This is a genomic window from Actinomadura sp. NPDC049382, assembly GCF_040677125.1.
In the GTDB taxonomy this organism is placed as follows: Bacteria; Actinomycetota; Actinomycetes; order Streptosporangiales; family Streptosporangiaceae; genus Spirillospora; species Spirillospora geliboluensis.
In genome coordinates this window covers 1-55070 of the sequence record NZ_JBFARO010000004.1, presented here as the reverse complement: position 1 = coordinate 55070, position 55070 = coordinate 1, and the positions used below count along the sequence as shown (strand labels likewise).

Below are 55070 nucleotides of genomic sequence, written 5' to 3'. Positions count from 1 at the left end.
GCAGGAAGACGATCGGGTAGGCGGAGGCGCTCGCGCCGTCCATCGTCTTCGCGGTCAGGCCCGCGATGACGGCGACCCAGGTCAGCGTGAGGGTGAACAGGGCCAGGATGCCGGCGACCGCGAGCCACGCCGCCACCCCGGCGCCCGAGCGGAAGCCCATGGCGAGGGCGACGAGCACCACGACCGCGAGCGACGCCATGTTGGCGACCAGCGCGGTCAGCACGTGCGCCCACAGCACGCTCGACCGGGCGGTCGGCATCGACTGGAACCGGTCGAAGATGCCGTTCTTCATGTCCGCGAAGAGGCGGAACGCCGTGTACGAGATGCCCATCGCGACCGTCAGGGGCAGGACGCCGGGCAGCAGGTAGTCCACATACGAGGCGGACCCGGGGCGATCGCGCCGCCGAAGACGTAGACGAACAGCAGCATGAGGGCGACCGGCATGACGGCGGTCGTGATGACGGTGTCCGGGCTGCGCGCGATGTGGCGCAGGGACCGGCCCAGCAGGACGGTGGTGTCGGCGGCGAAGTGCGCGGCCATCAGCGTTCCTCACTCATCGCGCCGGCGCCGCCGACGACGGCGAAGTAGACGTCGTCGAGGGTCGGCTGCTTCTCGACGTACTCGACCTCGGCGGGCGGGAGCAGCCGCCGCAGCTCGGCGAGGGAGCCGTTCACGATGATCCGGCCCCGGTGCAGGATCGCGATGCGGTCGGCGAGCTGCTCGGCCTCGTCCAGGTACTGCGTCGTGAGCAGGATCGTCGTGCCGCGCCCAGCGAGTTCCCGGATGGTCTGCCACACCTCGGTGCGCGCCTCGGGGTCGAGGCCCGTCGTCGGCTCGTCGAGGAAGATGACCGGCGGGTCGCCGATGAGGCTCATCGCGATGTCGAGGCGGCGGCGCATGCCGCCCGAGTACGTCGCCGCCCTCCGGTCGGCCGCGTCCGCCAGCGCGAAGCGGGCGAGCAGCTCGTCCGCGATCGCGCGCGGGGACTTCAGGTGCCGCAGCCGGGCGACGAGCTCCAGGTTCTCGCGCCCGGTGAGGATCTCGTCCACGGCCGCGAACTGCCCGGTCAGGCTGATGGACTCCCGCACGTCCGCGGCGCGGGCGGCGACGTCGAAGCCGTTGACGCGGGCGGTCCCCGCGTCGGCCTTGAGCAGCGTCGCGAGGATCTTCACGACCGTGGTCTTGCCCGCGCCGTTCGAGCCGAGCAGGGCGAAGACGCCGCCCCGCGTGACGTCGAAGTCCACGCCGCGCAGCACCTTCAGGTCCTTGTAGGACTTCTCCAGGCCCCGCACGTGGATGACCTGGTGCTCCGCCTCCGAAGGCGCCGGAGCCGCCGATGCCGCCGATGCCGCCGATGTCATTCGCAGAACACCTGCACCTTCGCGTCGGAGTCGTCGACGTCCACGATGAGGTCGTCGAGGTGCTCGATGAGGTCCTCGACGTGCTGGGGCTTGAGCTCGGTGAGGTCGATCGGCACCCCCGACTTGGCCAGCTCGGCGTTGGCCTTGGCGAGCGCCTGCGGCGGGACGAGGGCCGCGATCCGGACCCCAGCGCGCAGCAGCTGCAGCGGGATCCGCACGTTGATCTTGCCGGGGCCGTCGGCTCCGTCGTCCGTCCAGCGCACCATCACCCGCAGGTACTTCGGACGGGCGGCCGGGCGGGCGGCCGGTGGCGGCTCGGCCGTCGGCGGCGCCTCCGGCCGGGCCCGTTCGAGGGCGTTGATCAGCCGCTCGGCCTCGTCCGCGGTGATCTTGCCCTCGGCCAGCATCTGCAGGATCTGGCGGCGTTGCTCGTTCATCGCTGCTCTCTCCTCCGCCTCATCTGATGCTCAGGAGCACGGCCATCGGGCCCTGCTCGTACTCGATCCGGGTGCCGGGCAGCGCCCGCACCAGTTGCCCGACGCCCCGCAGCGCGGCCACCGGCCGCACCCGGAAGACGAGGCACGCGACCAGCCCGCCGATCACGGCGAGCAGCAGCAGCGGCGACAGCACCAGCACGACCGGCACAACGGGGACGTACAGCCGCAGCCGGCGGCCGCCGGTGCGGCGGTACCGCACCGTGACCAGTTGCGGGATCACTGGAGGTCCTCGAGTTCGGCCAGCGCCTCCTGAGCGCTGATCTCCCCGCGCCGCAGGCGGTCGACCACGTCGGCCCCGGTGGGGGGCGGGTCGGTGTCGACGAAGTCGAGGCGCTCGGCGATCCGGTTCAGCCGGGCCTTGACCGTCGGGTAGCTCACCCCGAAGACCCGCTCCATCTCCTTGATCGAGCCGTGCGCCCGGACGAACGCGGCGACGAACACCTGGTCGTCCACGCTGAGCTGGGCGAGCTGCGGCGGCTCGAACTGCCCCTCGACCACGACGCCGCTGCCGGCGAGGCGGACCCGCTCGACCACGAACGGCCGCCCGTGGGTCAGGTCCGTCAGTTCCTGCCACTCCACTCTCGGCCCCCTCACTCTCGACGCCATGACCGCTGTCCACTTTGTATCTTGATTATCTTAAGCAGTCAACGCAAGAACCTTGATTTTCTGAAACTGATCTTCAAGGATCTAGAGTCTGCAGAGCGGACACGTCACCAAACCGGACGACTAGTCCACGCATGCCGCATCACCCGAGCGCGGCGATCCGCTCCCGGGTGGCGATGTGGAGGAAGGGGCTGCTCAGGGGGCGAAGGCGCGGAGGGTGACGTCCACGAGGGCGTCGGCGTACTCGGCGGTGAGCGGGCCGGAGCGGTGCAGCCAGCGCTGGAAGAGCGGGGCGTACAGCACTTCGAGGACGAGGTCGAGGTCGGCGTCCGGGTGCAGCTGGCCCGCCCGCTGGGCGCTGCGCAGCCGCTCCTTCTTGGCCTCGTCAATGGGGCCGGCGAGCTTCTCGCGGTACAGGGCGGCGAGGGCGGGGTCGTCGGCGATCTGCGTGTTGAGCGCTCTGAGCGGCGCCTCGAACGCCGGGTCGGCGAACTCGGCGGCGGTCGCCCGCATGACGGCCTTGAGGTCGGCTTCGAGGTCGCCGGTGTCGGGCAGCCGGACGCCGTCGGCGCCCTCGCTGAGCGCGAGGAACGCGTCGAAGATCACCGCGCCCTTGGACGGCCACCAGCGGTAGATGGTCTGCTTGCCGACTCCGGCGCGCGCGGCGATGGCCTCGATCGACATCTTGGCGTACCCCACCTCGGCGACCAGCTCGCGCGCGGCGGCGAGGACGGCCCGGCGGGAGCGCTCGCTGCGCCGGGCGGGGTTCGGCTTTCCGGTGGCGGACACGGCCCGGAGCCTAGCATCCGGCGAGACGAGACGGTCCGTCTTGACAGAACGACGGCCGGCGCCCATCGTGAATGTCACGAGACGGACCGTCTCGTCTCAGCACCGGCGAACGGGAGGTGGGGCCCTCTGCGCACCCATGCTCAACTGGCCCTCGACCAGGTCACCAAGCGCTACGGCACGCGCGTCGTCCTCGACCGGGTGTCGCTCAGCGTCAAGCCCGGCGAGCGGCTGGGCGTGATCGGCGACAACGGGTCGGGCAAGTCGACGCTGCTCAAGCTGATGGCGGGCGCCGAGCGTCCGGACAACGGCGAGCTCGTGGTCGCCGCGCCCGGCGGCACCGGGTACCTGCCGCAGTCGCTCGAACTGCCGTCCCATGCCACGGTCGCCGATGCCGTCGATCTCGCGCTGGCCGACCTGCGCGAGCTGGAGGCGCGGATGCGGGCGGCCGAGCGCGGTCTCGGCGGCGACGGCGCGGAGCTGGACTCCTACGCGCGGGTGGTGGCGGAGTTCGAGGCGCGGGGCGGCTACGACGCCGACACGCGCGTGGAGGTCGCGCTGCACGGGCTCGGCCTGCCGGAACTCGACCGGGACCGCAGGCTCGGGACGCTCTCGGGCGGTGAGCGGTCCAGGCTCGCCCTCGCCGGTGTGCTGGCGTCCGCCCCGGAGCTGCTGCTCCTCGACGAGCCGACCAACGACCTGGACGACCGGGCCACGGCCTGGCTGGAGCAGCGGCTGCGCACCCACCGGGGCACGGTCGTGGTGATCACGCATGACCGGATGTTCCTGGACCGGGTCACCACCGCCATAGTCGAGGTGGCCGACGGGCAGGTGCGCCGCTATGGCGACGGATACGCCGGTTACCTCGCCGCCAAGGCCGCGGAACGGGCGGCGCAGGCGCGGGCCCACGAGGAGTGGCGGACGGAGCTGGATCGGCACGCCACCCTGGTCACGGCCAACGCCGGCCGGCTGGCCGCGATCCCCCGCAAGATGGCCAAGGCGGGCATGGGCACGGGGGCCTGGCGGGCGCGCTCGCGCACGCACGGGGCGGCGGGCCGCATCCGGCAGTCGCAGCAGCGGCTGCGCTGGCTCCACGACCACCCGGCCCCACCGCCTCCAGAGCCGCTCCGCTTCACCGGCACCCCCCTCACCGCGGGCGTCGCCGCAGGTGACGAGGTGGCGGCGCTCGACGGCGTGGTGGTGGCGGGACGGCTCCGCCTGGAGTCCTTGACCGTCCACGCAGGAGAGCGGCTGCTCGTCACCGGCCCCAATGGAGCGGGCAAGACGACGCTGATGCGCGTGCTCGCCGGAGAGCTGCGGCCGGACGCGGGCGAGGTGCGGCGAACCGGCAGGGTCGGCTTCTTCCGGCAGGACACACCGGACATCGACCCGCGAACCGCCGACATGACCGTCCTGCGGGCGTATGCACTGGGACGTCCGGGAAGCCTGGACGAGCACGCGGACGCGCTGCTCGCCCTGGGCCTGTTCCAGCCGTCCGACCTGGGCCTGCGCCTGCGCGAGCTGTCCTACGGCCAGCGGCGCCGGATCGAGCTGGCGCGGCTGGTGAGCGAGCCCGTCGACCTGCTCCTGCTGGACGAGCCGACCAACCATCTGTCACCGGTGCTGGCGGAGCAGTTGGAGGAGGCGCTGGCGTTCTATGCGGGGGCGCTGGTGGTGGTCACGCACGACCGGCGGCTGCGGGCCTCGTTCACCGGGTCCCGTCTCGAACTGCCCGAAGGCTCGGCGCGGTAGCGGTCGCCTCCAGCAGTCGCCGGGTCTCGGGGTGGCGGGCGGCGTCGAGGCCGTCCGCGGGCAGGTCTTCGACGATCCGGCCGTCGCCGAGGACGACGACCCGGTCGGCGACGCGGCGGGCGACGCGCAGGTCATGGGTGACCAGGACGATGGTCAGCCCGTGGTCGCGGCGCAGGTCGTCCAGCAGGCGCAGGATGCGTTCCTGGGTGAGGACGTCCAGGCCGCTGGTGGGCTCGTCGGCGAGGAGGACGCGCGGCTCCTGCGCGAGCGCTCGGGCGATGCCCACCCGCTGGCGTTCGCCGCCCGACAGCGTCGCGGGGCGGCGCGCGGCCACGGCGGGATCGAGACCGACACGGCGGAGCAGCTCGTCACGGAAAGGGCCCGCTTCGGCGATGACCTGGCGGACGGTGTGGCGGGGGTCGAAGGAGGCGAGCGGGTCCTGGAAGATGAGCCCGGTCCGGTGCCTGACGGCTCGCCGGTCGCGGGCGCGCATGGCCCAGGTGTCCCGGCCGTCGCGCAGGACGGTGCCTTGAGCCGGACGGTCGAGCGCGGCGAGGGCCCCGATGAGGGTGGATTTGCCGGATCCGCTCCGGCCGACGACCGCGACCGCCTCACCCGGCCGGACGTCCAGGTCGACCGCGTCCAAGGCGAGGGTCGTGCGGCGCCGGGACCGCAGCACCCGCCGCACTCCCTGAACGGCGAGGCCCTCGCCGGTAGGGGACGTGGGCTCCCCCTTCGCCAGTGAAACCGGCGGTTCCGCCATCGCCGCCACCAGGTTCCGGGCGAGGTCGCTGGACGGGTCGGTCAGGATCCGCCGTGCGGGGCCGTGCTCGACGATGCGGCCGTCCCGCATGACGGCGATGTCGTCGGCCCAGCGGGCGGCGGCGGCCAGGTCGTGGGTGATCAGCAGGACGGCGCGGCCCGCGGCCTCGGCGCGGACCAGGTCGAGCACCGTCGCCTGCGTGACGGGGTCGAGGGCGGTGGTGACCTCGTCGGCGATGAGGACGGGCGGCTCGTGCACCGTCGCGAGCGCGAGCGCCACGCGCTGCGCCTGCCCGCCCGACAGTTCGAAGGGGTGCGCGGCGGCCAGCGCCGGATCGAGGCCGAAGCGGGACAGCGCGGCGGCCGGGTCTCCGGTGCGGTGCGTCCTGATGGTCTCGGCAAGGTGCCGCCCGACGGTGACGGTCGGGTTCAGCGAGGCCAGGGCGTCCTGGAAGGCGTAGCCGACGTCCCGGCCGAGGACCGGCGGCCGCCCGTCCACCAGGACGGTGCCGCCGTGCGGTTGCAGGCCGGCGACGGCGCGGGCGGTGAGGGTCTTACCGCTGCCGCTCGGGCCGACCAGCGCGAGGACGCGTCCGGCGGGGACGGCGAGGTCGACGCCGTGCACGACCCGGCGTCCGGGGACGTCGACGGTCAGCCCGGTGACGGTGAGTCCGGGATCTCCGCTCACCATGTTCTCCCTTCGGACGGGCCGGAGATCGCGCCCGCGACCACGTTGACCGCGATGATCGTGGCGACCACGGCGGCGGCGGGGATCGCGACCGTGTACCACTCGCCGGTGAGCAGGTGGGACTGGGCCTCGGTGAGCAGGTTGCCCCAGCTCGGCCGGTTGGGCGGGACGCCGAGGCCGAGGAAGCTGAGCGTGGACTCGGTCAGGATCGCGTGCCCGACCTCGAACGCGGCGATGGACGCGACCGGCGGCAGCGCGCCCGGCAGCAGGTGCCGCCGCATGACCTGCCAGCGGGACAGCCCGAGCGCGTAGGCGGCCCGGATGTAGAGGCGCTCGCGGCGGCTGCGCAGCTCGGCGCGGACGATCAGGGCGACCGGCATCCAGCTCGTCACCGCGATCGCCGCGATGACCAGCCCGAGGGACGGCCCGGCGACGGCGGCGAGCGCGAGCACGACGACCAGCAGCGGCAGCGCCAGCAGGATGTCGGCGGTGCGGGCGATCAGGCCGTCCAGCCAGCGCGGCGCGACGGCGGCCAGCCCGCCGACCAGCATCCCGGACCCGACCGTGATGGCGGCCGCGCTCAGCCCGACCAGCAGCGACGTCCGGGCGCCGTAGAGCATGCGGGTCCACAGGTCGCGGCCGAGCAGGTCGGTGCCGAGCGGGTGTCCGGGCGAGCCGGGCGGCAGCGAGGTCGCCGAGGTGTCGGTGGCGACCGGGTCGAGGGAGGTGAACAGCGGCGCGAACGCGGCGAGGAGCCCGAAGACGGCGAGCACGGCGGCGGCCGCCGCCAGCGCCGGGCGGCGGGGCCGCGTCCGGACGGCCATCAGCCCCCGCACGCGGCCGGGCGCGGGCTGCTTGGGCGCGGGCTGCTTCAGGGAGTCAGACGGCATCGGTCAGCCCCGTCCGGACGCGCGGGTCGAGCGCCGCGACGATCAGTTCGGCGACGAGGTTGGCCGCGATCACGATCAGCCCGGTGACCAGGACGATGGCGATGAGCAGCGGGTAGTCCTGGGCGCGGGCGGCGCTGATGGCCTCGCGTCCCATCCCGGGCCAAGAGAAGATCACCTCGGTGGCGTAGACGCCGGCGATGAGCGTCCCGACGCCGACGCCGAGCCGGGCGGTGAACGGCACCAGTCCGGGCCGCATCAGGTGCCGCGCGACCACGGTGCGGCGGGGCAGCCCCCGGACGCGGGCGTTCTCCACGTGCGGCGCGTCCTTCAGCCGCCCGACGCCGTTCTCCACCAGCCGCACGTAGATGCCGAAGTGGTGGCCGAACGCCAGCGCGCACGCGGGCAGCACCAGATGGGCGAGGAGCCCGTACGCGGTGACGTCCTCGCCCGGGCGGCTCACTCCCCCGGACGGCATCAGATGGGTCGCCGCCGCGAACACGTACAGCAGCAGGAGCGCGATGACGAACCCGGGCATGCCGCCCATGACGAACAGGAGCAGGTCGATGCCGCGGCGCAGCCACGCGCGCCGCGTGAGCGCCGCGACCAGCCCGACCGCGAGGGCTGCGGTGAAGCTCAGCAGGACGGACGCGGCCGTGAGCAGCAGCGTCCACGGGACGGTGTCGCCGAGCGTCTCGGTGACGGGCCGTCCCGACATGTAGGACGTGCCGAGGTCGCCGCGCAGGGCGTCCGACGCCCAGCGCCAGTACCGGACGGGCGGCGGGTCGTCCAACCCCATCTCGGCGCGCAGTTCGGCGACCGCGGCGGGGGCCGGTGGGCGTCCGCCCGAGCGCGCCTCCAGCACCGAGGCGGCCGGGTCGCCGGGCGCGGCGGCCAGCAGCCCGAAGCACACCATCGACAGGGCGACGACGACCAGCGCCGCCGTCGCCGCCCGTCCGATCAGACGCAGCGCCATCTAGTTGTAGCGCCAGGTCTCGGCGTTCCAGAAGAACCCGTAGCCGTGGTGGCCGAGCGTGCGCTGGGCGGGTCCGGTGAGGTTCTTCGGGACGGCGTTGATGGTCTTGAGGTAGGAGATCCACACGAACGGGGGGTCGTCCTGCAGTGCCTTCTGGAACGCGGTGTAGGCGGCCTTGCGCTTCGCCGGGTCGAGTGTGGAGCGGCCCTCTTCGAGGGCCTTGTCCGCGGCGGGGTTGCTGTAGGTGCCGTAGTTGGAGCCGCCCTTGGCCAGTGCCTGGGACGAAGCGAACACCCCGTAGACCGAGGAGTCCGGGTCGTAGGGCGTCCCCCAGCCGACCACCATGCCCTGCAGGTCGCCCCAGTGCTTGCGCACCCAGTCACGCGGGCGCGGGCGCGGGTCGACGTCGAAGCCCTGCTTCCTGAGCTGGGTGGCGGACACGTTCAGGATGGCGACGCGCAGCGAGTCCTCGGCGAAGGTGGTCAGCTCGAAGTTGACCGTCTTGCCGACCTTCGCCCACATGCCCTGCCCGTTCTTGGCGTATCCGGCCTCCTCCATCAGGGCGGACACCTTGGCGGGGTCGAAGGTGAACCCGGGCGCGGCGGCGTACGGGCCGGCGTCGAGCGGGCCCTTGGCCGGCGTCCCGTATCCGAGGACGACGCTCTTCGTGATGGCGTCGCGGTCGACGGCGTAGTTCATCGCCGTGCGGATCCGGCGGTCGGCGAACACCGGGTCCTTCATGTTGAACATCAGCGCCCGGTAGTCGGCGGTCGGGTAGACCTCCAGCCGGTGCCCGCCGGCCTTGCCCGCCTGCTGCGGCGCGAGGTGGGCGGCGTCCACCTCGCCGTTCTTCAGCTGGATCAAGCGGGCGGAGTCGTCCGGGACGTACTTGACGACGATCTTCTTCAGTCCCGGCGCGCCCTCGTAGTACCCGTCGAAGGCGGTCAGCTCGGCGTACTGGCCCGGCTTATAGGTCGTGAGCCTGAACGGGCCTGTGCCCACCGGCCGTCGTCCGAAGTCGGGGTCGGTGAGCTTCTTGCCCTGGAGCAGGTGCTCGGGCAGCATCCCCGTCGACAGCGCGTCCAGCATGGGCGCGAACGGCTCGTCCAGCTTCAGCCGGACGGTGGCCGGGTCCGGCGTCTCGACCGCCGTGACCATGGAGAAGTTCCGCGACAGCGGGGAGTCGGCGCCCGCGCCCTTGATCGCCTCGATGGTGAACTTGACGTCGCCGGACGTGAACGGCTTGCCGTCCTGCCAGGTGGTGCCCGGACGCAGGGCGAAGGTGTAGGTCTTGCCGTCCGGCGCCACCTCCCACGACTTCGCCAGCCCCGGCACGACCTTGTTGTCCTTGTCGTGCCGGGTCAGCCCGCGGAAGACCAGTTCGGTCACCGGGTCGGTGTGCTCGTCCTGCAGCCCGGGGTTGAACGTCTCGGGCTCGTCGCCGACCGCGTACGTCAGGGCGCCGTCCGCACCGGCGGCGGGCTCGCCGCCCTGGCCGCACGCCGACGCGGCCGAGGCCGCCACAACAAGAGCCATCAAGGCAAGAACCGGACGTTTCACCATGATCGACATTATTGCAAATAATATGCAGGAGCAAAGTCACCGCATCTGAGTGACCGAGATCACCCGCAGCCCGGGCGGGGTCACCCGCCCGTCGGCCGCCGCTGGTCGCGTTCGGCGCGCCACTGGTCCACCACGGCTGGCAGCTCGCGGAACATGAAGCCGTAGAAGTCGCGCATCTCCGTCAGCCGGCGGGCGGCGGGGCTGTCGGCGCCGGCGGCGGCGATGCCCTGGCTACATCGGCGGCGAGCCGCTCAAGAACGGCCTCCAGTACGCCGACGCGGGCGTCCTGGCCGCCGCGACCGCCGTCCTGCTCGGCCTGGGGGCCTGGCGCTTCGTCCGCCGCGACCTCGGCCGCTGACTCCTGGGCCCGGGCCCGGCACGTCCCCCGCCGGACCCGGGCGCCGGCCATTACGTCCGCGCGGCGGCCCGGCGCGAACGGGCCAGCGCGAGCCCGCCGAGGCAGGCGGCGACCGCGCCCACGATCATGGCCACATAGCCCCCGCCCAGCCCGTTGCCGGTGCCGAGGCCCCCGTCGGCCGTGGCCACGACCGTCCCGCCGAGCACCACCGCGACCAGCCCCGCGGCAAGGGCCGCACTGGCGCCGCGGCGGCTCCGGGAGCGGGCCAGCGTGAACCCGCCGACGACCGCACCGGCCAACCCCAGCACAGCGGCCACCATGGCCCCGACGCGTCCGACGCTCAGGTCGTAGGCGTCGGCGGCGACCGGCTGGACCTCGGCGTGCGCCGCCGCCGGTGCGGCGAGCACGACCATCCCCAGCAGCACGGCGCCGGACACCGCGAGCGAACGCCGGGCCGCCATCGGGACTCCTGAAGGGCGCATGTCCGTCTCCTCTTTCGTGCCGGTTCGAACACTCCCGATGATGTCGCCGGAACACGGCCCGGATCGTCCACCGAAAGCAGGCACTCGCCACTGCCGCCACTGCCGCATGCGCCTGCTGCGAACGCGGCAGATCCTCCGGAACTACCACGTCCGCAGCAGCCGACCGGACAGGCTCACTTCACTGGACGGCCGTCGAGCACGCGGGCGGCGAAGGCGTCGACGGCGTTGATGACGGCGTGGAAGCGCAGCGAGTCGAAGAGGTCGAAGGCGTGCTGCCCGCCGGGCAACTCGGCATGGAAGACCGGCTCGCCGGAGACGGCGCGCAGCCGCTCGGCGAAGCGCCGGGCGTCCTCGACCGAGGCGATGGTGTCGCGGTCGCCGTGGACGATGAAGAACGGCGGCGCGTCCGGCCGAACGCGGTCGATCGGCGAAGCCTGCGGATCCGTGTAGTAGGGCCCGTAGTACCCGCCCATACCGATGACCGCCGCCACGGAGGTATCGACCTGCTCGAAACCAGGCTGGAAACCGGGCTCCCCGGCAGTCAACGCGGCCATGGCGGACAGATGGGCACCGGCCGAACTGCCCGCAAGGACGATCCGCTCGGGATCGGCGCCATAGGACGGCCCGTGCTCGCGAACCCAGGCGATCAGCCTCTTGGCGTCCACCAGGTGGTCGCGGAAGTCCGCCGCCTCGGGAAGGAGCCGGTAGTTGGCGCTGATGCACACCCATCCCTGCTCGGCCAGGTGGCGCAGCAGCGGCAACGCCTGGCTGTTCTTGTGCCCGCTCTTGTAGCCGCCTCCGTGCAGGTGGATCAGCACGGGCGCCCCAGTGGGCCGTGCACGGTGGCGGTAAAGGTCGAGCAGGTTGCGCTTCCCAGCCGGGCCGTACGAGAGGTTGGGAATCCGTTCCACAGCACGGTGACGGCGGAGGAAGGGACTGAACAGGACGCGTCCGTACGACGGAAGACGACCCGCGACGGGCACCGACCCCATGGCCTCTTGGACGACCGGCAGCGCCCGGCGCCCGCGCCACGCGATCAGCCCCAGGCCCGCCACGGTCACGACCACCGCACCCATGACAACCGGCGAGTTCAGGTCGCCTTGGACGAAGCAGAGCACCGTGGCGGCCAGCACCCAGGCCAACGCCGCGAACGGCAGCTCGTTGACGGCCACCCCGAGGAAGAAGGCGACCATGGCCAGCGGCCGGGGCCGGCGCGGCGCGGCCAGCGCGAAGCATGTGGGGACGACGGCGAGGGCCAGCGTGGTCAGGAATCCGTAAGGCATGGTGGCCAGCCTGGCTTCACCACGCAGACCGCCACATCCGGCGCGCGGCCGGACTCCCCCCTCCGCCAGGCGAGGCCACCCCCGACTTTGGTAGGTGGTGGCGAGGGCATGTCACATCCCAGGCAGCCACTTCGTCGAATGGACGAAACCACACGCCAGAGGGGACGAGCAGCGATGCCCACGCAACGCGAACTGGACGAAGCCGAGCTCAAGCAGCACATCGACAAGATCATCGAAGGTCTCCGTGCCAAGGACCTCGACACCCTGGAGAAGCTCTACACCCCCGACGTCGTCTCCTTCGACATCGAACCGCCGCTGCAACATGTGGGCGTGGCGGAGAAGCTGAAGAACTGGTCGAACGTGTTCGCCGTCTTCCAGGACGTCGACTACGAGTTCCGCGACCTGGCCCTCACCGTCGGCGACACCGTCGCCTTCGGCCACGGCTTCGGCCGCCTCAGCGGCACCCTGAAAGACGGCACGGCAACGAACGGCATGTGGGTACGCGCCACGTTCTGCTTCCAGAAGATCAACGGCACCTGGCTGATCGCCCACGACCAGGTCTCCGTCCCCTTCGACATCCCGACCGGCAAGGGCCTGACCGACCTCACTCCCTGACGAGCGGACGCATTCCGTTGCCTCTATCAGGCGCTGAAGGACTCGGGGCCGAAGCGCCCCCAGGCCACGAAGGCGGCCATGGCGAGGTAGACGACGTTCAGCGCGACGAATTTGTACTGTTCGTAGCGGGCGTGAGTGATCACGGCGCCGATCATGAGCAGGATCCAGCAGACGGCGGTCACCGGCACCATGACCGGTGCGATGTCGAGCACGGCCGGGAGTGTCAGGCCGGCTGCCGCTGCTATCTCCAGGGCCCCGAGAGTTCGGACGAACCCGGTGCTCGCGTGCATCGTCCATCCCCCACCGGACTTCTCACCCAAGTCGTCCAGTTTTGCCTTGTTCATGAACGCTTTGGTGAGACCACCGGAGAGGGCGACGGCGGCAAGGAGCCCGGCAACGATCCAGAGGGCGGGGTTCACGAGTTTCTCCTTAAGCCATTCTCTGCTTTGCCAAAGTCATTTCCGATTCCCTCCTGAACCAGGATCTGGTTTCCGCATTCGACACAAGACACCCGCAACTCGGTTTCTGTGACACCCCGGAGACATGACGTGCATCACAGATGCGTCCGACACTGGGCAGGGGCCGGACCGACATATCCCGTGCGATTGATCGCCGCCCCGCATCCTTGAGCCACTTGAACTTCTTCCGGCCTGGCACTGAAGGGCGAGGATGGCTCGGACGATCGCGGTCAGGCACAACGGTCAGCGGCGGGTCGCGCGGTGCCGGAGGGCGCGGAGGGCCAGCGGGACGGCCACCAGGGTCGCCGCCGCCACGGCGGCGACGGTCCCGCCCCACCTGCGGCGGCGGCACGGAGGTTCGGGCGGCGGCTCAGGTGCGCGGCGGTCTTCCTCGTCCAGGATCCGGCGGAAGCGGCACCCACCTGGTCGACCTCACCGACCCCGCCGACGCCGCACCCGCCTTCGGCCAAACCGCCACCCGCGCCATACGCAGCAGGGCAACTGCCGGATTGTTCGCCTCCAGCAGGGAGCGGTCGGCGAGTGAGAGCGCACCGGTCAGGCCGAGTTCTGGGACGGCGTACGCCCCCACCGGCAAGGGCCTGGGCGACCTCACCCCCTGACACCCACTCAAGGCGCATAAGGAACCACCCGATACCTCGTAAGAGACGACCGTTTCTCACCTGGCGCGTCTCTAGGTATCCGTACTCAGGCGCGTCGACCTTCCCACGTGTTTAATCGAGTCACCATCGCCTCGCATACTCCGAAGGAGACGACCGATGGCCACGCGGGAAGAGTACGAGTCCGCGCTACGTGGGATCGTCATGCTTGCCGACGCGCATGGAGGTGCCCTTAACAAAGGATTCCGGATCATAGGCGACGATGCCCTGATCGGGTCACATGGGGTCGAACTGGAACGGGCGATGGTGGATCGCGACCGGTCCGTCCGCCAGGCGTTATCCCGCGCATTCGATCAGGTCAAGTGGCTGTCCGAGAAGGATTTGAAGGGCCCCTTGCCGGTGGCGGCGCCCCGGCTGGGGGCACCGCCCGTCGGCAACGCCAAGGCGCGCGCGGGCGTGGCCGGCGGTGACGTACGCCTGCTCGACGAGCTGCACGCCGAGTTCGGTCGGGCAGGACGTTCATGGCGTGAGGCCGCCACCCGCCTGGACCGGATCCTTGTTCAGGTGGGAGCCGGCCGCACCACTGCTCGTACGCTGGATACAGCGGGTGAGTGGCTGATATCGCAGCAGCCCGACCTGCTTCGCAGGCGCGCCGACCTCATAAGGTCCGACCAGGTTGGGCTGAACATCGGCATGCTGACCGACGCAGTGACGCAGAGTGCTCGGCTGGCCGTCCTCACCGCGCAACTCCAGCAGGCCGACCCGAGATTGGCCGCTGAACTCCAGAGGGCAGGCGTCGATCTCTCCAATGATCCCCCCTCAAGGGGATCCGCGCGCGACTGCGGATTGGTGGAAATCCCTGACCGATCAGCAGCATGAGCCTTACATTAGGGCGTTTCCTCAGGTGATCGGCTGGTTGGACGGGCCGCCCGCCCCTGATCGAGATCGCGCCAACCGCCTCGTTCTGACCAGACGCATCGACGAACTGCAAGCCAGGTCTCTCCTGGTCGCACAATTGAGTTCTTACGAGAAGCGCGACCTGGCCCGTCTTCTGAAACTGCGGCAGCGAATCGACGCGCTGGACGGCCTGGCGGCGGCCAAGCGAGGACCCGAAGTCTTCCTGCTCGGTCTCGACACCACTACCGCCGGCCCCTGGGACGGCTACGGCCCCAAACCCGATCCGTTCCGCAGCGTGCCGGGCGGCGAAAAAATCCCGCCGGACATGAGAAAGTTCGTCAGCAATTCTTCACCAGGGCCCGACGGGCGGATCATCCTCGCACTCGGCAATCCGGACAAAGCAACGCACACCGGAGTTTACGTTCCGGGCACCACAACGAAACTGGACACCCTCACCGGAGGGGATATCGACCGGATCAAAAATCTCTGGAGTACCACACAACGGTTCTCCCGAGGTCAACCAGTATCGACGATCGCATGGCTGGGATATGACGCCCCGGATTCCTTTACCGATGCGGCGTCCGGAAAGTACGCGGAGCGGGGAGGCCCCGCCCTCGATCAGTTCGTCAACGGTGTCCGAGCCGCACAGGGTGAGGGGCATCGGCATCTGACCATGGTCGGACACAGTTACGGCAGCACGGTCATCGGCGAGGCGGCCCGCGTCGGCAACGGCCTCAATGTGGACGACATCGTTGTCGCGGGCAGCCCCGGGATGCGAGTGCCCAACGCACAGGAATTGCACATGGACCCGCGCCGCGTGTGGTCCGAACTGGCCGCCGGCGACCCCGTGGCCGATCTCGGCCGGAGTTCGCACGGCGGCTACTCGCGAGGCACCTACGGAACATTCCCCATCGTGCCATCGGATGAGAGTTTCGGGGCCCAGCGGCTCGTCACCGACACCCGGGGCCACAGTGACTACTGGGCGTCCGACCCTGTCAACGGGCCAACGCTCAGCCTGCTCAACCAAGCCAAGGTGGTGGCGGGGACGCCGCTCGACCAGGACCCTGGTAACGATCCCCAGATCCGTTTCTGACGGGCGCCTGTCGAGAAGGGAGAGAGTGGCGTGCGACGCTGCACTGTAGTCGCGGTAGTGCTCTTGGCTGGGGTTTCTGTCAGCTGCGGCGTGGGGAGAGGAGGACGCGGCGTGGACGAGGTGCCGGGTAACGATGAACTGCCGGTCGCACATCCGCGGATGGTCGCGGGCAAGGTCGATGGGATGGCCGGGCAGATCAAGGAGGGGCTCGGCCTTGGCGGTCCGGTCGAGAGCAAGACGGGCGGCATCAATCCACTGCCTTGCGGAAATGGGGCGGATCGCGAGGAGGTCCGGAGGACGGATCCTCCGGACACCAATCCCTACTTGCAACCTTGGTTCGTGGACTACAGCCCCTTCATGATGACGGTGAACACGTGGGTGAGCGTGCGCAGCGAGGCCGAGGCCACGGCGGCGTTGACCCGGCTCAGCGAGCGTCTTTCGGGCACGGGCTGGCGGATCACGGCGTTCAACCGGCCGGCGGGCGGGACGTGGCAGTTGCGCGTCGCGGCGCCCGAGAAGGGATACGGGGCCGTGCTCGAAGCGCCCATCGCCGGTGAAGGGACTGAGCAGCGCATTGGGCTTGACGTCTCGTCACCGTGTTTCCGGCATCCCGATGAGGAGCGTGCTTAGCCGAGGTAGCCGGTCGTGACGAGTTGGCGGACGCGCCTCCCGCGCCTCACGAACGTGCGGGACGTAGAAGGCGCGACGAAGGCCCCGCCCCACCTGCGGCGGCGGCGCGGAGGCTCGGACGGGGTTCAGGTGCACGGCGGTATTCCTCGTCCAGGATCCGGTGGAAGCGGTGCATCCTTTTGTTCTGGGGCATGGCGAGACGCAGCCCGCGGGCTGCGCGCCAGTAGGCGCGGCCTGGGCGTGCGCTGAACATCTCCCGCGACACGGCGCGCAGGCGTGCCTCCTCGCGGGCGATCCCGGTGTCGTGGGCCTGGAGGGCGAGGGTGGCGACCATGCCGATCAGCGCGAGGACGGCCAGTAGAGCGGAGGCCGCGCCGTAGGTCTGGCCGATGAAGCTCAGCGTTCCCAACGGGTGGTCGGCCCGTCGAACGCACGCAGGAACCAGGGGGACGCGCCGATGACACCAAGACCACCAGCACGCCGAAGGTGATGCTGAGCGTCCTCGCCGCGACGGCCGGGGCGGGGTGAGGGCATTCCTGGACGCTGACTCAGACCGCCGGGGCCGGCAGGGGGGCGACCCCTCGTGCGAAGAAGTCCAGAAAAGGTTCGCCACGTTCGTAGAGGTCCTTGATCTCGGAGGCCACCGCGGCGATGACGTTCGGGTCGTTGATCCGGCGCGCTCCGCAAGGCGTCCAGTCGGACTCGTACTGGACCTCGTAGAGGACGCGATCTCCGACGACCACCCACCTCGGGCAACTGGGCGCGGGTTTCGAGCGAGGCGACCTGGTCGGACGTGAGGACGGTCAACCCGAAACCTCCGTCGGCGAGGAGTTTCAGCGCGTGCACTTCCCACTGGCGGTAGGGGCCGACCGGAAGTTCGGCCACGCGGACGCGGCGGATCTCCAACCCTTGGGCGGCGTTCTTGCGGGCCTCAGCGCGGGTGGCGTCGCGGTCTTTCTCAAGGAGGTCGAGGGCGCCCTGCCAGTCCCCCGTCATGAACGCCTGCCAACTGGCATCGCGCGGCTCACGGAAGATTCGGGAGGGTTCGAGCTTACAGAGCACCCCGTGCCACAATGCCCTCATATGGATCCCGTAGCGATTGTTGAAGATCCCCCATCTCGGGGCGGCACGCCGGATTGCTTACCAGCAGCGAGCCACGGGGAGCGTCATGAAGTCGACTGACCGGAATGCCCGGCACCGCGTTCCTCGGTTCTGCGAGCAGTGCACGGACGAGACCATTGCGTGGCCCGCTCCGGGCACGGCGACAGTCAACGGGTTCGGCACCACCCTCTTCGGCGAGGCCGACCCCTGCCCGCGGTGCGGTTCGGTCGTCAAGCGGTTGTATTTCTGCGTCCTGTGGATTCCCATCTGGCCGATGGCAGCTCGTTTCCGCGTCATCACCCTCAAGCGTTCCATGACCGGCGAAGCCACGCGTTACATCGGTCGCCGGTTCCCGTTCAGCGCCGATGACCCATACGGCCTGAACACCAGGGACGGCTGGTTCGCGGCGCAATACAAGGCCCAGGCGGACGCCGTGACAGAGGCGGAGGAGGCCGCAAAATCCCGGCCCGAACCACCGTCTCAGCTGGCCGATCACCCCGAACTGCACGGCGAGCGCTATCAGCAGGCCGAAAGCTACTGGGAATCCGGCATGGCCGACCGCGCTCTTCCGCTGTATGAGGAGGTACTGGCTGCGCATGAGGCGGCGCTGCCCGCCGACGACATCGCGACGCTCCAACTGCGCCAGCGGATGGCGGAGGTGTATCTAGAGGTCGGATGGCAGGCGGCGGCGCTGGCTATGGCCCAGCAGACGACCCGCCATTTCGTCCGGCTGCTTGGCCCGGACCATCCGTACACCCGGCGGGCGCTCGACGACTGTCTCGTCGCGCGAGAGCAACTCGACGGACCGGGCCGCGCCGAGATCAAGGCGCTCAAGGCGGAGCTGACCGATGTGGAACGCAAGTTCGGGCCAGACCACCCGAGAGCCCTGCGCACGGCGTGCGCCCTCGGCTCGGCCCGGTTGATCGGCAACCGTGTGGTCCAGGCACTGCACGGGCTGGAGGAAACACTGGGGCGGTCCGAGCGGTCGCTTGGCGCCGATCATCCCGACACCGAATACGTGCGGCAGGAGCTGGCCACGGCGTGCGAATTCGCGGAACAAGGCGGCAAGCGGGACGAGGTAAAGGCAGCGGCGCAGGCTCGGACACGCCTACAGCGCCCTGATGCCCCGGAAAACGCTGATGGCGATGCGTAAGCGTACCCAACGTCACTCCGGTACGCCCCGTACAGCACGATTCAGCCACCGGCTAACAGCCGAATGTCGAAGCTGAATTCGCTCGACGGGACCGGGCCGCCGACGCACGGCAAAAGCACCCCACGCAGAGCTCCCAACGCGCGAGCGAGATCCGCGCGATAATCCGCATACCCGAGGCTTTCCCCTGGAACGCCACGGACGCCGTCAAGCATCGCGAATATCCGGCTCGACCGCGGAGAGCATGCGCCCGGAAATGACGACAAGGCGCTCGTCCGACCCTATGGTGACGCCGTATGGGAGGCACGGTCGGCGTAGGCGTCGGTGGCGTCGCGGCCGATGACGGCGATGTCGCCATTGTCCAGTTCCCAAATCTCGGGGCAATCGCCTGTAGTGCGACTGTCCCCCACCTCGGCAGCCCGTTTGCCCAGCCTTCTCTGGAAGCCCGCACTGTGTTGGGCTTCCCACGGCCTTGTCGTAGCCTCTCCACTCCAGGTTGAGGGCACAGTAGGTGATTCTCGCACCGAGTTCCGAGGGGATGAACTGCTACCGCAAGCTGGACTAGAGGTTACTAACGGGCGCGGCAATGGCAGGAGGTTCGTGGGGAAAGAGCGCGGGCGGTAATCATGGTGCGGCGTGCAGGTGACTGCCCGAGGCGGCGGCCAGGTGGCGAGCCGGACCGGTCGCTCGGGTGGCGGGCCTGAGGCGGAGGGAACGACGGGACCTGAGGTGATACTTGAGAGGAACCGTGCCCATCGACCGATGCGGACCGTCGTGCACACACCGGGCCGAGGCGGCGTCCCGGTCGGAGGGCGTCCCATCCACTCGTCACATGCCACGGCCGAACCATGGCCGGGACCGGCCCGGGCTGGACGCACCTCCCGCATCACCAACGCACGAGACACAACAGGCGCGACGAACCACATCGGACTGGGGTCGGGGTGGGATGGGGGTCAGCGGGACGCGTGTCGCTTGACCTGCTCGATCAGGTCGGCGAACTGCGCAACGGACAAGGTGAGGTGTCCCCCGTCCGGATCCTTGCTGTCCCGCACGCCGACCCCGACCCCCGGCGAAAGACGTCCCAGTTCAACGCAGTGCTCGTCGTCCGCTCCGCCGCTGTGGGTGCTCTTGCGCCAGTGCACGATCATTCGTAGCTCTCCAAGTACCGCTTGATGATCTCGCGCGAGTCCTCCAGGGAGGCCGCCTTCGCGCCGATACGATCGAACTTAACCGACAATTCGCGAACTTCGCCAGGCGCTTCGATCAAGCGGCCACCGTTCTGGGCACCCGAATAGGCGATGTCGCGGCTCTCCAGGCTGAGGATCTGGAGTGACCCGTCGACACCCAGGTGAGCGCCCGACTTGAACGGGATGATGCGTAGGCTGACTTGCGGCAGGTCGGCCATGGCGAGCAGGTGCTCCAGTTGAGCCTTCTGCACCTCCCGACTGCCCACCTCGCGGGCCAGCACGCTCTCATCGAGAGTGGCCCACATCTCGACGTCCGTCCCCCGGTCGAAGAAGGATTTTTTCCGAGCAACGCGTCGCTCCATCGCGGCCTCGAAGTCCTTCGGCGTTCCAGACTGGACGTAGGCCCAGGTGTATTCGTCGGTCTGGAGGGCGAGCGGGATGACCTGCCCATGGTAGGTCTTGATCAAGGTCGCCTCATGCTCGTACTTGACGAGCTGCTTTCCCCAGTTGGGGTCGTGTGCCATTCGGGCAAACCAGAGCAAGAGCTGAAATAGAAGACCGGTCCCAAAATGCCGGTCGAGCGCTCGAACATGGTCGTCCTGAAGGCGCCGCCTCCCCGCCTCAAAGTTGGATACAGTCCCCCGCGTCACCCCCATGATCTCCCCGCACTGGGTTAGCGATAGCCCCGCCTTCTCCCTCCAAAACCGCAGGTAGAAGGCCAGGAAGTACCACATTGAGATCTTGGGATCGAGTGGCTCGCGGACGATCGGCATGGCGTCCTCCTTGTATTCAACTTCGGCGACTACAGGCAAAACATAGAACGCTGCGCTGATCCTTGTCACAGGAAATCGGAATCTCGGGCAAGGACGGGACGATGGCGATGACGGCGACCGCAGAGCCGATCATGCCCCTTATGGGCACACCTTCCGCAGTGGGGCAAGCTCGCACATTCGCGGACACACAAATCCGCAAATGGGACTACTTGCACATTCTCGACAGCGCGCTTCTCATCGTCTCGGAACTGGTCACCAATGCGGCCCGGCAGACGCCGGACGAGGAGATCCGTCTCCAGCTCAGCCGGGACGCCTACGGGATCATCATCGCCGTCTGGGACGCCGACCACGAGCTGCCCGCGGCCAAGCCGGTGAAGGAACTCACCATCGACGACCTCGACCTGTCGGAGGAGGCGTTCGACGACAACGGCGGCTGGGGTCTGCACATCGTCCAGGCCATGTCCGCCAAGTGCGGCGTCACCGCCGACCCGGCCGGCGGCAAATGGGTCTGGTCGCGGATGCACCCGTAGCGGGCCTCGCGTCCGCGCTCATCCGCATCGGCAGTCCAGCCATGACCTCGACGGGAGGCAGCACGAAGATGGCCACCGACCACCTGACGGCCACGAGCGGTCGACGCTCGTTCCTCACCGCACTCGATCAGGCCGTGCGCGAGCGCGGCGGGATGTCGTGCGGCATCGTCGCGCGCAGCGGCACGCCCGTCCTGCACGTGATCAACGCCCAAGCGCCCCACACGTTCACCGAGATCGGCGCCGACTTCATCGCCGGCGCCTGGGTCTTCACCTGGGCCGGTACCGGCAAGTCCATCGGCGCGGCCGACGCCCCGGCCGCCGTCGCCGACACGATCGCACACGCGGTCGGAGCACACGCCGGAATCCGTCCGTGATGGACCCGCGCCGCGTGTGGTCCGAACTGGTCGCCGATGACCCGTGGCCGATCTCGGCCGGAGCTCGCGGGGCCTGGCGAGGAAGGAGACAGCGGCGTGCGACGCTGCGCTTTAGCCGTTGCCGGGTCATGTGGTCTTGTGAACCGCTCCGGACGGGTCGGGGTGGGATGGGGCGGTCAGCGGCGGGCGGCGCGGCGCCGGAGGGTGCGAAGGGCCAGCGGAACGGCCACCAGGGCCGCCGCCGCCACGGCGCATCCTCGGGGTCGGTCGTCGGTGCCTCAGTGAAGCCATCGGACCGGTCATCGGGCAAACACATGTTCGTCATGCCCGAGCATGAATGCCATGCATAACCCGAGGCGGTCAACTCGCCCCGTGCCGCGCGTCCCGGACGATCTGCTGGATGACGGTGACGGCGCGGGCCAGGTGCGGTTCCGTGCGGTCGGTGCGGTGGGCGATCGCGAGTTCGACGTCCACGGCGGGCCGCACCAGCGGGCGGAAGGTGACGCCGTCCAGGGCGAGGACGGTCACCGGCTCCGGGACGACGGCCGCGCCGAGACCGCCCGCGACGAGGGTGACCAGCGTGGACGTCTCCCCGACCTCGTGGCGGATCCGGGGCTCCACGCCCGCGTCGCGCAGAAGGCCGAGCACGACGTCGTACATCACCGAGCGGCGGTCGGCGGAGTGCACGATGAGGTCGGCGTCCGCCAGGTCGGCGACCTCGACCTGCCGCAGGGCGGCCAAGGGGTGGTCGTCGGGGAGGGCGACGACGAGCCGGTCCCGGCGCAGCGGCAGGACGGTGAGCGACAGATCCGCGATCGGGGGCCGCAGCAGCGCCACGTCGATCTCGCCGGCCCGCAGCGCCGCGGCCTGGTCGGGGACGAGCATCTCGCCGCGGAAGGAGAAGTCGACGCCGGGCAGCTCCCGGCGGAGGCCGCGGGACAGCGCGGGCAGCAGGCTGTAGGTCGCCGAGCCCACGCAGCCGAGCGCCAGGTGGCCGACCGCGCCCGCCGCGACCCGGCGGGCCTCGTGCGCGGCCTCGTCCACCTCGCCGAGGATCCGCCTCGCCCGCGCGAGGTAGCCCCGGCCCGCGTCGGTGAGGTCGACTTTGCGCGTCGTCCGGTGGAGCAGGTCGACGCCGAGTTCGCTCTCCAGCCTGCGGATCGCCTGCGACAGCGGCGGCTGGGCCATGTTGAGCCGCTCGGCGGCGCGCCCGAAGTGGAGTTCCTCGGCGACGGCGACGAAGTACCGCAGGTGACGAAGATCCATATGTGTGTCGTCTCAATCGGAGCGAATATTGATACTTCACTGTATCAAGCGAGGTCATTAGCCTCGATGGCATGAGCTCCTATCTCTACTCGGCCGTCCGGACGCCGTTCGGCCGGTTCAACGGCGCACTCGCGGGCGTCCGGCCGGACGACCTCGCGGCCGGCGTGCTCACCGCGCTGCTGGACCGGGCGCCCCGGCTGGACCCGGCCGCCGTCGGCGAGGTCGTCTGGGGCAACGCGAACGGCGCGGGCGAGGAGAACCGCAACGTCGGCCGGATGGCCGCGCTGCTCGCCGGGCTGCCGACCAGCGTGCCCGGCACGACCGTCAACCGGCTGTGCGGCTCCAGCCTCGACGCCGCGATGATCGCGTCCCGGACGATCGAGTCCGGCGACGCGGACGTGGTCGTCGCGGGCGGCGTCGAGTCGATGACCCGGGCGCCCTGGGTGCTGCCGAAGCCCGCGAAGGGCTTCCCGCCCGGCGACCTCACCGCGGTCTCGACCACGCTCGGCTGGCGGCTGGTGAACCCGCGCATGCCCAAGGAGTGGACGGTCTCGCTCGGCGAGGCGAACGAGGGGCTCCGCGAGCGGTACGGCGTCGGCCGGGAGCGGCAGGACGCGTTCGCGCTGCGCTCGCACCGGCTCGCGGCGGCGGCCTGGGACGAGGGCTTCTACGACGACCTGGTCGTCCCCGCCGGCGACCTGAAGCGGGACGAGGGCATCCGCGCCGACTCGACGCCGGAGAAGCTCGCCGGGCTCAAGCCGAGCTTCCGCGCCGACGGCACCATCACCGCGGGCAACGCCTCGCCGCTGAGCGACGGCGCCGCCGCCCTGCTGCTCGGCTCCGCCGGCGCCGCCGACCGGATCGGCCTCGACCCGCTCGCGCGCATCGCCGGGCGCGGCGCGTTCGCGCTCGACCCGCAGGACTTCGGCTACGCCCCGGTCGAGGCGGCGAACCGCGCCCTCGCGCGCGCCGGGATCGGCTGGGACCAGGTCGGCGCGGTCGAGTTGAACGAGGCGTTCGCCGTGCAGTCGCTGATCTGCATCGACGCCTGGGGCGTCGACCCGGAGATCGTCAACACGCGGGGCGGCGCGATCGCGATCGGCCACCCGCTGGGCGCCAGCGGCGCCCGCGTCCTCGGCACGCTCGCGAAGGTGCTCCGGGAGCGCCGCGAGCGCTGGGGCGTCGCCGCCATCTGCATCGGCGTCGGGCAGGGGCTCGCCGTCGTCCTGGAGAACACGGACACAGAAACCACGGGCACGGAGAACACGGAGGCCGGAGCGTGAGCCGGGCGGAGATCCTGGAGAGCGTCGACGAGGCCGTGCGCGGCATCGCGGACGGCAGCACCGTGCTCGTCGGCGGCTTCGGCTTCGCCGGCATGCCGTTCGACCTCATCGACGGGCTGATCCGGCAGGGCGCGACGGACCTCACCATCGTGTCCAACAACGCCGGCAACGGGGACGTCGGGCTCGCCGCGCTGCTCAAGGCGGGCCGCGTCCGCAAGGTGATCTGCTCGTTCCCCCGGCAGAGCGACTCCCACGTCTTCGACGAGCTGTACCGGGCCGGGCGGATCGACCTGGAGATCGTGCCGCAGGGCAACCTCGCCGAGCGGATGCGCGCGGCCGGCGCGGGCATCGGCGCCTTCTACTGCCCGACCGGCGTCGGCACCCCGCTCGCCGAGGGCAAGGAGACCCGGACGATCGACGGCCGCGAGTACGTCCTGGAGTACCCGATCAAGGGCGATGTGGCGCTGATCAGCGCGCACCGCGCCGACGGGATGGGCAACCTCGTCTACCGCAAGACCGCCCGCAACTTCGGCCCCGTCATGGCGACGGCCGCGACCACCACCATCGCGCAGGTGGGCGGCGTCGTCGCCACGGGCGAACTCGACCCGGAGGCGGTCGTCACCCCCGGCATCTACGTCGACCGCGTCGTGCGGGTCGAGGACCGGCACTACACCGTCCAGGGAGCGCGCTGACATGTCTTCCACCACGGCTTCCACCACGGGGGCCCTGTCCCCCGACGAGATGGCCGCGATCGTCGCCCGCGACATCCCGGCCGGCTCCTACGTCAACCTCGGCATCGGCCGCCCCACCAAGGTCGCCGACCACCTGCCCGCCGACTCCGGCATCGTGCTGCACACCGAGAACGGCATGCTTAACATGGGCCCCGCCGCGACCGGCGAGCAGATCGACCCCGACCTCACCAACGCCGGGAAGGTCCCGGTGACCGAGCTTCCCGGGGCGTCCTACTTCCACCACGCCGACTCGTTCGCCATGATGCGCGGCGGCCATCTCGACGTGTGCGTGCTCGGCGCGTTCCAGGTGTCGGCGACCGGCGACCTCGCGAACTGGCACACCGGCGCCCCGGACGCCATCCCGGCGGTCGGCGGCGCGATGGACCTCGCCATCGGCGCCAAGCAGGTGTTCGTGATGATGACGCTGTTCGACAAGCAGGGCCGGTCGAAGCTCGTGCCCGAGTGCACCTACCCGCTGACCGGCGTCGGCTGCGTCAGCCGCGTCTACACCGACGTCGCCGTCATCGACGTGGGCCCGGACGGGGCGGCGGTCCGCGAGACCTTCGGCATCACGCTCGACGAGCTGCGCGACCGCCTCCCCGTCCCCCTCAAGGAGGTCAGCCGGCCGGGCTCGTGAGCGCGCCCGCGTCCGCGTCCGCCGAGGCGAGCGGGATCGTCGTGAACATCGGCGGCTCGTCGGACGGGTCGAGCGCGGTCGGGCCGTAGAGCCAGTCCACGAACGCGTAGTCGCGGGTGTCGCGGTCGCGCAGCAGGACGTTCCGCTGCCGCCGCGGCGTCCCGTCGAGGTGCCACAGCTCGCCCCAGGCGCGCGACGTGGTCAGGACGCGGCGGCAGTGCTCGGGCCGGACGGCCTGGTAGGCGGCGAGGACGGCGGGCCAGTCCACCGTCCCGTCCGCGGCGAGGTGCCGGGCGACGTGCTCGCCGAGCACCCAGCCGTCCTCGATCGCCATGATGGCGCCCTGGGCGATGTACTGGAGCGGCGGGTGGGCGGCGTCGCCGAGCAGCGCGATGTTGCCGTCCACCCAGGTCATGATGGGGTCGCGGTCGTACATCCGCCACCACTTGTCGCGCCACATGTGGGGCAGGCCCTCGCGGACGAAGTCGCACGTCCGCGCGAAGGCCGCGTCCAGCTCGTCCGGGGTGCCCCAGTCCTCCTCGCCGGCGCGGGCCTTGGGCGACTCGAAGACGGCGACCTGGTTGAGCAGCTCGCCGCCGCGCAGCCCGTAGTGGACGAAGTGGCAGCCCGGCCCGACGTAGACGACGACCTCGCTGAGGTCGACGTCCGCCGCCCGGCCGTGCGAGGTCGGCACCGTGCCGCGGTAGGCGACGTACGCGGAGGAGACCGGCTCGTCGTCCGACAGCAGCTTGCGCGCCACCGAGTGCAGCCCGTCCGCCGCGATGACGACCCGCGCCTCCTCGACACGGCCGTCCGCCAAGGTCACGCGGGCGCCGCCGCCGGTGTTGGCGTAGCCGACGACCTGCTGCGAGGTGCGCAGGTCGACGCCGGCGCGCTCGCAGGCGCGCAGCAGCATGGCGTGCAGGTCGCTGCGGTGGATGACCAGGTACGGGAAGCCGTAGCGGCGTTCCAGGTCGCGCAGGTCGAGGCGGGTCAGCTCCGCGCCGTCGACCGCGTCCCGCATGATCATCGCGTCCGGGACGACGCCGAGGGCCTTCGCCTCGTCCAGCAGTCCGTAGTCGTCGAGGATGCGGGTGCAGTTGGGGGCGAGCTGGATGCCGGCGCCGACCTCGCCGAAGTCGGCGGCCCGCTCCAGCAGCCGGACCGCGAGGCCCCGGCGGGCCAGCGCGTACGCGGCGCCCAGCCCGCCGATCCCGCCGCCGACGACGAGCACATCAGGGTTGGTCATGATCTCTTCCTTCTCGGACGCGTGTCGCGGGCCGTCGGGCGGGCGCATCGCGCGGCGTGTCAGAGCCAGGGGCCGAGCGGCGGCGCTCCGGTGAGGGCGTGCGGCCGTCCGGCGAGCCAGGCGGCCACCTCGGGCGGCGGTCCGGCCGGCAGGGCGGCGGCGTCGAGCCCCCGCTTGGCGGTGATGTCGGTGATGAGGGCTTGCAGGAAGTCGTCCGGCAGGTCGGCGAAGGCGACGCCGCGGTCCAGGTCGACGGCGTGGACCATGACCTCCCGGGACCGCATCCACGGGACCTCGGTCGCGGCCACGGTGCGGCCCTGCGCCGTGACCACCTCGGACTGCCACTGGCCTTCGGTCAGCTCGTCCATCGACGCCTGCAGCGTCGCGGCGGACCGGGCCAGCCACTCGCCCAGCTCCGGTCCGCTCATCCGGCTGCCGCGCTCGATCCCGGCCGCGCGCGCCTCCGGCGAGGCGTACATGGGGGTCTCCTCGCCCGTGGCCGCCCAGTGCACCAGGTTGCCGAGCGCCTCGGCGTTCGCGGCGACGTGCGCGACCAGGTGCTTGCGGGTCCAGCCGGGCAGAAGGCTCGCCGCGTCATACTCCGCCTCGGTCAGCCCGGCGGCGGCGCCCAGGAACAGCGCCGTACCCTCCCGCGCCCAGCGGCGGGCGTCGGCGAACGAGCGCGCCATCAGGCGTCCTTGACGACGCGGTTGGTGCAGGCGCCGAGCCCGTCGATCTCGGTCACGACCGTCTCGCCGCCGGTCAGGTAGACCTTCGGGTCGCGGGCGTGCCCGACCCCGGCCGGGGTGCCGGTGGCGATCAGGTCGCCCGGGCGCAGCCGCACGATCGTCGAGACGTACTTGACCAGGAAGACCGGGTCGAACAGCAGCGTGCCGGTGTCGTCGGACTGCATCTCCCAGCCGTCCACCAGCGTCCGCACCCGCAGCGCCGGGCGGACGCCGCCGACCTCGTCCGGCGTGACCAGGTAGGGGCCGACCGGAGTGGAGGAGTCCCAGATCTTGCCCTGCGTCCACTCGATCGTGCGGAACTGCCAGTCCCGCACCGAGACGTCGTTCATGACGGTGAACCCGGCGATCGCCGCCTCCGCCTGAGCGTCGTCGGCGCGGCGGACCTCCTGCCCGATGACGACGGCCAGCTCCACCTCCCAGTCGAGCGCGTCGGTCTCACCGGGCTTGACGATGTCGTCATTGGCCCCGATCAGGCTGTCGGCGAACTTCGGGAACAGCGTCGGATACGCGGGCAGCTCCCGCCCCATCTCCTTGATGTGGTTGGAGTAGTTATGACCGACACAGATCACCTTCGACGGACCCGGCACGACCGGCGCGAAGTCCGCTCCCTCGGCGTCGTACACGGTGCCGGAGGCGGCGGCTGCCTTCGCCCGCCAGTCCGGCTCGGCCAGCAGCGCGCCCAGATCGGTGAACCCCAGGTCGACCAGCTTGTTGCCGTCGAGGCGGACGGCGCGGGTACCGCCGGAAGTGCGGATCGTGGAGAGCTTCATCAGATGTCCTTGGCGGTCACAGGTCGCGGGCGGTTCGGTCGAGCTTGAGCGCCTCGAAGACGGGCGCGTCGGAGAAGCGGAACAGGTCGAGGGCCCCGGAATCGGAGTCGGACGCGCCGGCCTCCGACGCCACGGAGAACGGCTCCCACGACGGGACGACGAACAGGTCCCCGCGCGTCACGGACCACGTCCGGTCGCCGACCGTGACCGTGCCGGAGCCGTCGAAGACCTGGTAGACACTGGAGCCGGTCTCGCGGACCGGGGCCGTCTCCGCGCCCCGCGCCACCCGGTGGAACTCGGCGCGCAGGGTCGGCAGGACGTCGGTGCCGTCGACGGGGTTGCTGAAGCGCACGGCGGCGTGGCCAGGCTCCACCGTCCCCGCGTGCCCCTCCTTCTCCAGCGCGAGCTGGTCGGCGAGCGCGCGGTCGGTGAACTCCCACTTGTAGGAGAGCAGCGGCGAGCCGGGCGTGGTGTGGGCGACGCCGACGGGCCGCAGCCCGGGGTGGCCCCACAGGCGCTCGGCGCGGGAGCGGTCGGGCGTGGTGCGCTCCGCGTCGGAGATCTCGTCCCGGCCGAACTCGAAGAACTGCGCGTCGGCGGCGTACTGGAACGGGATGTCGAGCCCGTCGATCCAGGCCATCGGCCGGTCGGTCGCGTTGTGGTGGGCGTGCCAGTTCCAGCCGGCCTGCGGGAGGAAGTCGCCGCGGTTCATCGGCACCGGGTCGCCGCCGACGACCGTCCACACGCCGGAGCCCTCGACGACGAAGCGGAACGCGTGCTGGGTGTGCCGGTGCTCGGGCGCGTCCTCGCCCGGCATCAGGTACTGGATCGCCGCCCAGAGGGTCGGCGCGGCGAACGGGCGGCCGCCGAGCCCCGGGTTGGCGAGCGCGATCGCGCGGCGCTCCCCGCCCCGCCCCACCGGGACGATCCGGCCGGCCTGCTCGGCGAGCCGGACCAGCCGCTCCCACTTCCACACGTGCGGGACGGCCCGCGAGCGCGGATGCGCCGGCATCAGGTCGCCGATCTCGGTCCACAGCGGCACGAGCAGCTCGGCCTCGAAGCCGCGGTAGAGGTCTTCGAGCTCCGGGGTGGCGTCCGGCTGCCCGGGCGCGTCCACCGCACGCAACCGGACGGGCGAGTCCGCCGGGGTGGCGGCGACGGATTCGGCAGGAGTGCTGGTCATACCGGCAATCGTGCGGCCCGCCCGCTGTAAGGAAAAGGAAATTCTGGCTGACAGAACTCCGAACGGGCGAGATCGTCCGCGACCCGTCGGGGCGCCGCTCCACGTGTCAGATCCGCGTACGCGCTGTACGGATGTGTCCGGCGAACAACCTGACAACAACGATCTTCTTGAGAACGCCCCGGGCGATCCGTGACGTTGGTTCCGCTCCCAGCGTCCCCAACCAGGAGACTAAATGAAGTTGTCTTCGTACACCGCCGCCTTTCTGGCGGCCGCGCTGCTCACCTCCATGACCGTGTCGGAGACGTCGGCGGCGGAGCCAGCCGGCGCCGCGGCCGAACTGCCGAGCGTGAACATGGAGGCCACGGTCAAGGCGGCGCAGATCGACCCGCGGCGGGCCGACGACACGCTGACGCCGGGCGCCAAGGCGAGCGTCCTCCTCGTCGAGCGGGCCCTGCGGGACCGGAACCTGCTCGACGCGCAGTGGGTGGACGGCTACTTCGGCACCACGACCGTCGCCGCCTACGCCAAGTACCAGAAGTCGCTCGGCTACACCGGTCTCGACGCCAACGGGCTGCCCGGCAAGACGTCCCTCGCCAAGCTCGGCACCGGCCGCTTCACGGTCACCCGGACCCTCGCGCCCGGCGCCCGGGTGTCGTTCGGCGGCGCCGTCGTCAACGCCCGGACGCGGGACATGCTGGCCGAGGCGGAGCGGCTGCTCGGCCGCAGGCTCGTCCTGGACCAGGGCTCCTACAACCCCGGCGGCGACCCCACCTCCGCCGGCACCCACGACGGCGGCGGCGTCGTGGACGTCTCGGTGCAGGGCATGAGCGCCGCCACCCGCACCTCGGTCGCCCGCGCGCTGCGCCGCGTCGGGTTCGCGGCCTGGGTGCGCAGCCCGCAGCAGGGCGACTGGCCGTGGCACATCCACGCCGCCGCCATCAGCGACACCGACCTGTCCGCCCAGGCCCAGCACCAGACCGGTGACTACTACCTCGGCCTCAACGGGCTCGCGAACCGCGGCCCGGACGACGGGCCGCAGGTGACCATCCGTACCTGGGAGGAGTACCGGCGCAGCTGACCTTCTTCAATCCCGGCAACGCGAACGGCAATCCCGGCAACGCGAACAGCAGGCGAAACGAAAGGGAAAGGTTATGAACACGCTGAACAAGATCCTCACGCTGACGACCGCCGCCGTGGCGGTCGGCGGCACGGCGGCCGCGCTCGCGGCGCCCGCCTCGGCCGCGGCGCGCAACGGCGTCTGCGAAAGCGGCGAGTTCTGCTACTACTACAACAGCAACAACGCCGGATCGGTCTCGGACTTCACCGGATCGGTCGCCGACTACGGCACCACCCAGCCGTCCTGCTACGACTTCAAGGGAGCGGGCAACGGCAAGGGGCTCTGCATCAAGAACGAGGCCGCCTCGGTCTGGAACCGCAGCACCAAGACCGTCCGCGTCTACTACAACAGCAACTACGGCGGCACCTACCAGGACTTCAAGGCCGGTGCCAAGGGCAACCTCAACTCCAGCCTGAAGAACCAGAACGCCTCGCACCAGTTCTCGCCGTCGTCGCGCACGAACATGTCGTACGCGCTCTACAACGCCAGCGGCGGCCGCATCACCTGCGGCTTCGACGGCTACACCACCACGCCCGGACGGCACGAGGGCATCGACATCGCCCGCAGCGTCGGCTCCGACGTCCGCGCCCTGGTCGCCGGTAAGATCATCTACATCGCGCGCGGCGCCAATGGCAGCGGCGGGCTGTCCACGATCTCCATCTACAACGCGTCGCTGAACAAGACGGTGATCTACCTGCACTCCGCGCCGCGGTCGTCGCTGGCCGTGGGCCAGTCGATCAGCAAGGGCCAGGTCATCGCCGACGAGGCGTGGCGCGGGGTGTCGTCCAGCTCGGGCGCCCACACCCACGTCGAGATGCGGCCCGGCCGCCAGACGCACGCCGCCAAGAGCGTCAACGACTCCCACCTCGACAACCCGAACCCGACCTCCTTCTGGCAGTCCCAGGGCTACAACATCCGCTAGCCGGACCGCGGCCCGCACCGGCCGCACCTCTCACCAGCACCTTCACCAGAAGGGGAAGCGAACGTGTTAAGACGAACGGCGCGGCTGATCCCGCGGGTCGTCGCGGCGGCCGCCGCGATGGCGGTCGGCGGGGCGGTGCTGCTCCCGGCGTCGCCCGCCTCGGCGGCGAGCCGCAACGGCGTGTGCGAGAGCGGCGAGTTCTGCTACTACTACAACAGCGACAACGCGGGGTCGGTCTCGGACTTCACCGGGTCGATCGCCGACTACGGCACCAGCCAGCCGTCCTGCTACGACTTCAAGGGGACGGGCAACGGCAAGGGCCAGTGCATCAAGAACCAGGCCGCCTCGGTCTGGAACCGCAGCACCAAGACCGTCCGCGTCTACTACAACAGCAACTACGGCGGCACCTACCAGGACTTCAAGGCCGGCGCCAAGGGCAACCTCAACTCCAGCCTGAAGAACCAGAACGCGTCGCACAAGTTCCTGAGCTCCACACCGCCGCCGACCGGGTGCAAGACCGACGGCACGGACAGCAAGCTGCCCACGACGATCCTGGTGTACCGGGTCTCGCTCAACCGGGTGGACCGGGTCTCGTTCAAGACCTACGTCAAGAACGTCCTGCCCAACGAGTGGGTGCTGAGCTGGCCGCAGGAGTCCCTGAAGGCGGGGGCGATGGCCGTCAAGAGCTACGGCTGGTACTGGGCGCTGCACTCGACCCGCAAGACGTCGGGCGGCCAGTGCTTCGACGTCTACGACACCACGTCGAGCCAGGTGTACAAGCCGGGGTCCGCGACGGCGGCGACGAGCGCCGCGGTGGACGCGACGTGGGGCACCAAGATGACCCGTAGCGGGAAGATCCTCCAGGCCCACTACTGCTCCACGACGACGGCGTGCGGCGGCTGGGTCACCGGGGACTGGATGTCGCAGTACGGCTCGCGCGACAAGGCCAACGCGGGCTGGGGCTACGCCCGGATCCTGAAGGCCTACTACAGCGGGATCGCCCTCTCCTGAATCCCGTGAACGGTCCCGAACCGGTTCCCCGCCGCGCCCGCCGCGGCGGGGAACTACCGTCCCTCGACGATGATCTGGAAGTTGACCGGCCGGCTGCCGGGGAAGGCGACCTTCCCCGAGGCGTCCACCATCTTGAACCGCACGTAGCACAGGCCCGGCTTGCGCGGTGTGGTGATGTCGGCCCGGATGTCGACCATCGCGCCGGGCCGGGTGTCCTTGATGGGCACGTCGGAGATGGTCTGGCACTGGTCGGCCTGCTGCGGGAGGTCGAGGCGCCGCAGCGAGTACCCCTCCCACGCCACCTTCCCGGCGTTCTTGAACCGCCACACCTTCGCGACGGTCCGGCCGGTGCCGACGCGTGTGCAGTCGGGCAGCGTGATGTCGGCGATGAACACGGCCAGGTCGCCCTTGTGGACGGGCGGGGCCGCCGGCGGGTTGGTCGGGTGCACCGGGCAGTCGGCCGGGGACAGCGCCGCCTTCGACGCGCCGACGGCGGGCTTCAGCCCGTCCCCGCCCGGCCGGGAGCCGCCGCCCGGGTCGACGGCGACCACGACGACGACCACGGTCCCGAGGCCGACCACCACCGCCGCCAGCGTGATCGCCACCGGGCGGGTCAGCCGGAACCGGCCCCGGTGCGCGGGGGCGGGCGGCGGGACGTCGTGCGCGCTCTCGTCGGACGGCGGCGGCTCGGGCGGCGCGCCCGGACCGGGCGGGCCGAGCGGCGGGTCGACGGCGATGTGGACGGCATGCCGTTCCGGGGCGCTCGCGGGGGCCGCGGTTCCCCCGTTCGGGCGCCCCGCCGCGGTGCCCGCGACGGCCTCGGGCCGCCCGGTCCGCGCCGAGCCGACGATCCGGTTCGCCCCTTCCCAGCGTTCGCGGTACTCGGCCGGGTCCGCACCGCACGCCTTGACGAACTCGACGGTGGTGCCCCAGCTGGGGAGCCTGTTGCCCTTCGCGGCCTCGTACAGGGTGGTGTGCGAGATCGCCCCGGACCGGGCTGACATTTCGCGGAACGGCGGATTGCCGACCGATTTCCGCAGTTCCCGCAGGGCCGCCGCAAATTCCTCGACCGCCGCCGCCTGTGCACGCATGTCGTCCACGCGGTGAAGCTAACAGCGTAGGCCGGTCGGCTCAACGTTCCAGTGCGCGGCCTCGGGTCAGCCTCGGGTCAGCCTCAGGTCACATCTCGGATCACGTCTCGGCGTCGAGACCGGCGGCGGCGGCGAACGCCTCCAGCTGCTCCAGGTAGTGGGCGAGGGACTCGTGCCGGACCGTCAGGTTGATGTGGGTCGCGCCCGCCTTCTCCGCCGTCGCGATGATCTCGCCGACCCGGCCGGGCTCGTTGACCGGGTCGAGGCGCTCGCCGGGAGTGAGGAGGACGTCGAAGCCGTCCGGCAGGTCGTGCCGGTCGAGCATCTGCCGCATCAGCTCCGGGGTGGGGCCGCGGAACGACTGCGGCGCCGGCGCCCAGCCGTCCCCGAGCGTGACCGCGCGGCGCAGGGCGCGCTCGCTGTGCCCGCCGATCCACATCGGCACCCGCTCCTGGACGGCGTGCGGGTCGACCACCATGTCCTGGAACGCGTAGTACGGCCCCTCGTACGACACCACCCGGCCGGACAGCGCCGCGCGCAGCGCCCGGAGGGCGTCGTCGGCGCGCGGCCCCCGGTCCTCGAACGGGACGCCGAGCAGGTCGAACTCCTCCTTCAGGTTCCCGACCCCGAACCCGAGGACCAGCCGCCCGCCGCTCAGGTGGTCGAGCGTCCCGTACCGCTTGGCGATCTCCAGCGGGTGGTAGAAGGGCAGCACCAGCACGTACGGCAGGAACCGGAGCCGGCGCGTCCGGCCCGCCAGGAACGCGAACGTGGCCAGCGGGTCGTAGAAGCGCTCCCCGCGGTGCAGGCCGGGCGGCACGGCGACGTGGTCCCCGCAGGTCATGAACGCGTAGCCGAGCCGGTCGGCGGCCTCCGCCACCCGGACGAGCTCGGCGGTGCCCGCCGCGGCCTCCCAGGCCGGGCGGTTGCCCGCCAGCGCCACGATCGGCGAGCTGATCCCTACCTTCACGCGCCTGCCTCCGTTCCCCGCAGCCTCCGCCGCAACCGGATCAAGGGGTCGTCCCCGTCCCTGCTGCCGGACGGCCCCGCGCCCTCCTTGGGCATCAGCCGGCCGGCGTCCGACCTGGTCCACTCCCGGACGGCCCACCGCTCGGCGATCGCCCACCGCCCGTCCCGCCAGGCCATGTGGTCGACGAATCGGACGCCGCTGGTGAAGTTCGCCCGCGGATCGTCGGCGGGCTCGCCCCAGTGGACGGACGTCCCGTACGTCTCGCTGATGGCGGTGTCGCCGAGCAGCTCGACCAGGTGGTTGGCGACGATGTGCATCGTGCCGCCGCGCCGGGCGCGCAGCTTGGGCTCGACCCAGGCGAGGTACTCGTCCAGCGTCCCGTCGAAGCCGGTGTGGTGGTCGAGGGCGTCCGGGTGGTACGCCGACCGGACGAGCGCGAAGTCCAGCCGGTCGATGCCGCGGCAGTACCGCAGGACGACGTCGTGGATCTCCTGCCGGTCGGACCATTCGCTGCGCTGGGCGTCCATATCCCGCGAGTGTGCGGCAACCGGGCCGGGACGCTCTGCCCGCGTCCCGCTGGGCAGGACCCCGGGGCCGGAGGTCAGAGCAGGCCGCGCCGGGCGGCGTGCACCCCCGCCTGGAACCTGGTGCGGGCGTTGAGCGTGCGCATCAGGCGGGCGACGTGGCGGCTGACCGTGCGCGCGCCCATCCCGGTGTGGCGGGCGACGGCCTCGTCCTTGAGGCCGGCGGCGAGCAGGGTCAGCATGTGCCGGTCGGCCTCCGAAAGCCGGGGCCAGACGTCGGGCGGGGCGGCCCCGTCCTCGTCGAAATGCAGCGGGGCGGCCTGCTCCCAGCAGGCATTGAACACGCCGATGAGAATATCGAGGAGGGTGGACGGGCGAATCAGCGCGGTGGTGCCGGGTTCGCCGTCCCGCAGCGGCATCAGCGCCATTTCGTCGTCCACGATGACGAGTTTGGCGGGCGCATTGCCCAGCAGCCGGGCGCGTTCCCCGAGAACGGAGTCCTGCCGGGCTATTTCGAGCCGCTCGGGGATCGCGAGGGCGTCCGGGGTGTAAATGGCGCGGTATTCCACGCCGTTCGCGAGTTGCTCCCGCTCGATCTCGTTCGGCTGGGCGGGATCGACGGCATAGGGCGGTTTGTCAATGGCCTTCACCTGCCGGACCGCGGCGCGCTGCGCCCGCTCGTAGCGCTGGACCACCGCGTCCACCCCGTCGATGATCTCTACCAGTTTCCGGGGGTTGGCGCGCTGCTCGGCGGTGAGCAGGTCGCCGCTGAGCCGCTTGGCCGCGATGCGCGCCCGGATGAACTCCGCCTCGCGGCGGCGGATCAGCGTCTCGACGACCGCGTCCGGCGGGTGCGGGAAGTACACGGGGTCCGGGGCGGGGTCGACGCCGACCATGCCGAGGGCCTGCAGCTCCGCGAGGAGCCCGGCCAGCCGGGGCGGTGGCTCCGCCGACAGCGCCGCCAGCTCGCCGAGCGTGCTGCCCGGATGGTGCAGCAGCGCCGTGTAAAGCGCCTGCTGCCGGACGCTGACACCGAGCGTCGCGAATGGATTCTCCCCGGTCTCGGTCGGCGGGAACATGGACCGGATTATCTAGCAGGAACGCAAACTGGCCAACCCTTCTGCGGCTTATCCCCGGCCGGCTTCGCCGCGCCCGGAGCGTACTCACGAGTACGCGCGCGTGCGCGCGGCCGGAGCCGCCCCTGAAAACCGCAGATCCTGCTCGCGATCCCGGCACCGGCCGCATATCTTCCCTACCCGCGCCCCGGTCGCGCCTCGACCGGAGTCTTCCGACCTTGCCCCGGCCCGGCGGGCCCCGGCAAGTGGCATCGGTGGCGGAAAAAGACACCGGCGGCAACTCGCCAGAACGCGGCCGGGGAGTGCTTTCTCCGGCTCGTCGCAATCATCTACTTTTGCCGCACCCCCCACCCCCAAGGAGAGACCATGTCTCACAGACGCGGCCGACGCGTCGCCGTGCTGTCCGCCGGCGTCCTCGGCCTCGCCGGCCTCCAGGGCGTCGCGGCGGCCCAGCCGGAACCCGCCGCCCCGCCGACGCCCGCCCCCTACTCCGCGGCGACCGCCGCGGACGTGGCGCCGTCCATGCTCGCGGCGATGCAGCGCGACCTCGGCCTCACCGCGGCCCAGGCGAAGCAGGCCCTCGTCAACCAGTTCGAGACGGGCGTCACCGCCGGGAAGCTGCGGCTGAAGCTCGGCGGCAGCTTCGCCGGCAGCTGGGTCACCGGCAAGACCGCAGGGACGCTGCACGTCGCCACCACCGACGCGGCCGAGGCGCGGGAGATCACCGCGCGCGGCGCCCGCGCCCAGGTCGTCGAGCACAGCCTGGCGGAGCTCACCGCCGTGAAGACCAGGCTCGACCGCGCCGCCGCGCACACGTCCACGACCCGCTCCCCCGTCTGGTACGTGGACGTCCAGGGCAACCGGGTCGTGGTGCTGACCTCCGCTCCCGCCGAGGCGCGCGCGTTCGTGAAGGCGGCCGGGGTGCCGGCCGGCTCGGTCACCGTGAAGCGGTCGGACATCAAGCCCCGCACGTACTACAACCTGCGCGGAGGCGACGCCTACTACATGAACGGCTCGGGACGCTGCTCCATCGGCTTCTCGGTCACCCGCGGCGGCCAGCCCGGCTTCATCACCGCGGGACACTGCGGCCAGCCGGGAACGACCACGACCGGGTACAACCAGGTCCAGCAGGGCAGCTTCCAGGGCTCGTCGTTCCCCGGCAACGACTACGCCTGGGTGGCGACGAACAGCAACTGGACCCCGACCGCGAAGGTGAACGGCTACGGGTCCGTCCAGGACCGCGACGTGACCGGCTCGACCGTCGCGCAGGCGGGTTCGCCGGTGTGCCGCTCCGGTTCCACGACCGGCTGGCACTGCGGCACCGTCCAGGTGCTCAACACCAGCGTCACCTACCCGCAGGGCACCGTCTCCGGGGTGACCCAGACGAACGTGTGCGCCGAGCCCGGCGACTCTGGCGGCTCGTTCATCGCCGGCACGCAGGCGCAGGGCACGACGTCCGGCGGCTCCGGCAACTGCTCCAGCGGAGGGACGACGTTCTTCCAGCCCGTGAACGAGGGGCTCTCGGTGTACGGCCTGACCCTGTACACCGGCGGCTCCAACCCGCCCGACGACCCGCCGGACGACCCGCCGAGCGGCACCTGGGCCGTCGGCACCGTCTACCAGGCCGGGGACGTCGTCACCTACAACGGCGCCAGCTACCGCTGCATCCAGGCCCACCAGGCCCAGCCCGGCTGGACTCCGCCGAACGTGCCGGCTCTGTGGCAGGCCGTCTGACCGTCAGCGCCACCCGGCACCCGTGAATGCGGGCGGGCACTCGTCCCCCCTGCCGACCGGCAGGGGGGACGAGTGGCTTTCGGCCATGACGCGCGGGGGGCGCCGGTCGCGAGGGTGGGGACCATGCGATCACGTCCAAGCCTCCGCGCGCTCACCGCTGCGGCGGTCCTGCCGCTCGCCCTGCCCCTCGCCGCCTGCGGCGCGTCCGCCGCCGCCGTCCGCACCGCCGCCGCCGCGCCGGCGACGTTCACCCTGCCGCGCCCGACCGGCCCGCACCAGGCCATCGGCACCACGGAACTGCACCTGGTGGACGAGGGCCGTCCCGACCCCTGGGTCCCCGGCCGGACCCGCGAGCTGATGGTCAGCGTCTGGTACCCGGCCGAAAAGCCGTCCGGGCGGACCGCGCCGTACCTGCGTCCCGGAGTCGCCGACGTGCTCTCCAAGGTCGACGCGCTGGGCGTGTTCAAGGCGGGGACCGTCGACTGGGCGGGCGCGCGCACGCACGCCGCCGAGTCCGCCCCGGCCGACGCGCGGCGCGGCGCGCGGCCCGTCGTCCTCTACTCCCCCGGCTTCGGCGTGCCGCGCGTGCTCGGCACGGGCGTCGCCGAGGAGCTGGTCAGCCGCGGCTACGTGGTCGTCACCATGGACCACACCTACGAGACGGCCCCGGTCGAGTTCCCCGGCGGGCGCGTGGAGAGCCAGCGCCTCCCCGAGCGGCCGGACGGGGTGCTGCGGACCGCGCTCGCCACCCGGGTGCAGGACACCCGGTTCGTCCTCGACCGGCTCGCCGACCTGCGGAACGGCCGCAACCCCGACGCCGAGGGGCGGCGCCTCCCGCACGGCCTCGGCCGGACCCTCGATCTGTCGAAGGTGGGCATGTTCGGGCATTCCGCGGGAGGCATCCAGGCCGCCGAGGCGATGCGCACCGACCGGCGCCTGGACGCCGGCATCAACATGGACGGCACCATGCAGTACGGAAAGGACGATTTCGTCGAGGTCGCCCGCACCGGCCTGGACCGTCCGTTCATGCTGATGGGCGCGGCGACCGGCGGGGACCCGCAGACGCACCGGACCACCCCGTCCTGGGGCGCGTTCTGGGAGAACTCCACCGGCTGGAAGCGCGACCTCAACGTGCCCACCGCCAGCCACTACTCCTACACCGACGTCCAGTCCTTCATGCCCGAGCTGGACGAGACGCTCGACATCTCCGAGCAGGACCGCGCCGCCGCCATCGGGACCGTCGACCCGGCGCGCATGACCGCGTCGAAGCGGGCCTACATCACGGCGTTCTTCGACCGGGCGCTGTCCGGCAGGCACCGCCCGATCCTCGACCGCCCCTCCCCCCGGCACCCCGACGTCCGGTTCATCGACTGACTCGCCGAAGGTCCCGGAAAAAAAACTTTGGGGCGTGTGTTGATCCGCGCTGCCTCCACTCGACCTAGGAGTGAAAGGGTCCCCCGAAGGGGCCTGGACGAGCCAGAGAGAGGCAGAACGATGAAGTACATGCTGATCATGCGCGCCACCGACGAGGGCTTCGCGCAGATGGGCGACGTCGACTTCACGGAGATGATCGCGACCGTCGGCCGCTACAACCAGGAGATGATCGAGGCCGGGGTGCTGGTCGCGGCCGAGGGCCTCGACGACGCCGCCGAGGGCGTGGTGGTCGACTACTCGGCCGAGCCGCCCGTCGTCACCGACGGCCCGTACGGCGAGACCAAGGAGCTGTTCGGCGGCTTCTACATCCTCAACGTCGCCTCCAAGGAGGAGGCCGTCGAGTGGGCGAAGCGGTCCCCGCTGGCCGGCCCCGGGTTCAAGACCGAGATCCGCCGGGTCACCACGATCGACGAGTTCCCGCAGGACAACGAGTGGATCAAGAAGGAGCGGGCCTGGCGCGAGTCCACCGGCCAGCTCTGACCGGGACCACGACGATGACCGAGCCGACCGGCCGGGAGGCCGTCGCCGCCGTGTGGCGGACCGAGTCCGCGCGGATCGTCGGCGCGCTGGCGCGCTACACCGGCGACTTCGCCCTCGCCGAGGACCTCGCCCAGGAGGCCCTCGCCGAGGCGCTCGTGACCTGGCCCCGCGACGGCGTGCCCCGGCAGCCCGCGGGCTGGCTGCTCACCGTGGCCAGGCGCCGCGCGATCGACGCGTTCCGCCGGCGGTCCGCCCTCGACGAGCGGTACGCCGTCCTCGCCCGCGACCTGGGCGAGGGCGGCGCCGCCACCGGGGGCGCGCCCGCCGACCCGGACGCCGGGGACGTCCTGTGGGACCCGGACCGGATCGACGACGACGTCCTCGCGCTGATGTTCGTCTCCTGCCACCCGGTGCTGTCCCGGGAGGCGCGGGTGGCGCTCACGCTGCGCGTCATCGGCGGTCTGACCAGCGACGAGATCGCCACGGCGTTCCTCGTCCCGACCGCCACCGTGCAGGCCAGGATCACCCGGGCGAAGAAGACGCTCGGGGCGGCCCGGGTGCCGTTCGAGGTGCCGCCCGCCCGGCAGCGCCGGGAGCGGCTCGGATCGGTGCTGAACGTGGTCTACCTGATCTTCACGGAGGGGTCCACGGCCAGCTCCGGCGACGCCGTGGTCCGCACCGACCTCGCGGGCGAGGCGCGCCGCCTCGCCCGCGTGCTGGGCCGGCTGATGCCGGACGAGCCGGAGGTCCACGGGCTGCTGGCGCTGCTGGAGCTGACGGCCGCGCGCTTCCCCGCCCGCACCGGCCCGGACGGCGAGGCGATCCTCCTCGAAGACCAGGACCGCACGCTCTGGGACCGCGGCGCCATCGCCCGGGGCCGGTCCGCCCTGGCCCGCGCCGGGCGGATCGGCCGCGGCCTCGGCGCCTACGGCCTGCAGGCGGCGATCGCCGAATGCCACGCCGCCGCCCCGTCGGTCGCGGCGACGGACTGGGAGCGGATCGTCCTGCTGTACGAGGCGCTCGGGCGGCTCGCCCCGTCCCCGGTGGTCGAGCTCAACCGGGCCGTGGCGGTGTCCATGGCCCAGGGGCCGGGGGCCGCGCTGCCGATCGTGGACGGCCTGCTGGCCGCCGGGAAGCTCACCGACTCGCACCTGCTGCCGACCGTCCGCGGCGAGCTGCTCATCCGGCTGGGCCGCACCGGCGAGGCCCGCACCGAGCTGGAACGGGCGATCGCGCTGTGCGCCAGTGAACGGCAGCGGGCCCACCTGGAGCGCAAGCTCACCGGCCTCGGCTGACCGCCGCGCCGGCCTGGTGCGGGGACGGCCCGGGATTGTAGGCGGTGACCAGCCAGGTCGGGCCGGCGTCCGGGGTGGCGTGACCGGTCAGAGGTCGTCGAAGCTGGTCTCTTGCATCGTCCCGTCCGGGCCCAGCGTGAAGATCCTGGGCTCGCCCATGTTCGCGATCGCCTCGGCGTAGGCGGCCTCCCGCTCGGCCTGCTCGCGGCCGGTCGGGTCGGTCACCCGGAACCCGTGCACGTGGACGTCCTCCGGCTCCAGATCGGTGCCCTCCACCCGGCCTTCGATGACGAAGCCGAACAGGGCGCGCAGGGCGTCCTCGCCCATCTCCAGGGGGTGGAACGGCAGCGGGTACGGCTCGCCGTCCGACATGACCGGGTCGGGGTCGACGGGGTGCTCCCCCGCCCAGTACGGACGCTCGAAGTCCAGCGGTTCGCCGATGTTCTCCAGGACGCCGCTGTCCGGGGAGAGGCTGAGCGAGCGCACCAGCTTCCCGTCCTCCCAGATCGCGAACGCCAGCCAGTCGACGACCGAGTGCATCGCGTGCAGGACGATCCGGCGCCCCGCGCCGAGCTCGAGCAGGTGCTCGGGCAGCGCGGACGGGTGGTCGCCGGCGATCCTGCGGTCGATGACCACGTCGGCTCCAGGGAACGCGGCGGCGTAGGTCACGTCGTCGGGCGGGTAGGTGTGGTCGAGGGTGCCGTCGTCGTACGCCTCGACCGCGTACCCGGGGTGGACGCGCCGGACCAGGTCCTCGGCGGCGGCCCGGTCCGAGCGCCGCGCCCGCGCGAGCACCGGCCGTATGTCGCCGTCCGCGAACCCCAGCAGCGCCGTCTTCGCTCCCATGCCACTCCTCACCCGCCTGCGGAGCGGAGGCGCCCGCCCCCGCACGTGCCGGGGACTCTAGAAGAGGGCGCCGACAGTTCCCCGCCGCGGCATCTCCGCACGACACGGCATCTCCACACGATCGGCACAGGTCCGCCGCCACGGCGGCGGCGGGGCGGCGTCCAATGAGGCATGCGCGTGAAGATGATCCTGCCGGCCCTGACCGAGGCGACCTCGCCGTTCTTCCGCCCGATCAAGTACTCGCTGTTCCCGCCGCTCGGCCTCGCCACGCTCGCCGGCTACCTCGGCCCGGACGACGAGGTGACGGTGACCGACGAGCACGTGCAGAAGGTCGACCTGTCGGACGAGCCCGAGCTCGTGGTGATCCAGGTCTACATCACCTCGGCGCGGCGGGCCTACGAGCTTGCCGACCACTACCGCGCCCGGGGCGCGCACGTCTGCCTCGGCGGGCTGCACGTCACCTCGCTGCCGGACGAGGCCGCCCGGCACGCGGACACGGTCTTCCTCGGCCCCGGCGAGGACACCTGGCCGCGGTTCCTCGCCGACTTCCGCGCCGGGCGCCCGGCGCCCCGGTACGCCTCGTCCGAGCGGACGCTCGCGGGGCTGCCGCCGGTCCGCCGCGACCTGATCGCCCGCGAGCGGTACCTGGTGCCGAACTCGATCGTGGTGTCGCGCGGCTGCCCGCACGTGTGCGACTTCTGCTACAAGGAGGCGTTCTTCGAGGGCGGCAAGTCGTTCTACACGCAGACCGTGGACGCGGCGCTGGCGGAGATCGACCGGCTGCCGGGCCGGCACCTGTACTTCCTGGACGACCACCTGTTCGGCAACGCCCGGTTCGCGACCGCGCTGTTCGACGGGATGCGCGGGATGGGGCGGCTCTGGCAGGCGGCCGGGACGGTGCAGGCGGTGCTGCGCCCGGGGCTGCTGGAGAAGGCCGCCGAGTCCGGGCTGCGCAGCCTGTTCGTCGGCTTCGAGACCGTCAACGCCGGGAACCTGACCGAGCAGCGCAAATGGCAGAACATCGACCGCGACTACGGCGCGGTCGTCCGCCGGCTGCACGACTGCGGCGTGATGGTGAACGGCAGTTTCGTGTTCGGGATGGACGAGGACGACCCCGCCGTCTTCGACCGCACCGTGGAATGGGCGGTCGGGCAGGGAATCGAGACGGCGACCTTCCACATTCTGACCCCTTATCCGGGGACGCGCCTTTACGACCGCATGGCGGCCGCGGGCCGGCTCCTCCATTCCGACTGGGACAGGTACGACACCCGGACGGTCGTCTTCGAACCCGCCAAGATGACCGCGCGGGAACTCGAGGACGGCTACTGGCGCGCCTACCGCGACTTCTACCGCTGGGGCTCGATCATGCGCGGCGCCGCGACGAAACCGACGCTGCGCGGCAAGGCCCGGCACGCCGCCTACGCGGCCGGCTGGAAGAAGTTCGAGCCCGTCTGGGACCTCGTCATCCGGGCGAAGCGGGCGGGCCGCGCGCTGCCGCTGCTGGAGGCGACGCTGTCCGGGTTCGGCACGCGCCCCTCCCGCCGGACGGCGGCCTAGGGGTCGTCGAGCCGCCGCGGCGGCGGGTCGAGCATCGGGACGAGGAACCGCCGGGCCAGGGCGGCGAGCTGCTCGTCGTCGTCGAGGTCGACCAGGCGGCTCGGGATGGCCAGGAAGGACGCGGAGATCCGGACCATCATCTCGGCGACGTGGTCGATGTCCAGGCCGTCGGCCACGGTGCCGGCGCGCTGCTCGCGGCGGAGCTGGCCCGCGACGAACTCCCGCACGGTGGCGACCGTCCGCCCGCCGTCGCTGATCATGGACGGGACGACGAGGTCCGGCTCGGTGGCGATCAGCCCGCCGATCAGCGGGTTGCGCCGGATGGCGCGCAGCGAGCTGACGAACCCGAGCACGACCCGGTCGGCCGCGGTCTCGGCCTGCTGGATGTCGATGAGGAACTGGTCGAAGTAGCGGCGGAACTCGCGCCGCACGACGTGCTCGACGAGCGCGTCCTTCGTCACGAACCGCCGGTAGACGGTGATGCGGGAAACGCCCGCCCGCCGGGCGACGTCCTCCATCGTGGACCGCTGGATGCCCATCCTCGAGAACTGCTCGTAGGCGGCGTCGAGAACCCGGGCGCGGGTCGCGTCCATCTCGTCGACCTGCTCCACGGCATCGGTGTACGCGCGTTCGATCAGCGATTCATGTTCGCCCGAGGACGCCATGAGAGAGGACAACACAGAATCCACGATCTCCTCCAGAGACGATCCGATTCTGCCGCAATCCCCGCCTTCCGTCACGGTGGGTCTTGTGGCGGCCGACACAGGTGTGTTCTCATTGGCGCTGTCGCGATGATACACGGAGACGGCTTGCGTTTCAGCGTATCCCCGCGGCGCTCTCACCCCGAGGAGGAGCGAAGGCATGGAGACTCCCACCAGACGCCATGTGCTGATGGCCGGCGGGACGCTGGGCGCGCTCGGCGCGCTGAGCGTCGCGTCGCCCGCGCAGGCGGCGCCACTGTGGACGTGGTCGCCGAAGGGATCGGTCGCGGGCGCCGGCAAGGGCGCCGACCCGCGGTGGGTATGGGACCCCGAGAGCGATGAGCTGGTCGCCTCCCTGCAGGAGGCGGGCGCGGTTCCCGAGGTCAACAAGCTGCTGAAGACCTGGACCAAGAACGGCCAGGACCTGCCGAAGGGCCTGCCGGCCGACCTGAAGGACTTCATCGAGCGCGCCCGGCGGCTCCCGTCGTGGACCGACCGGGGCAAGCTCGCGAAGGCGTTCGAGTTCAACGAGAAGCGCGGGCTGTACCTCGGCGTCACCTACGGCTTCGCCAGCGGGATGATGAGCACGGCGATCCCGCGGGAGGCGCGCGCGGTCTACTACTCCAAGGGCGGCGCGGACATGCGCGACCGCATCACCAAGACCGCCAAGCTCGGCTACGACGTCGGCACCGAGAGGGCCTTCGAGCCCGACGGCGAGATGATCGTGACCTGCGTGAAGACCCGGCTGGCCCACTCGGGCGTCCGGTACCTGCTCCCGAAGTCGGCGTACTGGAACAAGGCCGCCGACGAGGAGATCCCGATCAGCCAGGCGGACATGATGGTCACCTGGCACAGCCTGCCCACCACGGTCATGAAGCAGCTGGCCAAGTGGAAGGTGCCGATCCCCGCCGACGAGTCCGCGGCCTTCCTGCACTCCTGGCAGCTCACCGCGCACATGCTCGGCATCATGGACGAGTACATCCCCGAGTCGTGGGACGAGGCGAACTCCCAGGCCGCGCAGGTGCTCGACCCGATCCTCGCGCCCACACCCGAGGGCATCAAGCTCGCCGACATGCTGCTCAACCTGGCGTCGTTCATCGACCTCGGCATCCTGTCGAAGCCGATCCTCGGCGCCCTCACCCGCTACGTGCTCGGCGACGAGATCGCCGGCTGGCTGAAGATCCCGCGGGAACCGCTGTGGGACCCGATCTTCGAGAACCTCTGGCCGCCGTTCGTGGCCGTCCGCGAGGGCATCCTCGACATGACCGACGCGCCCAAGGAGCTGCGGCAGGTCTACTGGGCCTTCGACGAGATCATCCGCCAGGCGGTGCTGTTCGTGCTGTCCGGGGCCGACTACCCGATCAGCATCCAGATCCCGACGACCAACAACCCCAACTACTGACCGCCCGCGGCGCGTGCCCGCCCGGGCCCCGGAATCCGCCGGTTCCGGGGCTCGGGCGTGTCCGCGTCCGGCGTGTCCGCGTCCGGCCTCCTGCGTGCCCGCGTTCAGCCTCCGGCGTGTCCACTTTCAGGAAATCTTCAGAAATGTGTGACACTAACCGCGGTCGCAGCGCTCTCTGATCATGGCGCGACCCTCACCTCCCCGGCTCGGCCGTGAACGGAGAAGCATGCTCAAGCGGACGATCATCGGCGCGTCGGCGGCCGCCGTGGCGGTGGCCGGCACGGTGACCTGGACGGTCACCGCGAACTCGACCCCGGAGCCGACCGCGGCGACGGCGGCCGCGGCCAAGGGGCCGGGCGCCGGACGCGTCCACGCGCGCGGCCTCCAGGACATGGCCGGCGCCGCCACCGCCCGCGGCGGGAAGACGGCGGGGCTGCCCGCCGCGACGACGGAGCCGTTCAGCCTCGTCGGCGTCACCTGGGACAAGCCGCGCGAGGAGCTGCGCGGGACGGTCCGGGTCCGCACGCGCGACGCCGCCACCGGGAAGTGGTCGGGCTGGCAGGTGCTGGAGCCGGAGCTCGCCGACGCCCCCGACCGGGGGCAGGACGGGCGCGGCGGCACGAACGGGCTGTGGGTCGGGCCGTCCAACGGCGTCGAGGTGCGCGTGGCCGGGCAGGGCCGCACCCTCCCCGAGGGCCTGCGCGTCGACCTGGTCGACCCGGGCGCCCGGACGGCGCAGTCCCCGGGCGCGCCCACGCCGCGCGCCGCCGGGCCGGACGCGGGCACGGGCATGAAGCTGGTCGCGGCCACCACGCCCCTCAACGCGCCCGCCGCCGCACCCGTCACGGCGCCGAAGCCGGCGATCGTGGCGCGCGCCGGGTGGGGCGCGGACGAGTCCATCGTCCGGAACCCGCCGACCTACGACACGTCGGTCAAGGCGGTGTTCGTCCACCACACCGACACGGGCAACGACTACACGTGCGCCGAGTCGGCCTCGGTGATCAGGTCGGTGTTCCTGTACCACGTGAAGAGCCAGGGCTGGGACGACATCGGCTACAACTTCCTGGTCGACAAGTGCGGCACGATCTTCGAGGGACGGGCCGGGGGCGTCGAGCGTCCCGTGCACGGCGCCCACACCTACGGGTTCAACACAGACACCACCGGGATCGCCGTCCTCGGCACCCACACCGCGGCCAACGACCCGACCACGCCCGGCACCGCGCCGGCCGCGGCGGCCCTCGACGGCGTCGCCAAGACCGCCGCGTGGAAGCTCGGGCTGACCGGTGTCGACCCCACCGCGAAGACGATCCTGACCTCGGCCGCCCCGGACGGGTCGGGCGGCAAGTACCCGTTCGGGCAGAAGGTCGAGTTCAACACGATCTCCGGTCACCGCGACGGGTTCGCGACCGCGTGCCCCGGCGAGCAGCTCTACGCCAAGCTCCCCGCGATCCGGACGGCCGCGAAGCAGGTCACGGTCCCGGCCCTGACCGCCACCGTGTCCGGCGCCAAGGCCGCCGGGGGCCGCTACTACACCAAGAGCACGGCCACCCTGAACTGGACGCCGGCCGAAGGCGCCGCCTACACCGTCAGCGTGGACGGGGCGACGGTGGCGAAGCCCGCCGCCGGGGCGTCGTCGGCGACGGTCACGCTCGCGCCGGGCACGCACAGCGTCCAGCTGCACGCCGCCTTCGCCGACGGCACCGCCTCCGCCTCGCCCGTCTTCACGGTCGTCGCGGACACGACCCGGCCGGTCGTCTCGTCCATGGCGCTGGCGCTGCGCAAGTCGACGATCAACGGCACCGCGGTCCCCGTCACGCTGTCCTGGAAGGCCACCGACAACGCGCTGCTCAGCTCGCTGAAGGCCACGTCGCCGTCCGCGAAGACGTTCTCCACGACCACGACGAGCTGGGCCGCGACCTCGAAGGCGGGGGCGACGCAGTCGTGGTCGCTGACCGCCGGGGACGCCGCGGGCAACACCGGCACCGCCGCCCTCAGCCGCTACACCGGCTACTACAACGAGGGCGCCGCGCGCCGCACCGGCACCTGGAAGACCACGACCACCAAGTACTACCTGGGCGGGCGCGGCCTCTACAGCAGCTCCCGGGGCGCCAGCGCGAGCTGGACGTTCACCGGCCGCACCGCGGGCCTGATCTTCAAGCGGGCGTCCAACCTCGGCGCCGTGTACGTCTACGCGGACGGCGTCAAGGTCGCCACGGTGGACACCCGCTCGTCGTCCACCCTCTACCGGCAGCTCACGTGGACGCGCTCGTGGAGCACCAGCGGCAAGCACACCATCAAGATCGTCGTCGCGGGCACGTCCGGGCGCCCGACGGTCGGGATCGACGGCCTGGTCTACCTCCGCTGAGCGAGCCCGTTGCCGATGATCCAGCCCATGCCGAAGGCGGACAGCAGCCCGTTGCCGGACAGGTAGCCGTCGGAGTGCGGCCCGGCCAGTCCGCAGGCGGTTCCACCGCCCGCGTACAGGCCGGGCACCGGCGCGCCGGCGCCGTCGAGGACGCGCCCTGACGGGTCGATCACGAGCCCGCCCTGGGTGGCGAGCAGCCCGTGGGTGACCCAGGCGAGGTGGTAGGGCGCGGTGAGGCGGCGGCGTCCCGGCAGCGGGGCCAGGGCGCGCTCGGTCTCCTCGACCGTCCGGCCGAGCGACGCCGCCAGGTCCTCGATGACGGGACGGTCGTGGACGGCCCCCGCGGCGAGGCATTCGCGCATCATCTCCGACTCGCGGGTGGCGGCCATCGCGGTCGCGTCCCAGACCATCGCGGCGCGCTCGCCCGGCTGGCCCTGGAGGATCCCGGCCATGGACGAGTAGCCCTTGGACTCCTCGTCCACGAAGCGCTCGCCGTCGAGGTTGACCAGCACCGCGCCGTTGAACGGGAGCGCCGGGGACACCCGCGTGCCGTGGTCCACGACGACGAGCCCGGAGCGCAGCCCGGCGCCCATGTTCCGCACCCGCGCGCCGAGCCGCCGCGCCCAGCCGAGCGCGTCGCCGGTCGAGGTGGAGACGCCGCCGTAGAACGGCGTCCCCAGGTGGGGCATGTGCTCCTTGACCAGCGCCTGGTTCCCGGCGAACCCGTCTGTGGCCAGGACGACGGTTCCGGCCCGGACGCGTTGCAGTGACCCGTTCTGCGAGACGACGACGCCGGTGACCTGGCCGCCGTCCGACACGAGGTCGACGACGGGCGCCTCGTCCACGAACGCGACGTTGTCGTGGCCTTCGAGGAGGCCGCGCAGGTGGCGCATGAGCCGCCCGCCGCCCAGCCGCCCGGTGTCGGTGTGCAGCCGCCGGGCCGTCATGCCGGCGCGCGGCATGTCGAGGCCGAGTTCGACGGGGTGGCCGGTGTCCGCGATCCACTCCACGAACTCCGGCGCCGCCGCGCACAGCGCCTCCACGACCGGGCGCCATTCCTCGTCGCCGCTGGCGCGCAGGATGTCGTCGGCGTGCCGTTCCGGCGAGTCGTCCACGCCGGCGGCGGCCTGCCAGCGGGTGCCGCCCGCCGCGAGGGAGCCCGAGGAGATCGCGGCGTTGCACCCCTCGCGCGTCGACTTCTCGAACACGGCGACGACCAGGCCGGGGTCGCGCGCCGCGCGGAGCGCGGTCATCACGCCGCAGGCGCCGCCGCCCGCGATGGCGACGTCGACCTCGGCGTCCCAGCCGGTCACGCCAGGGTCCCGTTCGTGCCGTAGAAGTCGCGCGCGGCGTCGACCAGCGGCCGCGGCGGCCGGGCCCCGTAGAACCCGGTGCGCGCCGGGGCGAGCCCGGTCGCGCGGAACTGCGCGGCGCGCAGTTCCGCGACGCGCACGCACGTGCCGAGCGAGTCGAGCACCGGCACGTCGTCCACCCGCGAGAGGCCCTGGTCGGCGAGGAACACGTTGAGCGGCCCCTCGCCGGGGACGATGACGTTCGCGCCGTCCGCGATCGCCTCGCGGGCGGCCCGGGTGAACGCGTCCAGCAGCGGCGCCGGGTCGGCGTACGCGGCCATCACGTCGGTGAACTCCGCCCCGACCTGCACGATCGGGCCGACGAGCTGATCCAGCCGGTAGTTGCGCATGTTGCGGCGCAGCTGCGGTTCGAGGGCGCCGATGAAGTTGACGATCCCGACGCGGTCGCCGAGCGCGCCCGCCATCAGCACCGACGTCTGCCCGAACGCGATGACGGGGATGTCGACCAGCGTCCGGACCTCCTCGTAGGCGGTGTCGGGGATCGTCGCGATGAGGAACGCGTCGTAGCCCTCGTCCTGCGCGCGGAGCGCCGCGTGCGCGAACTGCTCCCGGTGCAGCCCCGCGAGGTAGGCGTAGCCGATGTGCGTCCCCGGATAGTCGGACGGGTACGTGCCCGGCTTCATCCCGTGGAAGTCGATCTCGGTGCCGGGCGCCGCCTGCGACCGCAGGTGGCGGGCCAGCGCGTCCCGGTAGTGCGGGACGTCGTCCAGGACGGTGAACGACTGGTGCCAGATCCGCATGGTCACGCCCCTGCCGCGCGGGCCGCGGCGTTGGCGCCCGCGATCCGGCCGAACGTCGCGCCGCGCAGCACGGACGTGGAGCCGGTGTAGTTGGAGTAGTACAGCCCGGTCAGCTCCCCCGCCGCGTACAGGCCGGGCATGGGACGGCCGTCGCGGTCGACGACCTCGGCGGCGGACGTGGTCTTGAGCCCGCCGAAGCTGAACACGTTCGCCGCCATGATCGGGTAGGCGGCGAACGGCCCGTCCGCGATGGGCCGCGCCCAGTTCGACTTCGGCGGAGTGAGCCCGTCCGTCGCCAGGCCGTCCGGCTGCGTGTGGTCGAACCCGTCCGAGGGCGGGCAGGCCGCGTTGTAGGCGGCGATGGTCGCCTCCAGCTCCGCGACCGGCAGCTCCAGCCGCCGCGCCAGCTCCCCGATCGTGTCGGCGGTGACGGGCGGGACGTCGGTGCGGACACCCGCCATCAGGTTCGGGACGCCCAGCCCGCGCTGGTCGAGGATCACCCAGGCGATCCCCTCGGTCTGGGCCTGGATGGCGCGAGTCGTCCGCTCGTACCAGGCGTCCACGGTGCCGCGCGCCTCGTCCGCGAACCGCCGCCCCTCCCGGTTGACCAGCACGCCGTAGGGGAAGCAGAAGATCGCCGCCTCCGGCTCGCCGCTGCGCGGGTCGACGGGCTCGGCGTGGAACAGCGCGAAGTTCCCGGCGGTGGCGGCGCCGAGCGCCAGCGCCATCTCCAGCCCCTCGCCCTTGTTGTAGTTGCCGCCCTTGGCGACCGGGCGGCAGGTCAGCGCCCGCTCGCCGTGGTAGCGGGCCATCAGCTCGAAGTTGCCCTGGTAGCCGCCGCTGGCGAGGACGACCGCCCCCGCGAACACGGCCGGGCCGGACGGGGTGTGCGCGAACACGCCGCCGACGCCGTCCCCGGCGGGGACGAGCCGGCGGGCCGTGGTCTCGAAGTGGAACTCCACGCCGAGGTCGCGCGCCGCCTTGCCCATCGTCTCCACGATCGCGAGGCCGCCGCCGACAGGCGCCATCCGGGTCGTCGATTGCGTGAGGAACGGCGTCGGCATGAAGTCGAACCGGACGCCGTGGCCGGACATCCAGCGCAGCGTCGGCGGCGCCTGCTCCGCGAGCGTCGCGACGTAGTCGGGGTCGACGGTGTGGGTGGCGCGGTAGAGCGGGCTCTGCCGCCGCGCCGGGAGCGCCGCGTCGTTGACGATGGACGGGTCCGGGTGGCCCATGAAGTCGTCCACGAGGGCGTCCTCGAAGCCGTCGGCGACCTCGTCCGGCGACTTCATGCGCAGGAACGCCTCGGTGTGGCGGGTGTTGCCGCCGGTCTCGGCCTCCGTGGAGCGTTCGAGGACCGCGACGCGGGCGCCGGCCTCGGCCGCCGCGACGGCCGCCGACAGCCCGGCGACGCCGCCGCCGACCACGACGACGTCGTACCGGTGGGTTGGTTCGGTCATGCCGCGTCCCTTCAGAACCGCAGCTCGGCGGAGGTGGTCACGGTGCCGAACAGCGGCAGCATGTTCGTCACCGAGAACTCGTGGAAGTCGGGGCGGAACGAGGCGCACATGTCCTCGACGACCGTCACCTGGAGGCCGGAGTCGGAGGCGTGCCGCGCCGCCGACTCCACGACCAGGTTCGTCGCGACGCCGCCGAGGACGACCTCGGTGACCCCTTCGGCGGCGAGGACGTCGCGCAGCGCCGTCCCGACGAACGGGTCCACGCAGCCCTTGTCGACCACGGGCTCCCCCGCGACCGGCGCGAGCGCCTTGACGATCTGCGCCTCCGGCGAGCCGGCGAGCATCGCGCGCTGCTCCTCGTAGGGGTCGAAGCGCGGGAGCCGGTTGGTGCGCAGCCTGTAGGACGGGTCGAACGCGAGCCGCACGTGGACGACGAGCGTCCCGGCGGCGCGGGCGGCGGCCAGCACGCGCTCGGCGGTCGCGAGCACGCCGCGCTCGGCGATCTGCGCGGCGAGCGGCGGCATCCGCAGGTGCGGCCCCTCCTCGCACAGCGCGACCTGGTAGTCGAGCATGAGCAGGGCCTTCTTGGCGGCGGTCATCGGGTCTCCTTAGAGGGTTTCGGGCTACCAGGCGGACCAGCCGCCGTCGACGTACACGACCTGGCCGGTCATGTACCCGGCGGCGGGGCTCGCGAGCAGGAGCAGGGGTCCGGCGAAGTCGGTGGCGGGGTCGCCGAGGCGGCCGAGCATCGTGCGCTCGCCGAACCAGCGGAGCCGGTCGGGGTCGTCGCCGAGCGGGGCCGTCATCTGGGTGGGGTAGAAGACGCCGGGGGCGAGGCAGTTGACGTTGACGCCGTGCGGGCCGAGTTCGGCGGCCAGCGCCCGGGTCACGTTCACGACGCCCGCCTTGGACGAGTAGTACGCCGACTCCGGGACGGGCCCGACGCGTTCGGCGTAGACGGTCGTGAGGTTGACGATGCGTCCGCCGCGCCCCTGCCGGGTGAGGGCCTTGCCGGCCTCGCGTCCGACCAGCCAGGTGCCGGTGAGGTTGACCCGGACGACCCGTTCGAACTCCTCGACCGACGTCTCGTCGTAGGGCTTGCGCAGCATGACGCCCGCGGCGTTCACCACGACGTCGAGCCCGCCGTGCCCGCCGGTGACGGCGTCGATGAGGGCGGCGACGGACGCCTCGCCGGTGACGTCCACCTCGTGCGTTGTCGCGGCGCCGCAGGCCCGCGCCGTCTCGGCGAGGTCGCCGGCCCGCGACGCGAGGTCGGCGACGGCGACCGTCGCGCCCGCGTCCGCGAGCGCCCGCGCCGCGCGCTCCCCGAGGCCGCCGGCGGCGGCACCGACCACCAGGGCGACCTGGCCGGTCAGGTCGAAGGACGGCGTCACCACTCGATCTCACTCTCCTCGCTCGCGGCGCCCCGGCCGGCGATCCGGCCGAACACGCCCGCCTTGCCGATGGAGGTGCCGGTCATGTAGCCGGCACCGTGGAAGCCGCCGGTGATCTCGCCCGCCGCGTAGAGGCGCTCGATCGGCTCGCCCCACCAGTCGAGGACCCGCATGCGGGTGTCGACGGTCAGCCCGCAGTACGTCGCGAGGACGACCGTCCCGGACGGGTGCGCGTAGAACGGCGGCCGGTCGAGGGGCGTCGGCGCGCCGACCCCGCCCGACAGGTGGGCCCGGCCGAGCGGGTCGGGGCCGCCGGACTCGATCGCCGCGTTGTACTCGGCGACGGTCCGCTGCAACGAGCCCTCGGGAAGGCCGATCTCGGCCTCCAGCCCGGCGATCGTGTCGGCCGTGAGCAGCATCCCGGCGCGCTCGCGGCCCGCGAACTCGTAGATCGGCACCTCGTCGTTGGCGAGCGCCATCGTCCGGGCGTCGAACACCTGCCAGGTCGTCACGCCGGGCTGGGCGAGCGCGGCGTCGCCGATCTCCTTGTAGTTGCGCGACTCGTCCACGAACCGGCGGCCCTCGCGGTTGACGGCGATGGCGCCCTTGTAGACCGCGAGGATGCCGGTGCCGTCCTCGTCCGGATGCTCGACGTGGAAATGCCCGTAGGTGCCCTTGATGTACGGGGTGTCGCGTACCCCGGCGCCGAGCGCCATCGCCATCTTCAGGCCGTCGCCCTGGTTGCCCGCGCCGCCCTGCCGCAGCGCGTGCTCCATCTGCGGCGCGAACGTGGCGAGCAGGTCCGGGTTCATCGAGAAGCCGCCGGTGGCGAGGACGACCGCGTCCGCCAGGATCTCCCGGCCGCCGGCGAGCCGGACGCCGGTCACCCGGGAGCCGTCGTGCAGCAGCCGGTCGGCCGGGGTGTCGAGCATGATCCGCGCGCCCAGCTCGCCGGCCGCCTTGAGCAGCCGCTCCAGCATCCGGGTGGTGTCGGACGGGTGGCTGCGCGGCACCGACTGCCCCGACGCGGCATGGATCTCGCCGTACCGGACGCCGTGCCCCTTCAGCCAGCGGTACGTCTCCAGCTGGTGCTCGCAGTACAGGTCCACGAGCGCCGGGTCGTTGCGGTGCCTGCCGACGTCGAGGAGGTCCTTGCGGAGCAGGTCGACGGAGTCGGCGATGCCCTGCTCGGCCTGCTCGTCCGTCCCGGCGAAGGCGGACAGGCCCGCGGACTTCACCGTGGAGCCGCCGATGTCGCCGGTCTTCTCCAGCAGCAGCGCGTACTGCCCGGCCTCGGCGGCGGCCAGCAGCGCGGCGCACCCGGCGAGGCCCGCGCCGAGGACGAGAACGCCCACCCGCTCGGGCGGCGCACCGGTCTCGACCGGCAGGCCGGGAAGGGCGCTCACTCGAAGCTCCCGTACTCCCGGTCGAGCGCGCTCTCGGCGGCGCTGAACGCCGGAAGGTTGAACAGCTCCTGCCGCTGCGACCAGGTGGCCATCCGGTCGGCCCGGGACGCGGTCTCGCCGTGCTCCCGCAGGTGCGCGAGCGCCTCCCGGCCCGCGAGGTGCATCGAGCGCATCAGGTAGTTGGCGAACAGCACGACGCCGAAGCCCAGGCGGGCGTACTCGGCCACGTCCAGCTGCGGGGTCTTGCCGCCCTCCACGACGTTGACGAGCAGCGGGACTCCGGCCAGCTCGCGGCCGACCAGCTCCAGCTCCTCGACCGTCCGGGGCGCCTCGACGAACAGCGCGTCCGCGCCCGCCTCGGCGTAGGCGCGGCCCCGCTCGATCGCCTCGTCGATGCCGTACGCGGAGCGGGCGTCCGTCCGGGCGATGATGACGAGCCCGTCGTCCTCCCGCGCCTCGCACGCCGCCGCGATCTTGGTCTGCATGTGCCCGGACGGGATCAGCGTGTGCGCGTCGAAGTGGCCGCACCGCTTGGGCATCTCCTGGTCCTCCAGCTGGAGGCCCGCGACCCCGGCGCGCTCCAGCAGCCGGACGGTCCGCATCGCCGACAGCGGCCCCCCGTAGCCGGTGTCGGCGTCGCAGATCAGCGGGACGCGGACGGCCTCCGCGAGCCGCCCGGCGTGGTCGGCGACCTCGGCCTGCGAGACGAGCCCGATGTCGGGGAGCCCGTACCCGGCGTTGGCGAGCCCGGCGCCGGTCGCGTAGACGGCGGCGAATCCGGCCTCCTCGACGAGCCGGGCGCCGAGCGCGTCGGTCGCGCCGGGCAGCACCAGCGGCTCGATCGCCGCACCCGGCGCGGCGGGCGTGGCGGCGGCCAGCGC

At 71.8% G+C, this 55070-nt stretch carries 57 protein-coding genes and 1 pseudogene (1 of these 58 running past the window's edge); 21 read left to right on the top strand and 37 right to left on the bottom strand.

Annotated features, from left to right (window positions below; translation table 11 throughout):
• From AB0K34_RS04025 to AB0K34_RS03995, 7 genes are all read right to left on the bottom strand, one after another.
• Nucleotides 1–373, bottom strand: the 5' portion of a protein-coding gene (locus tag AB0K34_RS04025; RefSeq protein WP_364545183.1) for an ABC transporter permease. 221 nt of this gene lie to the left of the window's left edge; the window shows 373 of its 594 coding nt (coding positions 1–373); its start codon is at nt 371–373; its stop codon lies beyond the left edge, outside the window.
• Nucleotides 340–540 carry a hypothetical protein gene (locus AB0K34_RS04020; RefSeq protein WP_364545180.1) on the bottom strand — a complete coding sequence of 67 codons (201 nt, stop codon included), beginning with the start codon at nt 538–540 and terminating at the stop codon, nt 340–342. The genes AB0K34_RS04025 and AB0K34_RS04020 overlap by 34 nt, the downstream gene beginning before the upstream one ends.
• Nucleotides 540–1361 (bottom strand): ATP-binding cassette domain-containing protein, encoded by an 822-nt coding sequence (locus tag AB0K34_RS04015; RefSeq protein ID WP_364545178.1) that lies wholly within the window; start codon nt 1359–1361, stop codon nt 540–542. The genes AB0K34_RS04020 and AB0K34_RS04015 overlap by 1 nt, the downstream gene beginning before the upstream one ends.
• Nucleotides 1358–1798: a DUF2089 domain-containing protein gene (locus tag AB0K34_RS04010; RefSeq protein ID WP_138634352.1), complete on the bottom strand. Its 441-nt coding sequence runs from the start codon at nt 1796–1798 to the stop codon at nt 1358–1360. Before AB0K34_RS04010 ends, AB0K34_RS04015 begins: the two co-directional genes overlap by 4 nt.
• Before the next feature lie 19 nt (nt 1799–1817).
• A complete protein-coding gene (locus tag AB0K34_RS04005; protein WP_138634355.1) occupies nt 1818–2078 on the bottom strand; it encodes a hypothetical protein in 261 nt (86 codons plus the stop codon).
• On the bottom strand, nt 2075–2437 hold the full coding sequence (locus AB0K34_RS04000) for a DUF2089 domain-containing protein (RefSeq protein ID WP_138634358.1): 363 nt from the start codon (nt 2435–2437) through the stop codon (nt 2075–2077). Before AB0K34_RS04000 ends, AB0K34_RS04005 begins: the two co-directional genes overlap by 4 nt.
• 219 nt (nt 2438–2656) lie before the next feature.
• A complete protein-coding gene (locus tag AB0K34_RS03995) occupies nt 2657–3250 on the bottom strand; it encodes a TetR/AcrR family transcriptional regulator (RefSeq protein ID WP_364545527.1) in 594 nt (197 codons plus the stop codon).
• A gap of 126 nt (nt 3251–3376) precedes the next feature.
• Here AB0K34_RS03995 and AB0K34_RS03990 point away from each other — a divergent pair, with 126 nt between their 5' ends.
• Nucleotides 3377–4999, top strand: coding sequence for a TlrC/CarA/OleB/SrmB family ABC-F type ribosomal protection protein (locus tag AB0K34_RS03990; RefSeq protein WP_364545525.1), 1623 nt, complete (start codon nt 3377–3379; stop codon nt 4997–4999).
• Here the strand turns inward: AB0K34_RS03990 and AB0K34_RS03985 are convergent.
• The 6 genes from AB0K34_RS03985 to AB0K34_RS03960 form a co-directional block, all read right to left on the bottom strand.
• Nucleotides 4956–6452, bottom strand: coding sequence for an ABC transporter ATP-binding protein (locus AB0K34_RS03985; RefSeq protein WP_364545173.1), 1497 nt, complete (start codon nt 6450–6452; stop codon nt 4956–4958). The two genes, AB0K34_RS03990 and AB0K34_RS03985, sit on opposite strands and share 44 nt — an antisense overlap.
• The gene (locus AB0K34_RS03980; RefSeq protein WP_364545170.1) at nt 6446–7339 is read right to left on the bottom strand and encodes an ABC transporter permease; all 894 of its coding nucleotides are present in this window, start codon (nt 7337–7339) and stop codon (nt 6446–6448) included. Before AB0K34_RS03980 ends, AB0K34_RS03985 begins: the two co-directional genes overlap by 7 nt.
• Entirely contained in the window at nt 7329–8312 is a 984-nt protein-coding gene (locus AB0K34_RS03975; protein WP_138634364.1) for an ABC transporter permease, read from the bottom strand. The genes AB0K34_RS03980 and AB0K34_RS03975 overlap by 11 nt, the downstream gene beginning before the upstream one ends.
• The gene (locus AB0K34_RS03970; protein WP_138634367.1) at nt 8313–9848 is read right to left on the bottom strand and encodes an ABC transporter substrate-binding protein; all 1536 of its coding nucleotides are present in this window, start codon (nt 9846–9848) and stop codon (nt 8313–8315) included.
• 435 nt (nt 9849–10283) lie between these two features.
• Nucleotides 10284–10715: a DUF6223 family protein gene (locus tag AB0K34_RS03965; protein WP_240807199.1), complete on the bottom strand. Its 432-nt coding sequence runs from the start codon at nt 10713–10715 to the stop codon at nt 10284–10286.
• Between the two features lie 173 nt (nt 10716–10888).
• Nucleotides 10889–11998: an alpha/beta hydrolase gene (locus AB0K34_RS03960; protein ID WP_138634370.1), complete on the bottom strand. Its 1110-nt coding sequence runs from the start codon at nt 11996–11998 to the stop codon at nt 10889–10891.
• A 174-nt stretch (nt 11999–12172) separates the two neighbouring features.
• On the opposite strand from AB0K34_RS03960, the gene AB0K34_RS03955 reads away from it, so the two are divergent.
• The gene (locus AB0K34_RS03955; protein WP_138634373.1) at nt 12173–12613 is read left to right on the top strand and encodes a nuclear transport factor 2 family protein; all 441 of its coding nucleotides are present in this window, start codon (nt 12173–12175) and stop codon (nt 12611–12613) included.
• 26 nt (nt 12614–12639) lie between these two features.
• On the opposite strand, the gene AB0K34_RS03950 is transcribed toward AB0K34_RS03955, so the two are convergent.
• Entirely contained in the window at nt 12640–13032 is a 393-nt protein-coding gene (locus AB0K34_RS03950; protein WP_138634376.1) for a DoxX family protein, read from the bottom strand.
• Nucleotides 13033–13847: 815 nt separating this feature from the next.
• Here AB0K34_RS03950 and AB0K34_RS03945 point away from each other — a divergent pair.
• The 3 genes from AB0K34_RS03945 to AB0K34_RS03935 all read left to right on the top strand — a co-directional run bounded on the left by AB0K34_RS03945 (nt 13848) and on the right by AB0K34_RS03935 (nt 16308).
• Nucleotides 13848–14567: a hypothetical protein gene (locus AB0K34_RS03945; protein WP_138634379.1), complete on the top strand. Its 720-nt coding sequence runs from the start codon at nt 13848–13850 to the stop codon at nt 14565–14567.
• 25 nt (nt 14568–14592) lie between these two features.
• On the top strand, nt 14593–15678 hold the full coding sequence (locus tag AB0K34_RS03940; protein ID WP_171068851.1) for an alpha/beta hydrolase: 1086 nt from the start codon (nt 14593–14595) through the stop codon (nt 15676–15678).
• Nucleotides 15679–15789: 111 nt separating this feature from the next.
• A complete protein-coding gene (locus tag AB0K34_RS03935) occupies nt 15790–16308 on the top strand; it encodes a hypothetical protein (RefSeq protein WP_138634384.1) in 519 nt (172 codons plus the stop codon).
• A gap of 46 nt (nt 16309–16354) precedes the next feature.
• On the opposite strand, the gene AB0K34_RS03930 is transcribed toward AB0K34_RS03935, so the two are convergent.
• From AB0K34_RS03930 to AB0K34_RS03920, 3 genes and pseudogenes are all read right to left on the bottom strand, one after another.
• Nucleotides 16355–16717: a DUF6082 family protein gene (locus AB0K34_RS03930; RefSeq protein ID WP_138634387.1), complete on the bottom strand. Its 363-nt coding sequence runs from the start codon at nt 16715–16717 to the stop codon at nt 16355–16357.
• Nucleotides 16718–16856: 139 nt separating this feature from the next.
• A complete protein-coding gene (locus tag AB0K34_RS03925; RefSeq protein ID WP_138634389.1) occupies nt 16857–17051 on the bottom strand; it encodes a DUF6879 family protein in 195 nt (64 codons plus the stop codon).
• 37 nt (nt 17052–17088) lie between these two features.
• Nucleotides 17089–17391 (bottom strand): annotated as a pseudogene (locus AB0K34_RS03920) (DUF6879 family protein); the annotation flags it as partial.
• Nucleotides 17392–17476: 85 nt separating this feature from the next.
• Here AB0K34_RS03920 and AB0K34_RS03915 point away from each other — a divergent pair.
• On the top strand, nt 17477–18562 hold the full coding sequence (locus tag AB0K34_RS03915) for a tetratricopeptide repeat protein (protein ID WP_138634392.1): 1086 nt from the start codon (nt 17477–17479) through the stop codon (nt 18560–18562).
• Nucleotides 18563–19512: 950 nt separating this feature from the next.
• On the opposite strand, the gene AB0K34_RS03910 is transcribed toward AB0K34_RS03915, so the two are convergent.
• The gene (locus AB0K34_RS03910) at nt 19513–19707 is read right to left on the bottom strand and encodes a DUF397 domain-containing protein (RefSeq protein WP_138639661.1); all 195 of its coding nucleotides are present in this window, start codon (nt 19705–19707) and stop codon (nt 19513–19515) included.
• Entirely contained in the window at nt 19704–20519 is an 816-nt protein-coding gene (locus AB0K34_RS03905) for a helix-turn-helix transcriptional regulator (protein ID WP_138639660.1), read from the bottom strand. The genes AB0K34_RS03910 and AB0K34_RS03905 overlap by 4 nt, the downstream gene beginning before the upstream one ends.
• Before the next feature lie 209 nt (nt 20520–20728).
• Between AB0K34_RS03905 and AB0K34_RS03900 the strand changes: the two genes are divergently transcribed.
• Together AB0K34_RS03900 and AB0K34_RS03895 are read left to right on the top strand one after the other, a co-directional pair.
• Nucleotides 20729–21049: an ATP-binding protein gene (locus tag AB0K34_RS03900; protein WP_138639659.1), complete on the top strand. Its 321-nt coding sequence runs from the start codon at nt 20729–20731 to the stop codon at nt 21047–21049.
• Between the two features lie 41 nt (nt 21050–21090).
• A complete protein-coding gene (locus AB0K34_RS03895; RefSeq protein WP_138639658.1) occupies nt 21091–21423 on the top strand; it encodes a hypothetical protein in 333 nt (110 codons plus the stop codon).
• Between the two features lie 360 nt (nt 21424–21783).
• Here the strand turns inward: AB0K34_RS03895 and AB0K34_RS03890 are convergent, their stop codons facing one another.
• On the bottom strand, nt 21784–22689 hold the full coding sequence (locus tag AB0K34_RS03890; protein ID WP_138639657.1) for a LysR substrate-binding domain-containing protein: 906 nt from the start codon (nt 22687–22689) through the stop codon (nt 21784–21786).
• A gap of 71 nt (nt 22690–22760) precedes the next feature.
• Between AB0K34_RS03890 and AB0K34_RS03885 the strand changes: the two genes are divergently transcribed.
• Genes AB0K34_RS03885 through AB0K34_RS03875 form a run of 3 tightly spaced genes read left to right on the top strand, consistent with a single transcriptional unit; the run spans nt 22761 to nt 25340 of the window.
• A complete protein-coding gene (locus AB0K34_RS03885; protein ID WP_138639656.1) occupies nt 22761–23972 on the top strand; it encodes a thiolase family protein in 1212 nt (403 codons plus the stop codon).
• Nucleotides 23969–24664: a 3-oxoacid CoA-transferase subunit A gene (locus tag AB0K34_RS03880; RefSeq protein ID WP_138639655.1), complete on the top strand. Its 696-nt coding sequence runs from the start codon at nt 23969–23971 to the stop codon at nt 24662–24664. Before AB0K34_RS03885 ends, AB0K34_RS03880 begins: the two co-directional genes overlap by 4 nt.
• A 1-nt stretch (nt 24665) precedes the next feature.
• Nucleotides 24666–25340, top strand: a complete 675-nt coding sequence (locus tag AB0K34_RS03875) for a 3-oxoacid CoA-transferase subunit B (protein WP_138639654.1) — start codon at nt 24666–24668, stop codon at nt 25338–25340.
• Here the strand turns inward: AB0K34_RS03875 and AB0K34_RS03870 are convergent.
• The 4 genes from AB0K34_RS03870 to AB0K34_RS03855 are packed head-to-tail and all read right to left on the bottom strand — an operon-like array spanning nt 25321 to nt 29291.
• Nucleotides 25321–26589 (bottom strand): FAD-dependent oxidoreductase, encoded by a 1269-nt coding sequence (locus AB0K34_RS03870; RefSeq protein WP_171069283.1) that lies wholly within the window; start codon nt 26587–26589, stop codon nt 25321–25323. The two genes, AB0K34_RS03875 and AB0K34_RS03870, sit on opposite strands and share 20 nt — an antisense overlap.
• Nucleotides 26590–26648: 59 nt before the next feature.
• Nucleotides 26649–27278 carry a maleylpyruvate isomerase family mycothiol-dependent enzyme gene (locus AB0K34_RS03865; protein ID WP_138639653.1) on the bottom strand — a complete coding sequence of 210 codons (630 nt, stop codon included), beginning with the start codon at nt 27276–27278 and terminating at the stop codon, nt 26649–26651.
• A complete protein-coding gene (locus AB0K34_RS03860; RefSeq protein ID WP_364545155.1) occupies nt 27278–28108 on the bottom strand; it encodes a fumarylacetoacetate hydrolase family protein in 831 nt (276 codons plus the stop codon). Before AB0K34_RS03860 ends, AB0K34_RS03865 begins: the two co-directional genes overlap by 1 nt.
• 16 nt (nt 28109–28124) lie before the next feature.
• Nucleotides 28125–29291: a cupin domain-containing protein gene (locus AB0K34_RS03855; protein ID WP_364545152.1), complete on the bottom strand. Its 1167-nt coding sequence runs from the start codon at nt 29289–29291 to the stop codon at nt 28125–28127.
• A gap of 232 nt (nt 29292–29523) precedes the next feature.
• Between AB0K34_RS03855 and AB0K34_RS03850 the strand changes: the two genes are divergently transcribed.
• From AB0K34_RS03850 to AB0K34_RS03840, 3 genes are all read left to right on the top strand, one after another.
• Entirely contained in the window at nt 29524–30369 is an 846-nt protein-coding gene (locus AB0K34_RS03850; protein WP_364545149.1) for a peptidoglycan-binding protein, read from the top strand.
• 73 nt (nt 30370–30442) lie between these two features.
• The gene (locus AB0K34_RS03845) at nt 30443–31330 is read left to right on the top strand and encodes a peptidase inhibitor family I36 protein (protein WP_301177047.1); all 888 of its coding nucleotides are present in this window, start codon (nt 30443–30445) and stop codon (nt 31328–31330) included.
• 63 nt (nt 31331–31393) lie between these two features.
• Entirely contained in the window at nt 31394–32341 is a 948-nt protein-coding gene (locus tag AB0K34_RS03840) for a SpoIID/LytB domain-containing protein (RefSeq protein ID WP_364545146.1), read from the top strand.
• Between the two features lie 53 nt (nt 32342–32394).
• Here the strand turns inward: AB0K34_RS03840 and AB0K34_RS03835 are convergent, their stop codons facing one another.
• The 4 genes from AB0K34_RS03835 to AB0K34_RS03820 form a co-directional block, all read right to left on the bottom strand.
• Nucleotides 32395–33432 (bottom strand): NBR1-Ig-like domain-containing protein, encoded by a 1038-nt coding sequence (locus tag AB0K34_RS03835; protein ID WP_364545522.1) that lies wholly within the window; start codon nt 33430–33432, stop codon nt 32395–32397.
• Nucleotides 33433–33532: 100 nt separating this feature from the next.
• Nucleotides 33533–34402 (bottom strand): LLM class F420-dependent oxidoreductase, encoded by an 870-nt coding sequence (locus tag AB0K34_RS03830; RefSeq protein ID WP_138636315.1) that lies wholly within the window; start codon nt 34400–34402, stop codon nt 33533–33535.
• On the bottom strand, nt 34399–34929 hold the full coding sequence (locus tag AB0K34_RS03825) for a nuclear transport factor 2 family protein (protein WP_138636316.1): 531 nt from the start codon (nt 34927–34929) through the stop codon (nt 34399–34401). The genes AB0K34_RS03830 and AB0K34_RS03825 overlap by 4 nt, the downstream gene beginning before the upstream one ends.
• A gap of 74 nt (nt 34930–35003) precedes the next feature.
• Nucleotides 35004–36005 (bottom strand): LuxR family transcriptional regulator, encoded by a 1002-nt coding sequence (locus AB0K34_RS03820; protein ID WP_138636317.1) that lies wholly within the window; start codon nt 36003–36005, stop codon nt 35004–35006.
• Between the two features lie 363 nt (nt 36006–36368).
• On the opposite strand from AB0K34_RS03820, the gene AB0K34_RS03815 reads away from it, so the two are divergent.
• From AB0K34_RS03815 to AB0K34_RS03800, 4 genes are all read left to right on the top strand, one after another.
• Nucleotides 36369–37736 (top strand): carbohydrate-binding protein, encoded by a 1368-nt coding sequence (locus tag AB0K34_RS03815; RefSeq protein WP_364545141.1) that lies wholly within the window; start codon nt 36369–36371, stop codon nt 37734–37736.
• A gap of 123 nt (nt 37737–37859) precedes the next feature.
• Complete coding sequence (locus AB0K34_RS03810; RefSeq protein WP_205719217.1) at nt 37860–39110, top strand: lipase; 1251 nt, start codon at nt 37860–37862, stop codon at nt 39108–39110.
• Nucleotides 39111–39230: 120 nt separating this feature from the next.
• A complete protein-coding gene (locus AB0K34_RS03805) occupies nt 39231–39650 on the top strand; it encodes a YciI family protein (protein ID WP_138636319.1) in 420 nt (139 codons plus the stop codon).
• Between the two features lie 14 nt (nt 39651–39664).
• Nucleotides 39665–40945 (top strand): DUF6596 domain-containing protein, encoded by a 1281-nt coding sequence (locus tag AB0K34_RS03800; RefSeq protein WP_138636320.1) that lies wholly within the window; start codon nt 39665–39667, stop codon nt 40943–40945.
• A gap of 87 nt (nt 40946–41032) precedes the next feature.
• On the opposite strand, the gene AB0K34_RS03795 is transcribed toward AB0K34_RS03800, so the two are convergent.
• A complete protein-coding gene (locus AB0K34_RS03795; protein ID WP_138636321.1) occupies nt 41033–41791 on the bottom strand; it encodes a hypothetical protein in 759 nt (252 codons plus the stop codon).
• Between the two features lie 171 nt (nt 41792–41962).
• On the opposite strand from AB0K34_RS03795, the gene AB0K34_RS03790 reads away from it, so the two are divergent.
• On the top strand, nt 41963–43348 hold the full coding sequence (locus AB0K34_RS03790; protein ID WP_138636322.1) for a radical SAM protein: 1386 nt from the start codon (nt 41963–41965) through the stop codon (nt 43346–43348).
• Here the strand turns inward: AB0K34_RS03790 and AB0K34_RS03785 are convergent.
• On the bottom strand, nt 43345–44037 hold the full coding sequence (locus AB0K34_RS03785; RefSeq protein WP_240807524.1) for a TetR/AcrR family transcriptional regulator: 693 nt from the start codon (nt 44035–44037) through the stop codon (nt 43345–43347). The two genes, AB0K34_RS03790 and AB0K34_RS03785, sit on opposite strands and share 4 nt — an antisense overlap.
• Nucleotides 44038–44209: 172 nt before the next feature.
• Here AB0K34_RS03785 and AB0K34_RS03780 point away from each other — a divergent pair, with 172 nt between their 5' ends.
• Nucleotides 44210–45451 carry an oxygenase MpaB family protein gene (locus AB0K34_RS03780; RefSeq protein ID WP_138636323.1) on the top strand — a complete coding sequence of 414 codons (1242 nt, stop codon included), beginning with the start codon at nt 44210–44212 and terminating at the stop codon, nt 45449–45451.
• A gap of 226 nt (nt 45452–45677) precedes the next feature.
• Nucleotides 45678–47816: a peptidoglycan recognition protein gene (locus tag AB0K34_RS03775; protein ID WP_364545136.1), complete on the top strand. Its 2139-nt coding sequence runs from the start codon at nt 45678–45680 to the stop codon at nt 47814–47816.
• On the opposite strand, the gene AB0K34_RS03770 is transcribed toward AB0K34_RS03775, so the two are convergent.
• From AB0K34_RS03770 to AB0K34_RS03740, 7 genes are all read right to left on the bottom strand, one after another.
• Nucleotides 47804–49129, bottom strand: a complete 1326-nt coding sequence (locus tag AB0K34_RS03770) for an FAD-binding protein (protein WP_205719218.1) — start codon at nt 49127–49129, stop codon at nt 47804–47806. The genes AB0K34_RS03775 and AB0K34_RS03770 overlap by 13 nt on opposite strands.
• A complete protein-coding gene (locus AB0K34_RS03765; RefSeq protein ID WP_138636325.1) occupies nt 49126–49929 on the bottom strand; it encodes an aspartate/glutamate racemase family protein in 804 nt (267 codons plus the stop codon). The genes AB0K34_RS03770 and AB0K34_RS03765 overlap by 4 nt, the downstream gene beginning before the upstream one ends.
• Before the next feature lie 2 nt (nt 49930–49931).
• Nucleotides 49932–51389, bottom strand: a complete 1458-nt coding sequence (locus AB0K34_RS03760; RefSeq protein ID WP_138636326.1) for an FAD-dependent oxidoreductase — start codon at nt 51387–51389, stop codon at nt 49932–49934.
• A gap of 11 nt (nt 51390–51400) precedes the next feature.
• A complete protein-coding gene (locus AB0K34_RS03755; protein WP_138636327.1) occupies nt 51401–51988 on the bottom strand; it encodes a cysteine hydrolase in 588 nt (195 codons plus the stop codon).
• A 24-nt stretch (nt 51989–52012) separates the two neighbouring features.
• Nucleotides 52013–52786: an SDR family oxidoreductase gene (locus tag AB0K34_RS03750; protein WP_138636328.1), complete on the bottom strand. Its 774-nt coding sequence runs from the start codon at nt 52784–52786 to the stop codon at nt 52013–52015.
• Nucleotides 52780–54189: an FAD-dependent oxidoreductase gene (locus AB0K34_RS03745; protein ID WP_138636329.1), complete on the bottom strand. Its 1410-nt coding sequence runs from the start codon at nt 54187–54189 to the stop codon at nt 52780–52782. The genes AB0K34_RS03750 and AB0K34_RS03745 overlap by 7 nt, the downstream gene beginning before the upstream one ends.
• Nucleotides 54186–55070: oxaloacetate decarboxylase (locus AB0K34_RS03740; RefSeq protein ID WP_364545132.1), on the bottom strand; the 885-nt coding region annotated here is incomplete at its 5' end. The genes AB0K34_RS03740 and AB0K34_RS03745, both read right to left, overlap by 4 nt.

Bases quoted from the DNA above. Each gene is read 5' to 3' on its own strand.
- AB0K34_RS03955 (WP_138634373.1), top strand. From the start codon at position 12,173: ATGCCCACGCAACGCGAACTGGACGAAGCCGAGCTCAAGCAGCACATC.
- AB0K34_RS03970 (WP_138634367.1), bottom strand. From the start codon at position 9,848: ATGGCTCTTGTTGTGGCGGCCTCGGCCGCGTCGGCGTGCGGCCAGGGC.
- AB0K34_RS03865 (WP_138639653.1), bottom strand. From the start codon at position 27,278: ATGGCGCGCTCGTTCGCCGACGCCCGCCGCTGGGCGCGGGAGGGTACG.
- AB0K34_RS03775 (WP_364545136.1), top strand. From the start codon at position 45,678: ATGCTCAAGCGGACGATCATCGGCGCGTCGGCGGCCGCCGTGGCGGTG.
- AB0K34_RS03960 (WP_138634370.1), bottom strand. From the start codon at position 11,998: ATGCCTTACGGATTCCTGACCACGCTGGCCCTCGCCGTCGTCCCCACA.
- AB0K34_RS03985 (WP_364545173.1), bottom strand. From the start codon at position 6,452: ATGGTGAGCGGAGATCCCGGACTCACCGTCACCGGGCTGACCGTCGAC.
- AB0K34_RS03980 (WP_364545170.1), bottom strand. From the start codon at position 7,339: ATGCCGTCTGACTCCCTGAAGCAGCCCGCGCCCAAGCAGCCCGCGCCC.
- AB0K34_RS03825 (WP_138636316.1), bottom strand. From the start codon at position 34,929: ATGGACGCCCAGCGCAGCGAATGGTCCGACCGGCAGGAGATCCACGAC.
- AB0K34_RS03890 (WP_138639657.1), bottom strand. From the start codon at position 22,689: ATGGATCTTCGTCACCTGCGGTACTTCGTCGCCGTCGCCGAGGAACTC.
- AB0K34_RS03860 (WP_364545155.1), bottom strand. From the start codon at position 28,108: ATGAAGCTCTCCACGATCCGCACTTCCGGCGGTACCCGCGCCGTCCGC.
- AB0K34_RS03895 (WP_138639658.1), top strand. From the start codon at position 21,091: ATGACCTCGACGGGAGGCAGCACGAAGATGGCCACCGACCACCTGACG.
- AB0K34_RS03835 (WP_364545522.1), bottom strand. From the start codon at position 33,432: ATGCGTGCACAGGCGGCGGCGGTCGAGGAATTTGCGGCGGCCCTGCGG.
- AB0K34_RS03965 (WP_240807199.1), bottom strand. From the start codon at position 10,715: ATGCGCCCTTCAGGAGTCCCGATGGCGGCCCGGCGTTCGCTCGCGGTG.
- AB0K34_RS03815 (WP_364545141.1), top strand. From the start codon at position 36,369: ATGTCTCACAGACGCGGCCGACGCGTCGCCGTGCTGTCCGCCGGCGTC.
- AB0K34_RS03910 (WP_138639661.1), bottom strand. From the start codon at position 19,707: ATGATCGTGCACTGGCGCAAGAGCACCCACAGCGGCGGAGCGGACGAC.
- AB0K34_RS03875 (WP_138639654.1), top strand. From the start codon at position 24,666: ATGTCTTCCACCACGGCTTCCACCACGGGGGCCCTGTCCCCCGACGAG.
- AB0K34_RS03795 (WP_138636321.1), bottom strand. From the start codon at position 41,791: ATGGGAGCGAAGACGGCGCTGCTGGGGTTCGCGGACGGCGACATACGG.
- AB0K34_RS03810 (WP_205719217.1), top strand. From the start codon at position 37,860: ATGCGATCACGTCCAAGCCTCCGCGCGCTCACCGCTGCGGCGGTCCTG.
- AB0K34_RS03885 (WP_138639656.1), top strand. From the start codon at position 22,761: ATGAGCTCCTATCTCTACTCGGCCGTCCGGACGCCGTTCGGCCGGTTC.
- AB0K34_RS03820 (WP_138636317.1), bottom strand. From the start codon at position 36,005: ATGTTCCCGCCGACCGAGACCGGGGAGAATCCATTCGCGACGCTCGGT.
- AB0K34_RS03870 (WP_171069283.1), bottom strand. From the start codon at position 26,589: ATGACCAACCCTGATGTGCTCGTCGTCGGCGGCGGGATCGGCGGGCTG.
- AB0K34_RS03945 (WP_138634379.1), top strand. From the start codon at position 13,848: ATGGCCACGCGGGAAGAGTACGAGTCCGCGCTACGTGGGATCGTCATG.
- AB0K34_RS03905 (WP_138639660.1), bottom strand. From the start codon at position 20,519: ATGCCGATCGTCCGCGAGCCACTCGATCCCAAGATCTCAATGTGGTAC.
- AB0K34_RS04010 (WP_138634352.1), bottom strand. From the start codon at position 1,798: ATGAACGAGCAACGCCGCCAGATCCTGCAGATGCTGGCCGAGGGCAAG.
- AB0K34_RS03805 (WP_138636319.1), top strand. From the start codon at position 39,231: ATGAAGTACATGCTGATCATGCGCGCCACCGACGAGGGCTTCGCGCAG.
- AB0K34_RS04015 (WP_364545178.1), bottom strand. From the start codon at position 1,361: ATGACATCGGCGGCATCGGCGGCATCGGCGGCTCCGGCGCCTTCGGAG.
- AB0K34_RS03790 (WP_138636322.1), top strand. From the start codon at position 41,963: ATGCGCGTGAAGATGATCCTGCCGGCCCTGACCGAGGCGACCTCGCCG.
- AB0K34_RS03765 (WP_138636325.1), bottom strand. From the start codon at position 49,929: ATGCGGATCTGGCACCAGTCGTTCACCGTCCTGGACGACGTCCCGCAC.
- AB0K34_RS03855 (WP_364545152.1), bottom strand. From the start codon at position 29,291: ATGACCAGCACTCCTGCCGAATCCGTCGCCGCCACCCCGGCGGACTCG.
- AB0K34_RS03780 (WP_138636323.1), top strand. From the start codon at position 44,210: ATGGAGACTCCCACCAGACGCCATGTGCTGATGGCCGGCGGGACGCTG.
- AB0K34_RS03975 (WP_138634364.1), bottom strand. From the start codon at position 8,312: ATGGCGCTGCGTCTGATCGGACGGGCGGCGACGGCGGCGCTGGTCGTC.
- AB0K34_RS03755 (WP_138636327.1), bottom strand. From the start codon at position 51,988: ATGACCGCCGCCAAGAAGGCCCTGCTCATGCTCGACTACCAGGTCGCG.
- AB0K34_RS03915 (WP_138634392.1), top strand. From the start codon at position 17,477: ATGAAGTCGACTGACCGGAATGCCCGGCACCGCGTTCCTCGGTTCTGC.
- AB0K34_RS04020 (WP_364545180.1), bottom strand. From the start codon at position 540: ATGGCCGCGCACTTCGCCGCCGACACCACCGTCCTGCTGGGCCGGTCC.
- AB0K34_RS03760 (WP_138636326.1), bottom strand. From the start codon at position 51,389: ATGACCGAACCAACCCACCGGTACGACGTCGTCGTGGTCGGCGGCGGC.
- AB0K34_RS03845 (WP_301177047.1), top strand. From the start codon at position 30,443: ATGAACACGCTGAACAAGATCCTCACGCTGACGACCGCCGCCGTGGCG.
- AB0K34_RS03800 (WP_138636320.1), top strand. From the start codon at position 39,665: ATGACCGAGCCGACCGGCCGGGAGGCCGTCGCCGCCGTGTGGCGGACC.
- AB0K34_RS03850 (WP_364545149.1), top strand. From the start codon at position 29,524: ATGAAGTTGTCTTCGTACACCGCCGCCTTTCTGGCGGCCGCGCTGCTC.